Below are 57,671 nucleotides of genomic sequence, written 5' to 3'. Positions count from 1 at the left end.
GGCTACTTGTTCGGCGATCTGCCGATAGTGCAGGAGAACCTGAAGTTATTGATCGTGGCGATCATCTTCATCTCCATTCTGCCGGGGTTGATCGAGTTCTGGCGGCATAAGCGCGCTATGACGCGGCAAAATATGAAATAAGTGGAAAATTATTTTAACATCCGGTTTGACCAGTTTTTTATCCACACGTCCGGATCGTTATGGTTTAATGAGCAGCATTTACGGCTGTGTTTGTATGAACACGCCTGAATGCCAATGTCTTATCCCGGCGTAGCCGGGGTGCGATATCGCTTTATCGACGGCGTTGCCAGGGATGGGGTAACGTGTAGCAGCGTACTGGCTGGTGCCAGGTTCAAGCAGAAAGGTTATCAATGAGCTGGATTGAACGAATTCTTAATAAAAGTAATGTCACGCCAACCCGCAAGGCGAATATTCCTGAAGGGGTGTGGACTAAATGTGACAGTTGCGGTCAGGTGCTTTACCGCGCCGAGCTGGAGCGCAACCTGGAAGTGTGTCCGAAATGTGATCACCACATGCGGTTATCCGCCCGGGCTCGTCTCCATGCGTTTCTGGACAAAGAAGGCATGGTGGAGCTGGGCAGCGAGCTGGAGCCCAAAGATGTCCTGAAGTTCAGGGACTCCAAAAAATACAAGGACCGTATCGCCGCGGCGCAGAAGCAGTCTGACGAGAAAGACGCCCTGATAGTGATGAAGGGCACGCTGTACGACATGCCGGTGGTTGCGGCTTCGTTCGAGTTCTCCTTCATGGGCGGTTCGATGGCGTCTGTCGTTGGCGCGCGGTTTGTCCGTGCCGTCGAGCAGGCGCTGGAAGACAATTGTCCGCTGGTTTGCTTCTCCGCCAGCGGCGGCGCCCGTATGCAGGAAGCGCTGATGTCGCTGATGCAGATGGCGAAAACCAGTGCGGCGTTGGCGAAATTGCGCGAACGCGGTCTGCCGTATATTTCGGTGCTGACCGACCCGACGATGGGCGGCGTATCCGCCAGTCTGGCGATGCTGGGCGATTTGAACATCGCCGAGCCGAAAGCGCTGATCGGTTTTGCCGGCCCGCGCGTTATTGAGCAGACGGTGCGCGAAAAGCTGCCGCCGGGCTTCCAGCGCAGCGAATTCCTGCTGGAAAAAGGTGCCATCGATATGATCGTCCGTCGTGCGGATATGCGCTACAAATTGGCGAGCATCCTGTCCCGGTTGACGAATCGCCCGGAGCCGCAGGAATCCGCCGTGGCGCGGTCGTCCGCCTCGCCTGAATCACAGAGTGAAGTCTAATCAATGATAAACCGGGAGCAGGGCGGCATCGTTGCCGTGTTCCCGGCAGCAATCAACCGTAAGTCAGTGAACGGGACTCATGGACAATCTTCAGACACCTCAAGCCACGTCGCCTCTGGCCACGTGGCTTAACTATCTTGAACACCTACACTTTCAGACCATCGACCTCGGTCTGGATCGCATCCAACTGGCGGCGGAACGCCTGCACCTGCTGCAACCGGCTCCTCGCGTGTTTACCGTGGCCGGCACCAACGGCAAAGGCACCACGTGCTGCACGCTGGAATCCATTTTGATCGCCGCCGGGCTGCGGGTTGGGGTGTACAGTTCACCACACCTGCTGCGTTATACCGAACGGGTGCGCATTCAGGGCCGCGAATTGCCGGAGTCCAGCCACGCCGAGGCATTTGCCGCGATCGAGGCTGGTCGCAACGGCACGTCGCTGACCTATTTTGAATTCGGCACGCTGGCGGCGCTGTGGTTGTTTAAGCAGGCGCAACTGGATGTGGTGATTCTGGAAGTCGGGCTGGGCGGCCGTCTGGATGCCACCAATATTGTTGATGCCGATGTCGCGGTCGTGACCAGCATCGCGCTGGATCACACCGACTGGCTGGGTAACGACCGGGAAAGCATCGGCCGCGAAAAGGCGGGAATTTTCCGTGGGAACCGGCCGGCCGTCGTGGGCGAACCGGATATGCCGGCATCGATTGCCGCCGTCGCGCAGGAAAAAGGCGCGCAGCTGTTCCGGCGCGGATCTGACTGGCAATTCTCATTGCAGGATGACGGCTGGCGTTGGCAGGGCGGCGATGTGCATTATGAAGGATTACCCGTTCCAACCGTTCCGCTGGCGAATGCGGCGACCGCTCTGGCGGCGCTGCAGGCCTCCGATATCACGCTGACCGTTGACGCCATTTATCAGGGGTTACGTCAGGCGCAATTGCCGGGACGTTTCCAGATTGTGAGCGAAAAGCCGTTGCTGATTCTGGATGTCGCGCATAATCCTCATGCCGCGGCCTATCTGGCCGCGCGGCTGGCTGATTTACCGCACGCCGGCCGGGTACGGGCGGTGATTGGTATGCTGGCGGATAAAGACATCCCCGGTACGCTGGCGCATCTTAAGCCGCAGGTGGATGTGTGGTATTGCGCTCCGCTGGAGGGGCTGCGCGGCGCCGATGCCGGGTTGCTGGCCACGCATCTGGAGAGCTGTACGTCATTCCCGGATGTTGCGACGGCCTGGCGGCAGGCGATGCAGGACGCCGGCGAAGATGATGTAGTCATTGTTTGTGGTTCTTTCCATACTGTCGCGCATGTGATGGAAGCGCTGGACGGGAGCGGAACGCATGGCGAGTAAATTTCAGAATCGCCTGGTAGGAACGGTTGTACTGGTGGCGCTGGGGGTGATCGTGCTTCCCGGCCTGCTGGATGGTAAGAAAAAACATTATGAAGATGATTTTGCCGCTATCCCGTTAGTTCCCAAACCGGGCGATACACTGGAAGCGGAGTCGATGCCGCCGATAAATCAGTCGTTGTCGGCCCAGCCGCCCGAAGGGGCCGAGGCGGCGATGCAGAGTAAGAATGAGTCCACCGCTGAAGAGCCGGATTCAACGCAATCCTCCGCTCGTCACGGTGCGTCTCAGCCGTCGTCTTCCCGCCCGGCCGCAACGCCGGCGCCGGTGGTGACCGAACCACGCCCGCCGGTACAGCAAGTGGCACCGCCGGCGATGAAGGCGCAACCGGCCAAGCCTGAAGTCAAAAAACCGGAAACCCGGCCGAAGCCCGAGGCGAAAGCCCGAGGCGAAAGCGGCTGAAAGTGCGGCTGAAAGTAAACCGGTCGACACTCGCGTGGCGGAAGCTAAAACGGAAAACAAGGCGCCGGAAAGCAAACCGACGCCTCAGGAGCAGCAGGCGCCGGCCGGTCAGGCTTTTGTGGTGCAGTTGGGCGCGCTGAAGAATGCCGATAAGGTCAATGAGATTGTCGCCAAGCTGCGTCTGTCCGGTTATCGGGCCTATACCGTGCCGTCGGCGCCGGTGGCGGGGCAGATTACCCGTATCTACGTCGGGCCGGATGCCTCGAAGCAGAAACTGCAGTCGGCGCTGGGCGAGCTGCAGCAGCTTAGCGGTCTGAGCGGGCAAGTCCGGTCGTACAGCGCGCGCTAAGGCGACGAATCAGGAATACCAGCAGGGGTAGGGGAGCGAAGCGACCTTGCCCCTTTATTTTGTGGGCGGAACACGGGGGCGTCATCGGCGGCGCGCGATGGACAAGGGCGCTATCCGCGTGGCGGCGAAAGGTTTTTTTTATTTCTTCGCCTATCGAAAAAATCGGCGGGAAATACGCTACGCAAACGTTTTCTTTTTCTGTTAGAATGCGCCGCGAACAGGATGACCGGCGCTGCGATTGTCATCGTTCATTATTAGGATAGTTCATGGTTTGGGTTGATTACGTCATTATCGGTATTATCGGATTCTCGGCTCTGGTCAGTCTCATCCGGGGGTTTGTACGTGAAGCGCTGTCACTGGTGACCTGGGGGGCGGCGTTCTTTATCGCCAGCCACTACTATGCCTATCTCGCGGTCTATTTCACGCGGTTTAATGATGAGCTGGTGCGCAACGGTATCGCCATTGCCATTCTGTTTGTTGCGACGTTGATTGTGGGCGCTATCGTTAATTATGTGATCGGTTCGCTGGTTGAACGCACCGGATTGTCAGGCACTGACCGGGTACTGGGCATTTGCTTCGGTGCATTGCGCGGTGTGCTGATTGTCTCCGCGCTGCTGTTCTTTCTGGATACCTTCACCGGTTTTTCACAGAGTGCTGACTGGAAGCAGTCCCATTTAATCCCGCAGTTCAGTTATATCATCAGGTGGTTTTTTGACTACCTGCAAAGCACGTCGAGTTTCTTGCCGCGGCACATCTAGCCGCGGTAGCGCTGATGAGGAAAAGACCACATGTGCGGTATTGTCGGTATCGCCGGTTTTACACCGGTCAACCAGTCGATTTATGACGCGTTAACGGTGTTGCAGCACCGTGGGCAGGATGCCGCGGGCATCGTCACCATTAATGATGCCAACTACTTTCGCCTGCGCAAAGCTAATGGCCTGGTGAAAGATGTGTTTGAAGCCCGGCACATGCAGCGGTTGCAGGGCAACATGGGGATTGGCCACGTGCGCTATCCCACCGCAGGCAGCTCCAGTGCCTCAGAGGCTCAGCCGTTTTACGTCAATTCCCCATTTGGGATTACGCTGGCTCATAACGGTAACCTGACCAACGCCCACGAACTGCGCAAAAAGCTGTTTGAAGAAGGGCGCCGTCACGTCAATACCACCTCGGATTCCGAAATCCTGCTGAACGTGTTCGCCAAAGAGCTGGATCGTTTTCAGCACTATCCGCTGGAAGCGGACAATATTTTCGCCGCCGTGGCGGCGGTGCATCAGCAGATTCGCGGCGCTTATGCCTGCATCGGCATGATCATCGGTCACGGTATGGTGGCGTTCCGTGATCCGAACGGCATTCGCCCGCTGGTGATCGGCAAGCGCGAGCTGCCGGATGGCCGCAACGAATACATCGTGGCGTCGGAAAGCGTGGCGCTGGATACGCTGGGCTTTGAGTTTTTGCGCGATGTGGCGCCGGGCGAAGCGGTATACATTACCGAGAACGGCCAGCTGTTCACTCGTCAATGCGCAGAAAACCCGAAGAGCCACCCGTGCCTGTTCGAATATGTCTATTTCGCCCGTCCCGATTCCTTTATTGACAAAATTTCGGTCTACAGCGCCCGCGTGCGCATGGGCCAGAAACTGGGCGAGAAGATTGCCCGTCAGTGGGAAGAGCTGGATATCGACGTGGTGATTCCGATTCCGGAAACGTCCTGCGATATCGCGCTGGAAATCGCCCGCATCATCAACAAGCCGTACCGTCAGGGGTTTGTGAAGAACCGCTATGTCGGCCGTACCTTTATCATGCCGGGCCAGCAAACCCGCATTAAATCGGTACGCCGCAAGCTGAACGCCAACCGGGCGGAGTTCCGCGGTAAGAACGTGTTGCTGGTGGACGACTCCATCGTGCGCGGCACGACTTCTCAGCAGATCGTGGAGATGGCGCGTGAAGCCGGCGCTCGTCGGGTTTATCTGGCCTCGGCCGCGCCGGAGATCCGTTTCCCGAATGTGTACGGTATCGATATGCCGAGCGTCAACGAACTGATCGCTCACGGCCGCGAAGTGGAAGAGATTCGGAAGATCATCGGCGCCGATGCGCTGATTTTCCAGGATCTGGATGACCTGATCGAGGCGGTGCGCGAAGACAACCCGGAAATCGTTCAGTTTGAATGTTCGGTATTCAACGGCGTCTATGTCACCAAAGACGTGGATCAGGACTACCTGGACTATCTGGAGGCACTGCGTAACGACGATGCCAAGGCGATGCGCAGCCAGAATGAAGTCGAAGATTTGGAAATGCACAACGAAGGGTGATAATTGATCGCCGCTCGTGGTTAAAAAAGGGAGCGCAGGCTCCCTTTTTTTGTCGCTGTTATTCTTGCCAATCCTCCGGTGATGCGGCAAAGTCAGCGCACATGTTTTGCCGTCTCTGTTGCGGTGGGTCTGAGAGGTGAGAATGAAGCGACTGATTGTCGGTATTTCCGGCGCCAGCGGCGTGATATACGGGGTGCGGTTGTTGCAGGTGCTGCAGCCGGTTGCCGGGATTGAAACCCACCTGGTGATGAGCCCGGCGGCCCGGCAAACGCTATCGCTGGAGACGGATTTGACCGTGCGCGATGTACAATCGCTGGCCGATGTGGTGCACGATTCCCGCGATATCGCCGCCAGCATCTCGTCAGGCTCGTTCAAAACGGCCGGTATGGCGATTCTTCCCTGTTCTATCAAGACCCTATCCGGCATTACCCATAGTTATACCGACAGCCTGCTGACCCGTGCGGCGGACGTGGTGCTGAAAGAGCGTCGCCCGCTGGTATTGTGCGTGCGGGAAACGCCGCTCCACCTCGGTCATCTGCGCTTGATGAACGCCGCCGCCGAAATGGGCGCGGTGATCATGCCGCCGGTGCCCGCATTTTATCACCGCCCACAAACTGTGCAGGATATCGTCGATCAGACCGTCAATCGGGTGATTGATCAGTTTGACATTGCGCTACCCCAGGATCTGTTTACGCGCTGGCAGGGCGCGTAAACACCTCATTTGTAATAACAAGCCATGCCGTCACGTCGCCGGTCTGCCCGGCGCAGATGTGATGTTTTGCACCTTTTTGTGGCGCGTTGTTTTTTATGGTGCGCCGATATGCACCAATATTGTGCAAAAAATGCAAATCACCGTTGCCTGACTGCTTATCCCGATAGCATGAGTTGACATAATTCATTGATTACATTGATGCGACTATCATGATCACCACACCTGATTTTATGCAGAATTGCATATTCTTTATGGCATAAAATTTGCTATGTTTTGACAAACAACGTGCGGATTAACGCACACGGCAAACGTATTCATCACAACCATTTCGCGGTCAGATTTCACTAATCACTTAGGCATACACAATCATAAAATAAGGGTAACGCAATGAAAAAAATGTTGAAACTTTTGCCCCTGGCGTTGGTATTCGCAGCAGGCAGTGCCCTCGCCGAGGTTCCGAAAAACATCAAGATTGGCACCGACCCTACTTATGCACCGTTTGAATCCAAAGACGCCAGCGGCCAACTGGTCGGGTTTGATATCGATCTGGCAAAAGAGTTGTGCAAACGCATCGAGGCAAACTGCACGTTCGTCGAGAGTGATTTTGACGCGCTGATCCCGTCGCTGAAAGCAAAGAAAATCGACGCCATTATTTCTTCCCTGTCGATTACTGAGAAACGCCAGCAGGAAATCGCCTTTACGGACAAACTGTACGCGGCTAATGCCCGCCTGATCGCCAAAAAGGGATCGCCGATTCTGCCGACGCTGGAGGCGCTGAAAGGTAAGCGTGTCGGCGTACTGCAGGCATCCACGCAGGAATCTTACGCCAACCAGTACTGGCAGCCGAAAGGCGTCGATGTCGTCGCCTATCAGAATCAGGATCTGATCTATGCCGACCTGACCGCCGGCCGTATCGACGCTGCGTTCCAGGATGAAGTGGCGGGCAGCGAAGGCTTCCTGAAACAGGCCGCAGGCAAAGAGTACGCGTTTGCCGGCCCGGCGGTGAAAGACGACAAACTGTTCGGCGTGGGCACCGGCATGGGGCTGCGCAAGAACGAAACCGAACTGAAAGCCGCGCTGGATAAAGCCTTTGCGACCATGCGCAAAGACGGCACCTACGACAAGCTGGCCAAGAAGTACTTTGACTTCGACGTCTACGGCGAATAAACCGTCCTGGTTAACCTCAACCTCTGCCTGCTCCGTGCAGGCAGATGTGTGTCTTTTCTGAGCGGATTGATGTAATGCTTTATGGCTATTCCGAATTAATCATGGATGGCACGCGCATGACGCTGCAACTGGCGTTGTGCTCGCTGGTGCTAGCGCTGCTGATCGGTCTGGTGGGGGCGGCGGCAAAACTGTCGTCCAATCGAGTGTTGTCCGGCTGTTTTTCCGGCTACACCACCCTGATTCGCGGCGTGCCGGACTTGGTCCTGATGCTGCTGATTTTTTACGGTCTGCAGATGGTGCTCAACAGCCTCACCGAGACGCTTGGCCTGGATCAGATCGATATCGACCCGCTGGCGGCGGGGATTATTACGCTGGGATTTATTTACGGCGCTTATTTCACCGAAACCTTCCGCGGTGCTTATCTGGCGGTGCCGCGCGGCCAGATTGAGGCGGCGGTGGCGTTTGGTTTTACGCCGATGAAAGTGTTCCGCCGTATTATGTTTCCGTCGATGATGCGCTTTGCGCTGCCGGGAATCGGCAACAACTGGCAGGTGATTCTCAAATCGACCGCGCTGGTGTCGCTGCTTGGGTTGAGCGACGTGATAAAAACGACCCAACTGGCCGGAAAGGGAACCCATCATCCGTTCTTTTTCGCTATTGTGGCCGGCGTGCTGTATCTGATTTTTACCACCCTGTCCAACGGGGTGCTGTGGTGGCTGGAAAAACGCTACTCGCAGGGAGTCCGGAAAGTAAATTATGAGTGAGATTCTGCAACAATACTGGCAGGCCCTGCTGTGGAGCGACGGCTATCGCCTTACCGGGCTGGCGATGACGCTGTGGTTGCTGATTGTGTCGGTGACCATCGGCGGGTTGATGGCGGTTCCGCTGGCGGTAGCCCGCGTTTCTCCCCGTCGTCGTTACCGGTTGCCGGTGTGGGCCTTTACCTATGTGTTTCGCGGCACGCCGCTGTATGTGCAACTGTTGGTGTTCTACTCCGGCGTGTACAGCCTGGAAATCGTGCGTGGCACCGATCTGCTGAACGCGTTTTTTCGCAGCGGCCTGAATTGCGCCATTCTGGCGCTGGCGCTCAATACCTGCGCCTATACCACTGAAATCTTCGCCGGCGCCATTCGTTCGGTGCCGCATGGCGAAATCGAAGCCGCGCGCGCCTACGGTTTTTCGCGTTTCAAACAGTACCGCTGTGTTATTTTGCCGGGCGCGTTGCGTATTGCGCTGCCCGCCTACAGCAACGAAGTCATCCTGATGCTGCATTCCACCGCGCTGGCCTTTACCGTAACGGTGCCGGATTTGCTGAAAGTGGCGCGCGACATCAATGCCGCCACCTACCAACCGTTTTACGCCTTTGGCATCGCAGGCGTGATGTATCTGGCGGTATCGTTCGTGCTGATCTCGTTGTTCAGAAAGGCCGAGCGCCGCTGGTTACGGCATCTTCATACCCGTTCATCCCATTAAACCGTGCAGGAACAGACAAAGCATGCAGAATAATAAGCTGATGGTGACGGAATTACGTAAGCGTTATGGTCAGCATGAAGTGCTGAAAGGCATTTCATTACAGGCTAAAGCCGGGGACGTTATTTCCATTATCGGGTCATCGGGGTCGGGTAAAAGCACCTTGTTGCGCTGTATCAACTTTCTGGAAAAACCCTGTGAAGGGTCGATCCATGTGAATGGTCAGGAAATTCACATGGTGCGAGACAAAGACGGACAGCTCAAGGTATTCGACAAGAAACAGCTACAGTTGCTGCGCACCCGGTTGACGATGGTATTCCAGCATTTCAACCTGTGGAGCTTCATGACCGCGCTGGAAAACGTGATGGAAGCGCCGGTGCAGGTGCTGGGGTTGAGCAAGGCGGAAGCCCGCAAACGAGCTGAGTTCTACCTGAACAAGGTGGGAATCACCGGCGCATCACAGGAAAAGTACCCCGCCGACTTGTCCGGCGGCCAGCAGCAGCGTGTGTCTATCGCCCGCGCGCTGGCAATGGAACCTGATGTGCTGCTGTTTGACGAACCAACGTCGGCACTGGATCCGGAACTGGTGGGTGAAGTGCTGCGCATCATGCAGCAACTGGCGGAAGAGGGTAAAACCATGGTGGTGGTGACCCATGAAATGGAGTTCGCCCGGCATGTCTCCAGCCATGTGATTTTCCTGCATCAGGGGCTGGTGGAGGAAGAAGGGCCGCCGGAGGCAGTGTTCGGCAACCCGCAAAGCCCGCGTTTGCAGCAGTTCCTGTCCGGCGCGCTGAAGTAACGTGCCGTACCGCCACGGCGCTCCCGCGCCGGTTGACCCGATCAGCCGGCGCGGGGATGCAGCAAATCGTTCAGCGCCTCTTCTAGTTCAAAGAAGCGAAAACCGAAACCGGCTTTCTCCAACCGTTGCGGAATCGCCCGTTGCCCACCTAGCAGTAACGTCGCCGCTTCGCCCATCAATATCCTGAGCGCCCAGCCGGGTGTGCGCATAAAGCCGGGGCGATCCAACGCGCTCGCCAGCATGGCGGAAAATTTCTCGTTACGCACCGGATAGGGCGACACCATGTTGAATGGGCCGCTCAGAATCGGGTTATCCAGCAGGTACAAAATAGCGTTGGTCATATCGTCAATGTGAATCCACGGCAGATATTGCTTGCCGGAGCCGATCGGACCGCCCAGCCCCAGCCGGAAAACCGGCAGCATTTTCGCCAGCGCGCCGCCTTCGGTAGACAGCACCACGCCGGTGCGCAACAGGCCGACGCGGGTCTGGTCGCTTTCCGCTTCCAGCGCCAGCGCTTCCCAGCGAGCGCAGAGTTCATGGGTAAAATCGTCGTGGGGTGGTTCATCTTCGGTCACCAACGCTTGCCCCTGATCGCCGTAATAGCCGACGGCCGAGCCGGACAGCAACACCGCGGGCGGCGTTTGACTTTGGCGAATCAACTGCGTCAGCTGGCGGGTAATATCCCAGCGGCTCTGGCACAGTCGCGCCTTTTGGGCTTTGGTCCAGCGTTTATCGGCGATCGGCTCACCCGCCAGATTGATGACGCCGTCGAAACCGTCCAGCGAGGTCTGTTCCTCCAGTCCACGCCAGTAATCGACCTGAGCGCCCCACAGTCGTCGCGCGCGTTCTGGAGATCGGGTTACTACGGTTACCTGATGTGACAGGGACAGCAAACGCGCAATCAGATGACGTCCAATAAGGCCGGTTCCCCCGGTGATCAGTAACTTCATAGCTGGCCTCGCTTCGTATCTCAGGTTATTCCCTTCCGTCGGGCAGTTGTACTAGGCCCACTGGAACACCGTCTCTCCATCTCGGTTTCAGCATAGATGATTCGCTTTCGCCTGCCGGTGATATTAACCACATCTCAGGGAACTTTTATCAGCGGAACAAGCACTTTCCAAACCAATAGCATAGCGTGACAGGATGACAGCAAATAGCGTGATGGCAGTAAATAATCGAGGGGAAATCACGCCCGGTAAACCGGGCGTGGCGGCAAGCCGGATCAGACTTTCGCCGCGAGCTGGTAGGCGCGCTGCGTGGCCGGGCGCTCACGGATGCGCTCAAACCAGCTTTTCACCGCCGGGAAGGCGTCAATATCGATGCGCTGACGATCGTGTAATACAACCCACGGATAGGTGGCGATGTCGGCAATGCTGTACTCATTGCCCGCCAGCCAGGCGTGGTCATGCAGTTGTTTATTTAGCACCCCATACAGCCGCTCCGTTTCCTTCTGGAAGCGGTCGATAGCGTAAGGCACCGGCTGGGGCGCATAGTGGTTGAAGTGATGGTTTTGCCCCAGCATCGGCCCGAAACCGGCCATCTGCCAGAACAACCATTGCAGGGTGTCGGCGCGCTCCCGTACGTCGGCGCTCAATAGCTTGCCGGTTTTTTCGGCCAGATAGAGCAGAATGGCTCCGGATTCGAACAGGCTGATCGGCGCGCCCCGATCGGCGGGCTGTTGATCCACGATAGCAGGGGTCTTGTTGTTGGGGGAAATCGCCAGGAATTCGGGTTTGAACTGCTCGCCCGCGCCGATATCCACGCGATGCAGTTGATAAGGTAACTGTGCTTCTTCCAGGAACAAGGTGATTTTGTGACCGTTCGGGGTAGGAGCGTAGTACACGTCAATCATGAATTATCTCTCCATAGGGGCATCATCAGCCAGAGACTGAGGACTCTGAAAAACAGTGGGCAGGTGAAAGCCTAGCACTTTCCCGGATAAAACATAAATAACCGTTATGGCTGTTCTTTTCCTTTCATACAGATAACCGCGTCATGGTGAATCTGGCCGGAAACGCAATAAGCCAATAATTTTGACCAGTGATGACAGGGGTTTTTGGTACTATAGCGGGACCGAATCTTCTCACGTATCGGGATGGAACCATGAAACTGATGTTTGCGTCTGACCTGCATGGCTCGCTGTCTGCCACCGAAACCCTGCTGGCTCGTTTTGAACAGAGCGGCGCCGACTGGCTAATCCTGCTGGGCGATTTTCTCAACCACGGCCCCCGCAATCCATTGCCGGATCGTTACCAACCGGCGGACGTGGCGAACCTGCTCAACCGCTACGCTTCACAGATTATAGCGGTCCGGGGTAACTGCGACAGCGAAGTCGACCAGATGCTGCTGCAGTTTCCCATCACCGCGTCCTGGCAACAGGTGTTGTTGCCTGACAATCGCTTATTCCTGACCCATGGGCACTTGTATCACCCGGAAAAACGACCGCCGCTGCATGCCGGCGACGTGCTGGTGTTCGGCCATACCCATCTCCCGGTGGCCGAACGGCGTGATGATATTTTTTGCTTCAATCCCGGCTCCGTCAGCCTGCCGAAAGGCGGTTATCCCGCCAGTTACGGCCTGCTGGATAACGGCGTGTTGCAGGTTGTGCCATTGCAGGGTGGGGAGACTATTGCGCAGGTCGCGATTAGCCACTAATTTAGACGCTACTCTCACATCACATCAATAATTCCAATATTTTTAAAAACTGATGCGCGTGACCGCGCCACGACGAAAGGGTTTCAGAGGATGGTGGAACAAACACAGACGGCAGGCACGGAGTGGGTCGACATCGTTGATGAAAACAACGAGGTTATCGCCCAGTCGAGTCGCCAGCAGATGCGCGCTCAGCACCTGCGGCACCGTGCTACCTATATTGTTGTACATGATGGCATGGGCAAGATTTTGGTCCAGCGCCGCACCGAAACCAAAGATTTTTACCCCGGCTGGCTGGATGCAACCGCAGGCGGCGTGGTGCAAAGCGGCGAAAATCTGCTGGAATCGGCGCGCCGTGAAGCGGAAGAGGAGCTGGGAATCGCCGGCGTGCCGTTTGCCGAACACGGTCTGTTTTACTACGAAAGCGATGACTGCCGGGTATGGGGCGCGCTGTTCAGCTGCGTCATGCATGGCCCGTTTGCCCTGCAGGCGGAAGAGATTGACGAAGTCAGTTGGCTGACGCCGGAGGAGATTACCGCGCGCTGCGATGAGTTCACCCCGGATTCGCTCAAGGCATTGTCGCTATGGCTAAGCCGCAACAGCGGCAGCAACGACTATGTCAAACCGCAGCGAGTTGCGTCACGATCCCAGAACGATGATGATTCGGCCGGAACGGAAGATCGCGATGCGGTAGAAGAAGAGCATTGAGTTTGGTTGTGCCGAAAGATTACCCATAAAAAAACGCCAGCATTTGCTGGCGTTTTTGCTTCGGTGTTACCGGCGTAGCGAAAGGCGCGCCGGTAATGCCGTCGATCAGGCGATCTGGGTGGCCTGAATGGCGGTCAGCGCTACGGTGTAGACAATGTCGTCCACCAGTGCGCCGCGGGACAGGTCGTTAACCGGCTTGCGCATGCCTTGCAGCATCGGCCCGATGGAGATCAGGTCGGCGGAACGCTGTACCGCTTTGTAGGTGGTGTTGCCGGTGTTGAGGTCCGGGAACACGAACACGGTGGCTTTACCCGCAACCGGTGAGTTCGGCGCTTTAGACAGTGCCACGTCGGCCATGATGGCGGCGTCGTACTGCAGCGGACCGTCGATCACTAGATCCGGACGTTTTTCCTGCGCCAGACGGGTCGCTTCGCGGACTTTATCCACATCGCTGCCGGCGCCGGAGTTACCGGTCGAGTAGGAGATCATCGCCACGCGCGGTTCGATGCCGAAAGCGGCGGCGGAGTCGGCGGACTGGATAGCGATTTCAGCCAGCTGTTCAGCGGTCGGATCCGGGTTGATGGCGCAGTCGCCATACACCAGCACCTGTTCCGGCAGCAGCATGAAGAACACGGAAGATACCAGCGAGCTGCCCGGTGCGGTTTTGATCAACTGCAACGGCGGACGGATGGTGTTGGCGGTAGTGTGAACCGCGCCGGATACCAGACCGTCTACTTCGCCTTGTTCCAGCATCAGGGTGCCCAGCACCACGTTGTCTTCCAACTGTTCGCGGGCGACCACTTCGGTCATGCCTTTGCTCTTACGCAGTTCGACCAGACGCGGGACATAGCGCTCACGAGCCTCGACCGGATCGACGATCTCGATGCCTTTGCCCAGCTCAACGCCCTGTGCAGCCGCGACGCGCTGAATTTCATCCGGGTTGCCCAGCAATACGCATTGCGCGATGCCGCGCTCGGCGCAGATGGACGCCGCTTTAACGGTACGCGGCTCGTCGCCTTCCGGCAGCACGATGCGTTTGCTGGCCTGACGCGCCAGTTCGGTCAGCTGATAGCGGAACGCCGGCGGAGACAGACGGCGTGAACGCTCGGAGGTGGCGGTCAGCGAATCGATCCACTGGGTATCGATATGGCGTGCCACGTATTCCTGCACTTTTTCCACGCGCTCGTGGTCGTCGGCCGGCAGTTCCAGGTTGAAGCTCTGCAGGTTCAGCGAGGTCTGCCAGGTGTTGGTGTTGACCATGAATACCGGCAGGCCGGTCTGGAAGGCGCGTTCGCACAGCTTGCTGATGGCCGGGTCGATTTCGTAACCGCCGGTCAGCAGCAGAGCGCCGATTTCAACACCGTTCATGGCGGCCAGGCAGGCGGCAACCAGTACGTCCGGACGGTCGGCGGAGGTCACCAGCAGCGAACCCGGGCGGAAATGTTCCAGCATATGCGGAATGCTGCGGGCGCAGAAGGTCACCGATTTCACGCGACGGGTCTGAATGTCGCCGGCGTTGATAACGCGTGCGTTCAGGTGGTTAGCCATGTCGATGGCGCGGGTAGCGATCAGATCAAAGCTCCACGGCACGCAGCCCAGAATCGGCAGCGGGCTGTTGGCAAACAGCAGCTTCGGATCGACATTGGCGACGCTGGCTTTGGTGGAGTCGTCGAAGATTTCGGACAGATCAGGACGGGTGCGACCCTGCTCATCCACCGGTGCGTTCAGTTTGTTGATGATAACGCCGGTGATGTTTTTATTCTTGCTGCCGCCGAAGCTGGAACGGGCGATGTCGATGCGCTCTTTCAACTGTGCCGGGGAATCGTTGCCCAGCGCCAGTACGAAGACGATTTCCGCGTTCAGCGTTTTGGCGATTTCATAGTTCAGCGCGTTGGCGAACTGATGTTTGCGGGTCGGCACCAGGCCTTCCACCAGCACGACTTCAGCGTCTTTGGTGTTTTCGTGATAGCGGGCGATGATTTCTTCCAGCAGCACGTCCTGCTGGTTGCTGCTCAGCATCGACTCCACATAGCTCATCGTCAGCGGCTCGGCGGCCGGAATGGCGGAGGTGGCGCGGACGATGGTAGTGGTCTGATCCAGTGCGCTGTCACCGGAACGCGGCTGTGCGATCGGCTTGAATACGCTCAGGCGCACGCCTTTTTGTTCCATGGAACGAATGACACCCAGGCTGACGCTGGTCAGGCCCACGCTGGTGCCAGTAGGAATCAACATGATTGTACGGGACACGGCTTAACCTCTGTTTGCGGTTGCTCGTTGTTCAAAAACGATGCTTCTAAAACAACTCCGTCAGCCGAAGCTGACGGAGTGGGGAGACTTATCAGGCGGTCAGGCGCAGCGCGTCCTGAGCGATGACCAACTCTTCGTTGGTCGGGATAACCAGCGCCGGGCGGGCGCCGTCTTTGGCGATGTTGCCGCCTTTGCCGAAACGGGCGGCCAGGTTGCGTTCGTGGTCGACTTCAAAGCCCAGCAGGCCCAGCTGCTTCAGCGTCAGCTCACGCACCATCGCCGCGTTTTCGCCGATGCCGCCGGTGAAGATCACCGCGTCCAGACGACCTTCCATCAGCGCAGAGTAAGAACCGATGTACTTCGCCAGACGATGGCAGTACACGTTCATGGCGCGTTTAGCGTCTTCCTTGGTTTCGTAGTTGTCTTCCACATAACGGCAGTCGCTGGTGACTTCAGTCAGACCCAGCAGGCCGGATTCTTTGGTCAGCAGCTTGTTGATGCTGTCTACGCTCATGCCCAGAGAATCGTGCAGGTGGAATACTACCGCCGGGTCGATATCGCCGCTGCGGGTACCCATCACCAGACCTTCCAGCGGAGTCAGACCCATAGAGGTATCCACGCACTGACCGTTGCGGATAGCGGTAACGGAACCGCCGTTGCCCAGGTGGCAGGTGATCACGTTCAGTTCGTCTACCGGCTTGTTCAGGGCTTTCGCCGCTTCACGGGAAACGAAGTAGTGGCTGGTACCGTGAGCGCCGTAACGGCGGATGTGGTGTTCTTTGTATAATTTGTACGGCAGGGCGTACAGGTAGGCTTCTTCCGGCATGGTCTGATGGAACGCGGTGTCGAAAACAGCGACATTCTTGTCTTTCAGGTTCGGGAACTCTTTCAGGGCTTCTGCGATGCCGATCAGGTGAGCCGGGTTGTGCAGCGGTGCGAACGGAACTGCGTCTTTGATGCCCTGCAGCACGTCGTCGTTGATAACCGCTGATTGCGTGAATTTCTCACCGCCATGTACGATACGATGACCAATCGCCACCAGTTGGGCGGACAGCTCCGGCTTCTGGCTGAGAATGGTGTTAACGATGAAACTCAGTGCTTCGCTGTGGGCGGCACCGGCACCCAGTGCAGCTTCCTGTTTACCGCCATCGATTTTCCATTTGATGCGCGCTTCAGGCAGGTTGAAACACTCGGCCAGGCCAGACAGGTATTCGTCTCCGCTGATGGCATCAATGATGGCGAACTTCAGGGAAGAACTGCCACAGTTAAGGACCAGTACTAACTTACTCGACATGGAAGTACCTACTTGTTATACATGGTTAAAAAAATGTCATACAACAGCCAGCGTAGCGCAGAAGGCGGTTGACATTTATGATTAACATCATGGCCGGGTGATATTTCCAGACATGACAGCGGAAAACGCCGATGTGGCAACCGCCCGGCAGCGGATTGAACGCTTCCGGCAAGGCGACATCGGCGCGACAAAAACGGCGGCAGCAGACACACATGGCGTTTGCTGCGCGCTGAATCAACAGTGGCCGGATTCGCCAGCCGACACGGCGAAACGCTGTCTGAAACAGCGGATGGCTAAACAGCGAGCACAAAACGGCGTCATACGGCTTTTTATCGCGGCCCAAAAGGCTATTTTAGGATACCGATAGCAATCATTAAACACAAAATATATTTTAAGCTTGTCAATTGCAGTTGGTGTTTTGTACAAAATTTTTATTTTTTATATGTGAAGTTGAGGTCGAGCATGACGACGAAACCCTCCGGTAAGACAGGATGGCTACAGCTGTTCCGTCTGGGCCAGCACTATATGAAAACCTGGCCGGCGGACAAACGTTTGGCGCCGGTGTTTCCTGAAAATCGCGTGGCGCGCGCCACCCGGTTTGCTATTCGTATCATGCCGCCGCTGGCCGTTTTTACCCTGACCTGGCAAATCGCGCTGGGCGGGCAGCTGGGGCCGAGTGTGGCTACCGCGCTGTTTGCCCTTGGTTTGCCGATGCAGGGACTCTGGTGGCTGGGGCGGCGTTCGGTCACGCCGTTGCCGCCTTCTTTATTACAGTGGTTTCATGAAATCCGTAATAAGCTGCTGGAGTCGGGAATGGCGCTGGCGCCGGTGGAAGGGCATCCCACTTATCAGATGCTGGCGGATGTGCTGAATCGTGCCTTCAGGCAGCTCGATAAGACGTTCCTGGACGATCTTTGATGTAAACCCGGTTTTTAGCCAAAGACGCTGACATTTTTTCCATTGGATTCTGTTTTAAATCAAGAAACGAACGCCAGCCAGTATGCGATTCTGCTGTCAATATCCCTTTAGCCGGAATCAGATTCAGGAGTGCACCATGGAAATGACTAATGCTCAGAGACTTATCCTGTCCAATCAGTACAAAATGATGACAATGCTGGATCCCGATAATGCGGAACGTTACCGCCGCCTGCAAACCATTATTGAACGGGGCTATGGGCTGCAAATGCGGGAACTGGATCGCGATTTTGGCGATTTGAATGAAGATGTGTGCCGTACCCTCATTAATATTATGGAAATGCATCACGCGCTGCAGGTTTCCTGGGCCAACCTGAAAGAGAAACCGGACATGGATGAGCGCCGTCTGGCGTTTCTTGGCTTTGATGCCGCCACCGAGGCGCGCTACCTCGGCTACGTGCGTTTCATGGTGCACGTGGAAGGGCGCTACCCCCACTTTGATTCCGGCACGCATGGCTTTAACTCACAGACCAAAATGTGGGATAAATACATCCGTATGCTGGCGATTTGGCAATCCTGTCCGCGTCAGTATCACCTGAGTGCGGTGGAGATCGCGCAAATCATCAATGCCTGATAAATTCAGGGCCGGGTAAGCCGGATAACGGTTCAGCCAGGTAATAGGTTTAGCCAGGTAATAAATTTAGCCAGGTAATAAATAGTAAAGAAGGGGCTTTCTGTGGAGTGTAAAGGTTTTCTGTTTGATCTTGACGGCACGCTGGTGGATTCACTGCCTGCGGTGGAACGGGCCTGGAGCAACTGGGCAAAAGATCATGATATCGACCCGCAGATAGTTCTGGATTTTATTCATGGCAAGCAGGCCATCACCTCGTTGCGTCATTTTCTGGCTGGTGCCAGTGAGGAGACGATTCAGCGTGAGTTTGTCGCGCTGGAGCAGGTGGAAGCGACCGATACCACCGGTATTGCGGCGATGCCGGGCGCACAGGCGCTGCTGGTCAGGCTGGACGAGCTGGATATTCCGTGGGCGATCGTGACGTCGGGCACGGTACCTATTGCACATGCCCGCCACCGTGCCGCTGGGTTGTCTGCTCCGCGCGAGTTCATTACCGCGGAGCAGGTGGCGCATGGCAAGCCGAATCCGGACGCTTATCTGCTGGGCGCACAGCGGCTTGGGCTGGCTCCCGCCGAGTGCATGGTGGTAGAGGATGCGCCGGCCGGCGTGCTGTCTGGTCTGGCTGCGGGGTGTCTGGTGGTCGCGGTGAATGCGCCGGCCGACACGCCGCGTTTGGATGAGGTGGATGCCGCATTACATTCTCTTGAGCAATTGCAGATTTCGCGTACAGCGGATGGCTGGGTGAACATCAGCCTGAAATGATGCCCCAAACCGGAATAAACATGATCAAAACCCTGCTTTGTCAGGGTTTTTTTATGGCATGCTGATTTTAAAGCGGTTTCTCCGGGGAGTGCGCTTCCAGCTGGAATACCGCCTGATGAATAAGGACCGTTAACGTCAGGAGGAGGCATGTTGAGCAGTTCGCTTGTCTGGGTTGTCATGCTGTTATTGATCGCCATTGTGTTGTTTGCTACCGGTAAATTGCGCATGGATGTGATCGCGTTGCTGGTGATTGTGGCGTTTGTGCTAAGCGGCACGCTGACGTTACAGGAGGCGCTGATCGGTTTCAGCGATCCGAACGTATTCCTGATCGCCGCGCTGTTTGTGATCGGCGAAGGTCTGGTGCGAACCGGGGTGGCTTATCAAGTCGGCGACTGGTTGATGCGCGTGGCCGGCCAGAGCGAAACCCGTATGCTGATTCTGCTGATGTGCACCGTAGCGCTGCTGGGCGCTTTCATGAGTTCGACCGGCGTGGTGGCTATTTTTATTCCGGTAGTGCTGAACGTCGCCGCACGAATGAAAACCACCCCGGCCCGCCTGATGATGCCGCTGGCTTTCGCCGGGTTGATCAGCGGCATGATGACGCTGGTGGCGACCCCGCCGAATATGGTAGTCAGCAGTGAACTGATGCGTACCGGCATGGCCGGGTTCAGCTTTTTCAGCGTCACGCCGATTGGCGTGGTGGTGTTGTTGATCGGTATCGCGTATATGCTGGTGGCCCGTTTTTGGCTGACCGTGACGGACAGCGATAACCCCAAGGAAGGGTGGAAGCGCAAAACGTTTCGTGACCTGATCCGGGAATATCGATTGACCGGACGCGCGCGCCGGCTGGCGATTCGCACCGGCTCGCCGCTGATTGGTCAGCGGCTGGATGATTTGCAATTACGCCAGCGCTACGGCGCCAACGTGGTGGGGATTGAGCGCTGGCAGAAATTCCGGCGCATTATGGTGAGCGTCAGCGGCAATAGCGAATTGCGCCTGAATGATGTGCTGTTGATCGATATGTCGGCATCAGACGTGGATCTGCGCGAGTTCTGCGCCACCCAGCGCCTGGAGCCGATGGTGCTGCGCGGTGAGTATTTCTCTGAACAGGCGCGGGATGTGGGGATGGCGGAAGTGTCGCTGATCCCTGATTCCGGACTGTTGGGCAAAACGTTGCAGGAGGCGTCGTTTCGCAGCCGCTATGGATTGACGGTGGTGGGCATTCGCCGGGACGGCGAGGCGCTGGAAGGCACGCTGGCTGATGAAGCGTTAAAGCTGGGGGATATTTTACTGGTGATCGGCGACTGGAAAAATATCCGTCTGCTACACCAGCACAAGCACCACTTTATTGTGCTCAACCTGCCGGCGGAAGTGGATGAAGTGGCGCCAGCCAGCAATCAGGCGCCGCATGCGCTGTTTTGTCTGGCGCTGATGGTGGCGATGATGCTTACCGATGAAATCCCTAACGCCATCGCCGCGCTGATCGCCTGCCTGTTGATGGGGCAGTTTCGCTGCATCGACATGGAAAGCGCCTACCGTGCCATGCACTGGCCGAGCCTGATCCTGATTGTGGGCATGATGCCGTTTGCGCTGGCGTTGCAGCAAACCGGCGGCGTAGCATTGGTCGTCAAAGGGTTGATGGAAATCGGCGGCGATGCCGGTCCACATATGATGTTGGTGTGCTTGTTCCTGCTGTGCGCGCTGACGGGGTTGTTCATTTCCAACACGGCGACGGCGGTGCTGATGGCACCGATTGCCATCGCGGCGGCGGAGCAGATGCAGGTTTCGCCGTATCCTTTTGCGATGATTATCGCCATTGCCGCTTCTGCCGCGTTTATGACGCCGGTTTCTTCGCCGGTGAATACGTTGGTACTGGCGCCCGGCGGGTATCGTTTCAGTGATTTTGTTCGGGTTGGGGTGCCGTTCACGCTGTTGGTGATGGGCGTCAGCGTGGTGATGGTGCCGTGGCTGTACCCATTTTGAGCGTCGATACACCTGCACAGCCTGACTGAGCTGCCGCCAGGCTGCGCGCGGCGCCACAGGCGGAGGCTGACTAAAGCGGCGACTCCTGGCTGATTTCATCCAGCGACAGGCTGAAGCTTGGAATAAACACCGTCATGAAATAGTCCATTTCCGGACTCTGGCGCTGCTGGAGCGTTTTTTCCAGCCGGGCTTTGGCCAGCAAAAATTCGTTATTGCCGGCCGACAGTTCTTCCAGACACTTCAGGTACGCGCAAAGCGCATCCGCCTGTTTCACGATGGCGTGCTCTTCTTCGCTGATATGGGATTCATCCAGCAGCGGGCTGAAATCCTGCTGCAGTTCGGCAGGTAGCATCGCAATCAGATTATGGCGGGCAATCTTTTCGATCTTTTTGTATTCGTGGGCAATCTGCGCGTTGTAATACTTGATGGGGGTGGGCATGTCGCCGGTCAGCACTTCACTGACGTCATGGTACATCGCCAGCAGGGCAATGCGGCCCACATTGAGGTTGCCGTTGAATTTGCGGTTTTTGATCACCGCGAGGGCATGAGCGACAAACGCCACCTGCAGGCTGTGCTCGGAGACATTTTCGGTCCGGACATTGCGCATCAGCGGCCAGCGGCTAATCAGTTTCAGGCGGGATAAATGGGCGAAGAAGTGACTTTGAACCATAAGTGTCTCTCGGTGTACAGCAATAGGGATTCATTGTGGCGGCTCGGACAGCAAGAAGCAAATCAGGCCGGAACGCGATGGCGGAAAAAGAAGAAAGCACAACGGAAGAAAGAGATGCCCGGCACCAAAGCGGTACCGGACGTCGATCCGGCTACTGGTGATAACCTTCCAGGAAGCGGCCGAATTTGTTGATCGCCATTTCCAGCTCGTCCACACGCGGCAGGGTGACGATACGCAGGTGGTCCGGCTCCGGCCAGTTGAACGCGGTACCTTGCACCAGCAGTACTTTTTCCTGCAGCAGCAGGTCCAGCACCAGCTTTTGGTCGTCATGAATGTTGAAGCGTTTGGCGTCGACCTTGGGAAACATGTACAGCGCCCCGCTCGGTTTAACGCAGGATACGCCGGGAATCTGGTTGATCAATTCCCAGGCGCGATTACGCTGTTCGTACAGACGTCCGCCTGGATGAATGAATTCGCTGATGCTTTGGTAACCGCCCAGCGCCGTCTGAATCGCGTGTTGCATCGGCACGTTGGCGCACAGACGCATCGACGCCAGCATCTCCAGCCCTTCAATGTAGCCGCGAGCGTGTTTTTTCGGTCCGTTCAGCACCATCCAGCCCTGACGGAATCCGGCTACGCGATAGGTTTTGGACAGACCGTTGAAGGTGACGGTTAAGAGATCAGGCGCCAGCGCAGCAATAGAATGATGCTGGGCGTCATCGTAGAGGATCTTGTCGTAAATCTCGTCGGCAAAAATAATCAGGCTATGCTGACGGGCAATCTCAACCACTTCCAGCAGCAGTTCTTTGCTGTATACCGCCCCGGTAGGGTTATTGGGGTTAATGATCACGATCCCGCGGGTGCGAGGAGTGATCTTACTGCGAATGTCATCCAGATCCGGGAACCAGCCTGACTCTTCGTCACAGCGATAATGCACGGCATGGCCGCTGGAAAGCGACACGGCCGCGGTCCACAACGGATAATCCGGTGCCGGTACCAGCATTTCGTCACCGGTATTCAGCAACGCCTGCATCGACTGGACGATCAGTTCGGAAACACCGTTGCCGATGTAGACGTCTTCCAGCGTGATGTCGCGCATATCGCGGGCCTGATAGTGCTGTACGATGGCTTTGCGGGCGGAATAGAGCCCTTTGGAGTCGCAGTAGCCTTGCGCAGTCGGCAGATTGCGGATGACATCCACCAGAATTTCATCCGGCGCATCGAACCCGAAAGGCGCCGGGTTGCCGATGTTCAGTTTGAGTACCTTATTGCCTTCTTCTTCCAGCCGTTTTGCTTCTTTTAGTACTGGACCACGAATATCGTAACAAACGTTTTCCAGTTTTTTCGATTTTTCTATTGGTGACATTTAACAAACCTTTTACAGGATCCCATTCCTGATGAGTAATCGCCTAACCCATCTAATGTACTCTTCCCGCCGTGTGTTTTGAAGAATCATTACTATAGCTGTGAAGCTGGTTCCAGATAGCGATCGGAGCCAGAGCGATAAACAACATCATTGTTAATGATGTGTGATTAAAGTGTGATGGTGCTTTCGATTTCCGGCCCGATACTGAGAGCGAGCTCCATAAAACAGCCTCTGGCGTCGGTAATTTATCCATCCTGATCGCATGACGAAGCATTAATCATGTTCAGACGGTGGTCGAAAGGAATAATCTCCGAAGCAATTGACGTATTTTTTATACCTGATTCAAACGCTGAAACCGGTATCATAAAATGATCGCTGCCTTGAGGGTTATAAAAACCCTTTTTTTAAATACGGTAATGGCAGAAGAGCAAGCAAATGTTTCTCTCTGGGGAAATGGGAGAACGGTATTTTGTCCGCAAAAAAATAAAATGCAGCCAACTTGCTGATAATAAAAAAACAGAGTTATTTAAACGAATAGCGGAAAAAATGGAGTAAGAATAAAAAAGGCAGGGTATATCTCACTGCTCATAAGATAATTTTGGGGCTGGAGAGAGTGCCCTCGCGTAACTTCATGAAAATTTATGTTACATGTGATATCCTTGCGTGTTATTTAACAAATTTACAAAATAATATTAATCTTTACATAAAAACTAAGTCATGCAGTGATAGTAACTTACTGTATTAAATGTATTTGCATGTGAGCGGCGCCGGATTCGGTCTGATGGCTATCTTTGATGAAGTGAAAGGATAGGGAAGTGGATTCATCAGGTGGATTGATGGTTTTTATGGTTGAATTAAAACAGGATTTCAAATTGGATGGCGCGATTTAAGAATTTGCTGATGTTTTAAACGTAATGTCTTTTTCAAGCAATCAGAGAATCAATGATGCACAAAGTATGCGTTAAAAGTGAAAAATAAGAGATGTCGTATATTTTGATGAGTGCGCATCGTAACGTAAGCGCAATCAAAATCTTATATCTCTTGATTGTAATTTTCCGGCGAGATGAGATGGCTGGTTTTTTTTTGGTTTTTATTTTATTATCTAAAATAAATAAAGAGGTTCTTTTTGAAAGTCTGATTACGTAATAAGATGCTTAAATAAGGAGGCTTGAGGGAAGAGGCGATTCGGAGAAAGGAATATACATGGCCTTTTGCCGTAACCGTTCGTCTGCGATACTGTCCGTCTTATATTGTGCGTCCGGCCCTTGCCGGGGCATCAACATCAACACCAGGTATGTTTGTTAAAAATTAAAATAGATAAGTGAAGAACCGTATGACAAATACAAGTCGCCCTGTCCTCAATCTTGATCTCGATCTGTTGAGAACGTTCGTCGCTGTTGCAGATTTGAACACGTTTGCAGCCGCCGCTGTGGCTGTGTGCAGAACACAGTCGGCAGTGAGCCAGCAGATGCAGCGTCTGGAACAGTTAATTGGTAAGGAGCTGTTTGCCCGCCACGGGCGAAACAAGCTGCTGACCGAGCACGGTATCCAGTTTCTTGGGTATGCCAGAAAAATCCTGCAGTTTAACGATGAGGCTTGCGCCTCGCTGATGTATAGCGATATTCAGGGCACCCTGACTATCGGCGCGTCTGATGATACGGCGGATACCATTCTGCCTTTCATCCTGCAACGCGTCACCACCGTGTTCCCGAAGCTGTCGATCGCCGTCAGTATCAAACGCAGCGCAGAAATGACGGATATGCTGCAGCAGGGGATAATTGATCTGGTCATTACTACGTCCAACAGCGACGATTTGCCGCATGTGTTGCTGCGCACGTCACCGACGTTATGGTATTGCTCGGCTGATTATCAGTATCAGCCGGGAGAGACCGTTTCGCTGGTGGTGCTGGATGAACCGAGTCCGTTCCGCGCACTGGCGCTGGATCAACTGACCGCCGCCGGTATTCCGTGGAAGATCTCTTATGTCGCTTCTACGCTGTCCGCAGTACGCGCGGCGGTAAAAGCCGGTCTTGGGATTACCGTGCGTTCGGTAGAAATGATGAGTCCGGAACTGCGCGTGTTGGGTGAAGAAGAAGGCTTGCCGAAACTGCCTGATACGCGTTATTACCTGTGCAGGAATCCGGATCATGACAACGATCTGACCAATGCCATTTTCAGCGCTATCGAGTCCGGCACCCGTTCGCATTTGCTGCCGGTTAGCACCGGGACCGAAAGCGAGCTGCGGGAACCGCCGACAGATGAATCATTAAAAGATATTACCTGAGTACGAGCGTAGCGGGGTGAAAGGCCCCGCTACGGCTTAGGTTTTCATCCTTCAGTCAGTCTTTTCCATGTTGATTTTCCCACCACGGTTTGTCTGTTCACTTCTATACTTCCTTTGAACTCTCTTTGCCTAATACGCTGTTTGTGTTCTTTTTTTATTAAAACTGCATTTCTATTTTTTTAAAGCCATGTTGATCGAATGAAAAGGTTAATGGTTGAGCAATCGACGCAATTTTTTTACTAACATAAATGAAAAAAGTGTGCCCTGGATCAAAAAATACCCCTATTAACCCTATGGGGGAACAGGAATTCTTGCCGAAAATGGTATAGTCACCCTACCAATAAGGGCTTTCCGCGGGTGGAATCGTTAACGTGAAGCGGTCGACTGACTCGATTTAGTCAACGTGTTGCACACAAAATGTTAACGAAACTGCGTGCATGTAAAGTAATGTGCTGTTATTTTTAGTGGCGTTGAAAATAAGGTTACATAACAGGGAATCAGGCCTCATTAAACAGCTGCTTAACCTTATAAGTTGTGGCGTTTTTGTGGCGAAAAATCCTTCCTTTTAATCGATGTGGCGACGAACTGCCGACAAAAGAGCAGGTGTCTGATCACTTTTGATGAGTAAGCAAGAGTATGTCAACAACTACTGAAGTCCTCGCCCATCACTGGGCTTTTGCGCTATTCGTTATCGTTGCTGTAGGTCTCTGCGGCTTTATGTTGCTCGGCGGCTTCCTGTTGGGAGGCAGAGCCCGGGCCAGACACAAAAATATTCCTTATGAATCGGGTATCGATTCCGTTGGTTCCGCGCGGTTGCGCCTCTCCGCCAAGTTTTACCTGGTCGCCATGTTTTTCGTTATTTTCGACGTTGAAGCCCTCTATCTCTATGCCTGGTCCGTATCTATACGGGAGAGCGGCTGGATAGGCTTCGTCGAGGCCACAATTTTCATTTTGGTGTTGTTGGCTGGTTTGATCTATCTGGTGCGTATCGGCGCGTTGGACTGGACGCCTTCGCGTTCCAAAAGACAAGTCGTGAAATCCAATGTCGTGGCTCAGACCCCCAACACTCATCAGCAGTAAATAGCGAGGCATTTAGAAGATGGATTATACGCTCACCCGCATTGACCCGGACGGTGAGAACGACCGTTACCCCCTCCAGAAGCAAGAGATTGTCAGCGATCCGCTTGAACAGCATGTCAATCGCAGCGTTTTCATGGGCAACCTCGAACAGTCGCTGCACAGCATGGTCAACTGGGGGCGCAGCAATTCCCTGTGGCCTTATAACTTCGGTCTTTCCTGCTGCTACGTGGAAATGGCGACGTCGTTTACTTCGGTGCATGACGTTGCGCGTTTTGGTTCCGAAGTTATCCGCGCCTCACCACGTCAGGCGGATTTCATGGTCGTGGCCGGTACGCCTTTTTTGAAAATGGCGCCGGTCATTCAGCGTTTGTACGACCAGATGCTGGCGCCGAAATGGGTAATTTCCATGGGGGCCTGTGCGAATTCCGGCGGTATGTACGATATTTATTCCGTGGTGCAAGGCGTGGACAAGTTCCTGCCGGTTGATGTGTACATCCCGGGATGTCCGCCGCGTCCGGAAGCCTACATGCAGGCGCTGTTGCTGCTGAAAGAGTCCATCGGTAAGGAGCGCCGCCCTCTGTCATGGGTGGTAGGCGATCAGGGGGTTTACCGCGCCAATATGCAATCCGAGCGCGAACGTAAACGTGGAGAACGCATTGCGGTAACCAATCTGCGTTCTCCTGATGAGATTTGACCCTGTGAGTGAAGGCTGTAGTGGCTACGTAAGATCACGATAAATTCATATCACGATAAATCGTGTGTAGCCATTATCAGTCACAGAAATAGCACGTTTACTGTGGTGACATAATTTATGACAGATTTAACGACGCACGATGTCGCTCTGCCTGCGTGGCAAACCCGAGATCATCAGGATGATCCGGTCGTCAGCGAGCTGTGTAACCGTTTTGGACCGGAAGCATTTACCGTTCAGGCAACCCGCACCGGCCTGCCGGTGGTTTGGGTGAAACGTGAGCAACTGCTGGACGTAGTGGCTTTTCTGAAAAAGCAGCCTAAACCCTATGTGATGCTGCATGACCTGCATGGCGTGGATGAGCGTCTGCGTACCCACCGCCAGGGCTTGCCGGATGCCGATTTTACCGTTTTCTATCACCTGATTTCGATTGAGCGCAACCGCGACATCATGTTGAAGGTGGCGTTGTCGGAAAACGATCTGAACATGCCGACCCTGATCAAACTGTTCCCCAACGCCAACTGGTACGAGCGTGAAGTGTGGGACATGTTTGGTATTACCTTCAAAGGGCACCCGCACCTGACGCGCATCATGATGCCGCAGACCTGGCAGGGGCATCCGCTGCGCAAAGATTTCCCGGCGCGCGCCACCGAATTCGATCCGTTCGTGCTGACCAAACAGCGTGAAGACATGGAGATGGAGTCCCTGACTTTCAAACCGGAAGAGTGGGGGATGAAGCGCGGTACCGACAACGAAGACTTCATGTTCCTGAACCTGGGGCCGAACCACCCGTCCGCGCATGGTGCTTTCCGTATCATTCTGCAGCTTAACGGCGAAGAGATCGTCGATTGTATCCCGGATATCGGCTATCACCACCGCGGCGCGGAGAAAATGGGTGAGCGCCAGTCCTGGCACAGCTATATCCCTTACACCGACCGTATCGAATACCTCGGCGGCTGCGTGAACGAAATGCCGTATGTACTGGCGGTGGAAAAACTGGCCGGTATTGAGGTGCCTGAGCGCGTGAACGTTATCCGCGTCATGCTGTCCGAACTGTTCCGTATCAATAGCCACCTGCTGTACATCAGTACCTTCATTCAGGACGTCGGCGCGATGACGCCGGTGTTCTTCGCCTTTACCGATCGTCAGAAAATCTACGATCTGGTGGAAGCGATTACCGGCTACCGTATGCATCCGGCCTGGTTCCGTATCGGCGGCGTGGCGCACGATCTGCCGCGCGGCTGGGAACGTTTGTTGCGTGAATTCCTCGACTGGATGCCGGCACGTCTGGATACCTATGTCAAGGCGGCGTTGCAAAACAGCATCCTGAAAGGGCGTTCACAAGGCGTGGCTGCCTATAACGCTAAAGAAGCGCTGGAGTGGGGCGTGACTGGCGCCGGTCTGCGCGCTACCGGCATTGCGTTCGACGTGCGTAAAGCACGGCCCTACTCCGGTTATGAAAACTTCGACTTTGAAGTGCCGGTGGGCGATGGCGTCAGCGACTGCTACAGCCGTGTGATGCTGAAAGTGGAAGAGTTGCGCCAAAGTCTGCGTATTCTGGAACAGTGCCTGAAAAATATGCCGGAAGGTCCGTTCAAAGCCGACCATCCGCTGACCACGCCGCCGCCGAAAGAGCGCACGCTGCAACACATTGAAACGCTGATTAACCACTTCCTGCAGGTTTCCTGGGGGCCGGTGATGCCGGCTAACGAATCATTCCAGATGATCGAGGCCACCAAAGGGGTTAACAGTTACTACCTGACCAGTGACGGCAGCACCATGAGCTACCGAACCCGTATCCGCACGCCGAGCTTCCCGCATCTGCAGCAGATTCCGTCGGTGATTCGCGGCTGCCTGGTATCCGACCTGATCGTATACCTCGGTAGTATTGATTTTGTCATGTCAGATGTGGACCGCTAATTATGCACGAACATAACAACACTCAGGATTCGATCGATGCTCCGGCGCAGGCCGCCAGCGATATTTTTGTGTTAAGCGACACAGAGCGCGACGCTATCGAGCATGAAAAACACCACTACGAAGATGCGCGCGCCGCGTCTATTGAAGCGCTGAAGATTGTGCAGAAGCACCGTGGCTGGGTGCCGGATGGCGCGATTGACGCCATTTCCGAGGTGCTCGGCATTCCTGCCAGCGACGTGGAAGGCGTGGCGACGTTCTACAGCCAGATTTACCGTCAGCCGGTAGGGCGCCATGTGATCCGTTACTGCGACAGCGTGGTGTGCCATATCACCGGTTATCAGGGGATCCAGGCGGCGCTGGAGAGAAAGCTGAATATCAAGCCCGGCCAGACCACATTTGACGGCCGCTTTACGCTGCTGCCGACTTGCTGTCTGGGGAACTGCGACAAGGGGCCGACCATGATGATCGACGAGGACACCCACAGTCAGCTGAAGCCTGATGATATCGATTCGTTACTGGAGCAGTATCAATGAGTAAAAACATTGTTCTGACGGCTGAACAGCATCCCCTGACCTGGCGTCTGCGCGCGGACAAACAGCCGGTATGGCTGGACGAATACCGCAGCAAGAACGGTTATGCCGGTGCCCAAAAGGCGCTGACCGGCATGGCGCAGGATGAGGTGGTGACTCTGGTCAAGGATGCTGGCCTGCGTGGTCGCGGCGGTGCGGGTTTCTCCACGGGTCTCAAGTGGAGCCTGATGCCGAAAGACGAAAGCATGAATATCCGCTATCTGCTGTGTAACGCGGATGAGATGGAGCCGGGCACTTACAAAGACCGCCTGCTGATGGAGCAGATGCCGCATTTGCTGGTGGAGGGCATGCTGATAGGCGCTTATGCGCTGAAAGCCTATCGCGGTTATATCTTCCTGCGCGGTGAATACGTTGAGGCGGCGGCTAATTTGCGCCGTGCTATCGCTGAAGCGACAGAGGCGGGGCTGCTTGGCAAAAACATTATGGGCACCGGCTTTAATTTCGAGCTGTTTGTGCACACCGGCGCCGGTCGCTACATCTGCGGCGAAGAAACGGCGCTGATTAACTCGCTGGAAGGCCGTCGCGCCAATCCGCGCTCCAAACCGCCGTTCCCGGCTTCCGCCGGCGCGTGGGGTAAACCCACCTGCGTAAACAACGTGGAAACGCTGTGCAACGTGCCGGCCATCATCGAGCATGGTGTGGAATGGTATCAGGGATTGTCGGCCGGCAAGAGCAAAGACGCCGGCACTAAGCTGATGGGCTTCTCTGGTCGGGTGAAAAATCCGGGCCTGTGGGAGCTGCCGTTTGGCACCACCGCCCGTGAAATTCTGGAAGATTACGCTGGCGGCATGCGCGATGGCTTGACGCTGAAAGCCTGGCAGCCCGGCGGTGCCGGTACCGACTTCCTGACCGATGCGCATCTGGATCTGCCGATGGATTTCGAAAACATCGGCAAAGCCGGTAGCCGTCTGGGTACGGCGCTGGCGATGGCGGTCGACAATGAAATCAACATGGTATCGCTGACGCGCAATCTGGAAGAGTTCTTCGCCCGCGAGTCTTGCGGCTGGTGTACACCATGCCGCGACGGCCTGCCGTGGAGCGTGAAGATTCTGCGTGCGCTGGAGCGTGGGGAAGGGCAGCCGGGCGACATTGAAACGCTGGAGCAATTGTGCCGTTTCCTGGGGCCGGGCAACACCTTCTGCGCCCACGCGCCGGGGGCGGTCGAACCGCTGCAGAGCGCCATTAAATATTTCCGGGACGAATTCGAGGCAGGCATCGCCAGACAGGTTGTCAGTAACGCCAAACCGATTGGCGGCATTCAGCCCAACCTGCTGAAACAGCGCTGGTAATCGCGCAATCCGGCGTGTTGAGCAGCACGCCGGGATTAAACGCCGATTCATCCCGCAGACAGAATTTTTGATTAGTGCCCGCCTGAGGCGGGCTGTTATGGAAGCATGCTGACTATGGCAACGATTCATGTAGACGGCAAAGAATATGAAGTGGACGGAGCGGATAACCTGCTGCAGGCTTGTCTGTCTCTGGGACTTGATATTCCCTACTTTTGCTGGCACCCGGCGCTGGGGAGCGTCGGTGCTTGCCGCCTGTGTGCGGTCAAGCAGTACCAGAACGCGGAAGATACCCGTGGTCGTCTGGTAATGTCCTGTATGACGCCGGCGTCGGATGGCACTTATATCGCCATTGACGATGACGAGGCAAAGCAGTTCCGCAAGACCATTGTGGAATTTCTGATGACCAACCATCCGCACGACTGTCCGGTTTGTGAGGAAGGGGGTAACTGTCATCTGCAGGATATGACGGTAATGACGGGCCACAGTTTCCGTCGTTACCGTTTCACCAAACGTACGCACCACAATCAGGATCTCGGCCCGTTCATCTCCCACGAAATGAACCGCTGTATCGCTTGTTACCGCTGCGTGCGTTATTACAAGGATTACGCCGACGGTAAAGACCTGGGTGTTTACGGCGCGCATGACAACGTCTATTTCGGTCGCCCGGAAGACGGCGTGTTGGAAAGCGAATTCTCCGGCAACCTGGTGGAAGTCTGCCCGACCGGGGTTTTCACCGACAAAACCCATTCCGAGCGTTATAACCGTAAATGGGACATGCAGTTCGCGCCCAGCATTTGCCAGCAGTGCAGCGTGGGTTGCAACACCAGCCCGGGCGAGCGTTATGGCGAACTGCGTCGTATCGAAAACCGCTATAACGGCAGCGTGAACCACTATTTCCTGTGCGACCGCGGCCGTTTTGGTTATGGCTACGTCAACCTGAAAGACCGGCCGCGTCAGCCGCTGCAACGTCGTGGCGATGACTGGATTGCGCTGAATGCCGAGCAAGCGTTGCAGGGCGCGGCCGATGTGCTGCGTCAGGCGAAGAAAGTGATCGGTATCGGTTCACCGCGCGCCAGCGTGGAAAGCAACTTCGCGTTGCGCGAACTGGTCGGCGCCGGCAACTTCTATACCGGCGTCTCACAGGCGGAACAACATCGCCTGCAACTGATGTTGAAAGTTCTGAAAGAGAGCGGTGTGCATACGCCGTCTCTGCGTGAAATCGAAGGCTACGACGCCGTGCTGGTGCTGGGAGAAGATTTGACCCAGACCGGCGCGCGCATTGCGCTGGCGGTACGTCAGGCGGTGAAAGGCAAAGCCCGTGAAATGGCGGCCGCCCAGAAAGTGGCCGACTGGCAGATTGCGGCGATCCTGAACATCGGTCAGCACGCCAAACATCCGCTGTTCGTCACCAACGTCGACAGCACCCGTCTGGACGATATCGCCGCCTGGAGTTACCGCGCGCCGGTGGCTGAGCAGGCACGACTCGGTTTTGCGATTGCCCACGCACTCGACAATGCCGCGCCGGCGGTCAGCGATCTGCCGGCCGACCTCAGCCAGAAAGTGGACGTAATTGTTCAGGCGCTGGCGGGGGCTCGCAAGCCGCTGATCATCTCCGGCACCAACGCGGGCAGCGATGATGTGATCGCCGCCGCCGCCAACGTCGCCAAAGCGCTGAAAGGCCGTGGTTCGGATGTCGGCATCACCTTTGTGGCCGCTTCCGCCAACAGTATCGGTGTAACCATGATGGGCGGCGGTTCGCTGGATGAAGCGCTGTCGCAGTTGGAAACCGGCGAAGCCGACAGCGTGGTGGTGTTGGAAAACGACCTGTATCGTCATGCGCCGGCCGCCCGTGTGGATGCCGCGCTGGCGAAAGCCGCCAACCTGATTGTGCTGGACCATCAACGCACCGCGATCATGGACAAGGCCAGCCTGGTGCTGTCCTCCGCCAGCTTTGCGGAAAGCGACGGCACGCTCGTCAACCAGGAAGGCCGCGCTCAGCGTTTCTTCCAGGTTTATGACCCGACTTACTACGACGGCAAAGTGGTGATGCTGGAAAGCTGGCGCTGGCTGCATTCCCTGTATATCACCTACAACAGCCGTCAGGTGGACTGGACGCAACTGGACCACGTGATTGACGCCTGCGTTAACGCGTTGCCGCAGTTGGCCGCGATCAAAGACGCGGCGCCGGATGCCTCGTTCCGCATCAACGGGCAGAAACTGGCGCGCGAACCGCATCGTTACAGCGGTCGTACCGCCATGCGCGCCAACATCAGCGTGCACGAGCCGCGTCAGCCGCAGGACCGTGACACCATGTTTACCTTCTCTATGGAAGGGAACAACAGTCCGCTGGCCGAGCGTCAACAGGTACCGTTTGCCTGGGCGCCGGGCTGGAACTCGCCGCAGGCGTGGAACAAATTCCAGGATGAAGTGGGCGGGCATTTGCGCCACGGCGATCCGGGCGTGCGTCTGATCGAAGCCGGCGACGCTTCGCTGGCGTATTTCAGCCAGATTCCGGCGCCGTTCGCTCCGCAACAGGGGCAGTGGCAGGTTGCGCCTTACTACAATCTGTTCGGCAGCGACGAGTTGTCACAGCGTTCCGGCGTTATCCAGCAGCGTATGCCGCAGGCCTGCGCGGTAGTGAATCAGGCCGATGCCGCCTTGCTGGGCGTCAATGCCGGCGCGTTGCTGGACATCACCTGTGGTGGTCAGACGCTGCGTCTGCCGGTGCGTCTGAGCACTGAGCTGCGTCAGGGCCAGGTTGGTTTGCCGCTGGGCTTTCCGGGGATTGCTCCGGTACTGGCGGGCGCGACCGTTGAAATGCTGCGGGAGGCTGCGCAATGAATTGGTTGACTCCGGAAGTACTGGACATCCTGGCCACCGTCGGCAAAGCGATCGTGATTCTGCTGGTCGTGGTGAGCTGCGGCGCGCTCATGAGTATGGGGGAGCGCCGTCTGCTGGCGCTGTTCCAGGGGCGTTACGGGCCTAACCGCGTGGGCTGGGGCGGTTCGCTGCAGCTGGTGGCGGACATGCTCAAGATGTTCTTCAAAGAAGACTGGACGCCGCCGTTCGCCGACAAGGTGATTTTCACCCTGGCGCCGGTGATTGCCTTTACTTCACTGTTGCTGTCGTTCGCCATCGTACCGGTCAGCCCGACCTGGCAGGTGGCCAATCTGAACATCGGGGTGCTGTTCTTCCTGATGATGGCGGGCCTGGCGGTTTATGCCGTGCTGTTCGCCGGCTGGTCCAGTAACAACAAATACTCGCTGCTGGGTGCGGTGCGTGCTTCTGCGCAAACGTTGAGTTATGAGGTGTTCCTCGGTTTGTCCCTGATGGGGGTGGTGGCGCAGGCCGGCTCGTTCAACATGGCCGATATCGTCAATGCGCAGTCTACGGTGTGGAACGTCGTCCCGCAGTTCTTCGGCTTTATTACCTTTGCGATCGCCGGCGTGGCGGTGTGTCACCGTCATCCGTTCGACCAGCCGGAAGCCGAGCAGGAACTGGCGGATGGTTACCATATCGAATACGCCGGGATGAAGTTCGGTCTGTTCTTCGTTGGCGAATACATCGGTATCGTGACGGTTTCCGCGTTGATCGTGACGCTGTTCTTCGGTGGCTGGCACGGACCTTTCCTGCCGCCGTTCGTCTGGTTTGCGCTGAAGACGGCGTTTTTCATGATGATGTTCATCTTGATTCGTGCTTCGCTGCCCCGTCCGCGTTATGACCAGGTGATGGCGTTTGGCTGGCGGGTGTGTCTGCCGCTGACGCTGCTGAACCTGCTGGCGACCGCCGCGGTCATTCTGTACAACGCTTGATAGGGGTGAATAAACCATGACACTGAAAGAACTTTTGATTGGTTTCGGCACCCAGGTACGCAGTATCTGCATGGTGGGTTCCAACGCGTTTAAAAAGCGTGAAACCAAAATGTATCCGGAAGAGCCGGTGAATCCGCCGCCGCGTTTTCGCGGCCGCATCGTGCTGACTCGCGATCCGGACGGACAGGAGCGTTGCGTAGCCTGTAACCTGTGCGCCGTGGCCTGCCCGGTAGGGTGTATCTCCCTGCAGAAGGCGGAAATGAAGGATGGCCGCTGGTATCCGGAGTTTTTCCGCATCAACTTCTCCCGCTGCATTTTCTGCGGTATGTGTGAGGAGGCCTGCCCGACGACGGCGATTCAGCTGACCCCCGATTTCGAAATGGGTGAGTTCAAGCGTCAGGATCTGGTGTACGAAAAAGACGATCTGCTGATCTCGGGGCCGGGTAAATATCCGGAATACAACTTCTACCGGATGGCCGGTATGGCTGTTGATGGGAAAGAGAAGGGCGAAGCCGAAAACGAAGCCAAACCCATTGACGTTAAAGGCCTGCTGCCCTAAGGAGCCAAGCATGGAATTCGCTTTTTATGCGACTGCGATTATTGCGGTACTGGCGACGTTACGTGTCATTACCCACACCAATCCAGTACATGCATTACTTTATTTGATTGTTTCGTTACTGGCGGTTGCCGGTGTGTTCTTCTCGCTGGGCGCGTATTTCGCCGGGGCGCTGGAGATCATTGTTTACGCCGGCGCCATCATGGTGTTGTTCGTCTTCGTGGTGATGATGCTGAACCTCGGCAATTCGGTCGATGAGCAGGAAAAACTGTGGCTGAAACCCAGCGTATGGGTGGGGCCGGGCGTGCTGTCCCTGATTCTGTTGGCGATCATCGTCAAAGGGATCCTCAGCGTCACCGGCCAGAACATCGCCGGCAATATCGTTGATGCCAAAGCGGTCGGCATCAGCCTGTTCGGGCCGTATGTGCTGGCGGTGGAGCTGGCGTCGATGCTGCTGCTGGCCGGCTTAGTCGTGGCTTTCCACATCGGTCGTGAAGACAAGCGCGGAGAGCTGATTGCCAAAGATCAGGATGCCGACAAGAAAACAACGGAGGAACGCGCATGATTCCGCTACAACATGGCTTGCTGCTGGCGGCCATCCTCTTCGTGCTGGGGCTGACCGGGTTGGTGATTCGTCGCAATCTGCTGTTCATGCTGATCTGTCTGGAAATCATGATTAACGCCGCGGCGTTGGCTTTCGTGGTCGCCGGCAGCTATTGGGGGCAACCGGATGGTCAGGTGATGTATATCCTGGCTATTACGCTGGCCGCGGCCGAAGCCAGTATTGGCCTGGCGCTGCTGCTCCAGCTGTATCGCCGCCGTCAGACCCTGAATATTGATACTGTCAGTGAGATGCGCGGATGAACTTACTCTATTTAACAATTCTGTTTCCGCTGATCGGATTCCTGTTGCTGGCCTTCTCTCGCGGGCGCTGGTCGGAAAATGTTTCCGCCACCGTCGGTGTGGGGTCTATTGGGTTGGCTGCGCTGGTGACTGGCGGAGTCGTGGTGGATTTTCTCAGCCAGCAACAGCCTGGCGGGGTGACCTTCTTCAGTCAGCACCTATGGAGCTGGATGACGGTCGGCAAGTTCGACATCGGCGTTACGCTGGCGCTGGACGGCCTGTCGCTGACTATGTTGTCGGTAGTGACCGGCGTGGGTTTCTTCATCCATCTGTTCGCTTCCTGGTACATGCGTGGTGAAGAGGGGTACTCCCGCTTCTTCGCCTACACCAACCTGTTTATCGCCAGCATGGTGGTACTGGTGCTGGCGGATAACCTGCTGCTGATGTACCTCGGTTGGGAAGGGGTGGGGCTGTGCAGTTATCTGCTGATCGGTTTCTACTACACCAACCCGAATAACGGCGCCGCGGCGATGAAAGCGTTCATCGTGACCCGCGTGGGCGACGTGCTGCTGGCGTTCGCGCTGTTTATCCTGTACCGCGAGCTGGGTACGCTGAACTTCCGCGATCTGATGGTACTGGCGCCGCAGCATCTGGCTGAAGGCTCCCCGGCGATCACCTGGGCGACGCTGATGTTGCTGGGTGGCGCGGTCGGTAAATCGGCACAGCTGCCGTTGCAGACTTGGCTGGCGGATGCGATGGCTGGTCCGACGCCGGTTTCCGCATTGATCCACGCCGCGACCATGGTGACCGCGGGCGTGTATCTGATTGCCCGTACCCACGGCCTGTTCCTGCTGGCGCCGGATGTGCTGAATCTGGTTGCTAATGTGGGTGCCGTCACGCTGTTGCTGGCTGGTTTCGCCGCGCTGGTGCAAACCGATATCAAACGCGTGCTGGCCTATTCGACAATGAGCCAGATTGGTTACATGTTCCTGGCGCTTGGCGTGCAGGCATGGGATGCCGCTATCTTCCATCTGATGACCCATGCGTTCTTCAAGGCGTTGCTGTTCCTGTCGTCCGGTTCGGTGATTCTGGCCTGCCATCATGAGCAGAACATCTTCAAGATGGGCGGTCTGCGTAAAACCATTCCGCTGGTGTATGCCTGCTTCCTGGTGGGCGGCGCCGCGCTGTCGGCGTTGCCGATGGTCACCGCCGGCTTCTTCAGTAAGGATGAAATTCTGGCCGGTGCCTGGGCCAACGGTCACATTAATCTGGTGATTGCCGGTCTGGTGGGGGCGTTCATGACATCGCTGTACACCTTCCGGATGATTTTTATCGTGTTCCATGGTGAAGCAAAAACCAAAGCCCACGCAGGCAAGGGGATTTCCCATCACCTGCCGTTGCTGGTGCTGCTGGTGCTGTCCACCTTTGTCGGCGCTCAGATTGCGCTGCCGCTGCACGGCGTACTGCCGGCCACGACCGAGCTTGAGCACGGTCAGGTCATGACGCTGGAAATCGCCTCCGGCGTGGTGGCGATTGCCGGTATTCTGCTGGCGGCCGCATTGTGGCTGGGCAAACGTCAGTTGGTGACGAGCATCGCCAACAGCGCGCCGGGTCGTTTCTTCTCGACATGGTGGTTCCATGCGTGGGGATTCGACTGGCTGTATGACAAGGTCTTCGTCAAACCGTATCTGGCTATTGCGACGTTGCTGCAGCGTGACCCGCTCAATGCGCTGATGAACATTCCGGCCATCCTGACCCGCTGGGGCAACCGTACGCTGATCGTCAGCGAAAACGGGCAGGTGCGCTGGTATGTCGCCTCAATGGGGGTCGGCGCCGTGGTGTTGCTGGCGCTGCTGTTGCTGGTCTAAGCGATGCGGTAATGCAGAGGGGCGGGGCGCCGGGTGATGAGTGGCCCCGCAGGCAGCAAGTTTTTCGTTTTCTTTAATTTAGGGACACAAAACGCCATGCTACTACCTTGGCTGATTCTTATCCCCTTTATCGGCGGCCTGCTGTGCTGGCAGCTCGAGCGTTTTGGCACTCGCGTGCCGCGCTGGATCGCGCTGATCTCCATGGGGCTGACACTGGCGCTGTCACTGCAGTTGTGGCTGCAGGGCAGCTTTTCGCTGGCGACACCGACGGGCCTGCCGCAATGGCAGTCGGAGTTCGTGCTGAACTGGGTTCCGCGTTTCGGTATCTCGATTCACCTGGCGCTGGACGGACTGTCATTGCTGATGGTGGTGCTGACCGGCCTGCTGGGCGTGCTGGCGATCCTCTGTTCCTGGCGTGAGATTCAACGCTATCAGGGCTTCTTCCATCTCAACCTGCTGTGGATTCTCGGCGGTGTGATTGGCGTCTTCCTGGCCATCGACATGTTCCTGTTCTTCTTCTTCTGGGAAATGATGCTGGTGCCGATGTACTTCCTGATCGCACTGTGGGGACACAAAGGCTCGGATGGCAAGACCCGTATCGCGGCGGCGACCAAGTTCTTCATCTACACCCAGGCGAGCGGTCTGGTGATGTTGATCGCCATTCTGGCGCTGGTGTTCGCGCACCACAATGCCACCGGCGAATGGACCTTCGATTACTCCCGTCTGCTGAAAACGCCGATGTCCTACGGTCTGGAATATGCGTTGATGCTGGGCTTCTTCATCGCTTTCGCGGTGAAAATGCCGGTGGTGCCGTTGCATGGCTGGCTGCCGGATGCGCACAGTCAGGCGCCGACCGCAGGTTCAGTGGACCTGGCGGGGATCCTGCTGAAAACCGCGGCCTACGGTCTGCTGCGATTCAGCCTGCCGCTGTTCCCGAATGCCTCCCACGATTTTGCGCCTATCGCCATGTGGCTGGGCGTTATCGGTATCTTCTACGGCGCCTGGATGGCGTTCAAACAGACCGACATCAAACGCCTTATCGCTTACACCTCGGTGTCGCACATGGGCTTTGTGATGATTGCCATCTATTCCGGCAGTCAACTGGCTTATCAGGGCGCGGTGGTGCAGATGATTGCCCACGGTCTGTCGGCCGCCGGCCTGTTCATCATTTGCGGTCAGCTGTATGAACGCCTGCATACCCGCGATTTGCGTCAGATGGGCGGTTTGTGGGGACGTATTCGCTATTTGCCTGCGCTGTCGCTGTTTTTCGCGGTAGCCACGCTGGGGATGCCGGGGACCGGTAACTTTGTCGGCGAATTCATGATTCTGTTCGGCAGCTACCCGGTGGTGCCGGTGATTACGGTGATCTCAACCTTCGGTCTGGTGTTCGCTTCCGTTTATTCGCTGGTGATGATGCAGCGCGCTTTCTACGGCGCCGCTAAATCGGACGCGCCGCTGCAGGGGATGACCGCGCGCGAACTGTCGCTCATTCTGCTGCTGGTGGTGTTGCTGGTGCTGCTGGGCGTTTATCCGCAGCCAATCCTGGATACATCCAGCGCGGCGATGGCCAATATCCAGCAATGGTTTACGTCATCGGTTCAGGGTTCAACAATTTCAACGACAGGGCTGTAATTCGCCATGACAATAACTCCTCAACAACTGATCGCGATATCGCCACTGTTAATCGTCGGATTGACAGTCGTGGTTGTGATGCTGTGCATTGCGTGGCGACGCAACCATTTTGTCAACGCTACGCTGACGGTCATCGGCCTGAACATCGCGTTGTTATCGCTGTATCTGGTCGGCCAGGTTGGGCCGACCGATGTCACCCCGCTGATCCGGGTGGACGGATTCTCGATGTTCTACACCGGCCTGGTGCTGGCGGCGAGCCTGGCGACCAGTACTTTCGCCTACCCGTGGCTGGAAGGCTATCCGGACAATAAAGACGAGTTCTATCTGCTGGTGCTGATTGCCGCGCTGGGCGGCATTCTGCTGGCGAGCGCCAACCATCTGGCGGCGTTCTTTATCGGCATCGAACTGATTTCCCTGCCGCTGTTCGGTATGGTGGGCTATGCCTTCCGTCAGAAGCGTTCGCTGGAAGCAGCCATCAAATACATGCTGCTGTCCGCCGCCGCGTCCTCGTTCCTGCTGTTCGGCATGGCGCTGGTGTATGCCGATTCCGGTAGCCTGAGCTTCGCCAGTCTCGGCAAAAGCCTGAATGACCACCAGTTGCATGCGCCGTTGTTGCTGGTCGGCCTGGGTATGATGCTGGTCGGGCTGGGCTTCAAGCTGTCGCTGGTGCCGTTCCATCTGTGGACGCCGGACGTGTATCAGGGGGCGCCGGCGCCGGTTTCCACCTTCCTGGCGACCGCCAGCAAGATCGCCATCTTCGGTGCTATGATGCGTTTGTTCCTGTACGCACCGCTGGTGGACGCTGAATCGGTGCGCACCACGCTGGGCGTGATCGCTTTCGCGTCGATCCTGTTCGGTAACCTGATGGCGGTGGCGCAAAGCAACATCAAGCGTCTGCTGGGGTACTCGTCCATCGCGCATCTGGGTTACCTGCTGGTGGCGCTGATTGCGGTGCAGACTCAGCAACTGGCGCTGGAAACCATCGGCGTGTATCTGGCCGGTTACCTGTTCAGCAGCCTGGGCGCGTTTGGTGTCGTAAGCCTGATGTCCAGCCCGTATCGGGGTCCGGATGCGGATTCGCTGTTCTCTTACCGCGGTCTGTTCTGGCATAAGCCGATCCTGTCCGCAGTGATGACGGTGATGATGCTGTCGCTGGCGGGTATTCCGATGACGCTGGGCTTCTTCGGCAAATTCTACGTGCTGGCGGTAGGCGTGAATGCGCACCTGTGGTGGCTGAGTGCGGCAGTGGTGGTAGGCAGCGCCATCGGTCTGTATTACTACCTGCGTGTCTTGATAAGTTTGTACCTGAGCGCGCCGCAAACCCTGAACCGTGATACGCCGAATAACTGGGCATTGACCGCCGGCGGTGTTGTGGTACTGATTTCGTCCGTGTTGGTGTTGCTGCTGGGCCTCTATCCGCAGCCGCTGATTTCGCTGGTGCAACTGGCGCAGCCACTGATGTAATCCCTCTCTTGGCATACTGAAAGCCGCGAATTATCGCGGCTTTTTTGCTATTACTGTTTGTTCGCTTTCACCTCCGCGATTCTGTTTCCAAATCATGCATCTGGTTCTTAATTCCTCTGCTTTTTAATCGCTTATCGGATATCTATTTTTACAGAAAAATATCGATACAGTGTCCTGGATGGGTTTAGGAAAATATCTGATTGCCCATAATGAACGCGTTATTTACCTTCCCCCAGACGTTTCCAGTCAGGAAATAATGACAAGATCTTTTTTTATTTACAGTCCTTCAGCGATAAGTTGGCGAAATAAAGAGGGTTTGTCATTTTATTTAATAAATTCAATGAATAATGAAATGGGTTAGGTCAAAGGGGATGGTGAAATGGCAACATATGACAAGGTTGGATACAGAGTGACATGTCGGGATATTTTTATTTTCCTGCTGACATTGGTGGTATTTGATAGCCATGCCGATGGCCCATCGGCAGAAAATGAGAAGACGCTGGATGAAAATAAAGAAGCTGCTTTTCTATTTGAAAATCCGCCGCATTTGCAGCGACTGACCAGGTCGCTATTGCAGAATCATTTTAGTGGGGTGCAGGAGGGAAACAGAGAAAAATATTATGAATTGGATGTCGGGTATGTGGATGGGAAAATTTATGATCCGTCGCAAAACCGTTTCCAGAAGGTGCATTTACGGGGATACACCGGCAGTACGGACAGGCAGCCGGTTATCGGGGCGCCGTTTGTGGCGCCGCAGATTGATGTCATGCCCGGCGATACGGTGCGTATCCTGCTTAAGAACAATTTGCCGGTAGATAGCAGTTGTCAGCCGCATCAGATGGAGAACGGGAAGATGTCGATGCCGACTCATACCGGCATGGCACAACCAGCGGCGGACGATTCGAGATCGTCATCGAAACTGTTTGATCCGCCTCACTGCTTTAATGGTACCAACCTGCATGCCCACGGCGCCTGGATCAGCCCGGCAGGCAACAGCGACAATGTGCTGCTGTCGGTGAATCCGGGCAACAGCTTTGAATACCAGTACAACTTCTCGCAGGATATTCCGGCCGGCACGCTTTGGTATCACACACACCGGCATGGCTCTACCGCGTTGCAGGTTTCCAGCGGCATGGCGGGAGCGCTGATCATTCACGGTGACCGCAAACCTACCGCATCGTCGAATGGCGATCTGGATACACTGCTGATTGACCCCGATACTCAGAAGCCGTTCCCTGAGCACACCGTATTGTTCCAGCAGATCCAGTACGCTTGTTTAGGAAAGGACGGGAAGCTGAAGCGGGATAAGCAGGGCAATATCAACTGGGAGTGCCGCCCGAATGAGACCGGCGTGATTGAAAGTTACGATCAGTTTGGCCCCGGCACCTGGCAGGCGTCCGGCCGCTGGACCAGCATCAACGGCGTGGTGCTGCCTACCTTTAAAGCCACCGCCGGGCAGGTAGAGCGCTGGCGGCTGATTCACGCCGGGGTGCGGGAAACCATCAATCTGGAATTCCGTAAGATAAAAGCGGGTCAGAGTCTTAACGAATTGCATCGCAAGGCGTATCTGGGCAATTTACGCCGTCAGGACGTGGGTGCGCTGATTAACGAACTCTGTTCTGGTGAAAAAGTGCCTTTCCAGGTGGTCGCCGCTGATGGACTAACCATGTCCCATTCGCTGACGGCGGATAAGGTAACGTTACAGCCGGGGTACCGCTATGATTTGCTGGCGATGTTTCCGCAAGCGGGCGGTTATTGCATGATCCAGCCATCCCAGTCTATGACCGGCAGTATTACCGGTAACGCTCAGGGCAACAGTTTGCTGGGGTTTGTTTCCGTATCCGGGACGGACAATATTGCGGTGCAGGATTTTGTGCCGGCCTTACGACGGAAGCTGACCTATTCGGCGCAAAAGCTGATGCCGGAGGAGGTTCGGCAGGAGATCATTCATGACCTGAATCGTGATGATAACCAGATCTATCTCACCCGGTTCGCTCCGCATACAAGGGATGTGAGTGATGAAGAGATTGCCGGTCAGCCAAAACAGAAAATCGTCTTTTTTGCCGGAGGCACACAGCCGAATAAAGCAAACATCTTCGCCATTGGTCACGATTTTGGCGTCGAAAAAGTTAACGGTGTGTGGTTACCGAAACAGATAAAGGCTTATGATCCTAACCGCATCGATATAAAGTTGCCGCTATGGGCGTCGCAAGAATGGGAACTGCGCTCGTACAGCGTCAGTCATCCATTTCATATCCATGTGAATCCGTTCCAGATTGTCGCGATTTACGACCCTCAAGGGCGTGATGTCAGCCTGCCCGGCGTCACGGAAGCCGATGGCGACAGCCAGTTTGCCGGATTGAAAGGGCAGTGGAAAGACACGATTTTCGTCAAAACCAACCTGTTGCCCGGCCAGTTGACTAGCACGCCGCAAAACTATTACCGCATTCTGCTGAGAACCCGCTATCAGCGTTATATCGGTGAATTCGTATTGCATTGCCACATTCTGGACCATGAGGATAAGGGAATGATGCAAAATGTCGAGATTGTGCTGCCGCAAACGCAGAGGAACCAAACCGCGCCAGCGAAGTGACCAGAAATCAGATACAGGGATGGAGAAAACTGCGGGATATTGCCGGAAGGGGCTGAAAAAACTAAAGCCGCCAGGATGAGTGTGGCGGCTTTTAGTCTACGGCGCTCATGTTAAAACGGGCTGATGATGGAACCGATGCGTTCGCAGTAGCTTACGTAGATGTCGCCCAGTTTTTTGAAGAAATTGATGAATGCGTTCATGTGCTGTCTCCATTATCGTGGTTGAGGTTTTGTGTGATGTTCATCACGTTTTTGATAATAATGGATAAGGAATGCTATTTCAACTTTTTCGTGATGAAAGTCACATTATTTTGAAGGCAACGGCATTGCTGAAGGAATAACGGGCCGCTGTTCTGGCGGCCCGTTAGCGGGCGGAACCGTGTGTTATAGAGTAATATGCCCGTTAATCAAGGTGTTGCTGTGGCCGCCAATCCACGGCTGCCCGTCAATGTAGGAAATATTGACCCGACCATCCCGGTACAACATGGTGCCCTGACGTACCCGATAACCGAGCGTATGGTCCGTCTGTTCCGGCAACGGGCTATGCTGAATCACTCTGGCAATACAGGCGTTGGCGCTGCCGGTTACCGGGTCTTCCACCACCGCATCATTCATAACAAAGAAGGCCCGAACTTCATAATCGGTGGGGCTGGCGTTGTCATGCGGGCCGTAAATCACTACGCCGTCAGTCTGGCCGAGTTGCTGCAATCGTTGCAGATGCGTGGCATCCGGGCGCGCGTCCAGACAGGCGCGTGCGCTCTCCATCCTTACCGTCAGCCAGCGGATGCCTATCCGCACGTTGACGGGACGATAGTTTGGATGACGCCGATGGATCCCGATGGCGCTGTCGAGCAACGCGTCATACTGCGGGTCGAGCTCGGTCATCGTGACGTCCGGCGCGCGAAACGCGAGTTGGCCGTCATCGCCGATAGCGACCGGCACCAGCCCGACGCCGCATTGCTGGATCATCTGATGTGGTACGTGCGGCTTCAGGCCGGATTCCAGCAACGCATGCGCGGTTCCCAGCGTCGGATGCCCGGCGAATGGCAATTCTCCCGACGGGGTGAAAATACGCACCCGATAATCAGCCAGCGGATCGTCCGGCGGCAGCACAAAGGTGGTTTCCGACAAATTGGTCCAGCGGGCAATGGCCTGCATCTGTTCATCGCTGAGGCCGTCGGCGTCGAGAATGACGGCCAGCGGATTGCCTTTGGCGGGATGATGGCTGAACACATCGACCTGTTTAAAACGGCGTGGTGACGACATCTGATCTTTCCTTCTGCGATCTGGGGCAACGCTCATTATGTACGGTTAACAAGATGTTGTCGTGCCTGTCGTCAGGCGTGCTCGCACGGTGACGCCGCGACGGCGGGATATCAATTCCTTATTTGATTAAAAAACGTTCGATAATCGCCGGGATTCTGTTTCCCGCTTGTGGCATAATGCGCGCCAAATCACATTCCGAATCGAGTAAGTGCTGTGCTGGTAACCAATAATATTACGATGCAATTCGGCAGTAAGCCGTTGTTTGAAAACATTTCTGTCAAATTTGGCGGCGGTAACCGCTATGGATTGATCGGCGCTAACGGCTGCGGCAAATCCACATTTATGAAGATCCTCGGCGGCGATCTGGCGCCGAGCGCAGGCAATGTCGCCATCGACACGAATGAGCGGGTCGGTAAACTGCGCCAGGATCAGTTCGCATTTGAGCAATACAGCGTGCTGGATACGGTGATCATGGGGCACGCCGAACTGTGGGAAGTCAAAGAAGAACGCGACCGTATCTATGCGCTGAGCGAAATGAGCGAGGAAGATGGTTACCGGGTCGCGGATCTGGAAGTCAAATACGGCGAAATGGATGGTTACAGCGCGGAATCGCGCGCCGGCGAACTGCTGCTGGGCGTAGGGATTCCGATGGAGCAGCATTACGGGTTGATGAGCGAGGTGGCGCCGGGCTGGAAACTGCGTGTATTGCTGGCGCAGGCGCTGTTTTCCAATCCGGATATTCTGCTGCTGGACGAACCAACCAACAACCTGGACATTGATACCATCCGCTGGCTGGAGCAGGTGCTGAACGAGCGCAGCAGCACCATGATCATCATTTCCCATGACCGTCACTTCCTCAATATGGTTTGCACTCACATGGCGGATCTGGACTACGGCGAATTGCGTATCTACCCAGGCAACTATGACGAGTACATGACGGCGGCGACGCAGGCGCGTGAACGTCTGCTAGCCGACAACGCCAAGAAGAAGGCGCAGATCGCCGACCTGCAGTCGTTTGTCAGCCGCTTTAGCGCCAATGCCTCCAAATCGCGTCAGGCGACGTCCCGCGCCCGTCAGATAGAGAAAATCCAGCTGGAAGAAGTGAAAGCGTCCAGCCGTCAGAACCCGTTTATCCGCTTCGATCAGGACAAGAAACTGTTCCGTAACGCGCTGGAAATCGATGGGTTGACCAAAGGCTTTGATAACGGCCCGCTGTTCAGCCAACTGAAAATGCTGGTGGAAGTGGGGGAGAAAGTGGCGATTCTCGGTACGAACGGGATCGGTAAATCTACCCTGCTGAAAACGCTGGTCGGCGAACTGACGCCGGAGTCCGGTACGGTCAAATGGTCGGAAAACGTCCGTATTGGCTATTACGCGCAGGATCACGAGTACGAGTTTGACGGCGATCTCACCGTGTTTGACTGGATGAGCCAGTGGAAGCAGGAGAACGACGACGAGCAGGCGGTGCGCAGCGTGCTGGGTCGTCTGCTGTTTTCTCAGGACGATATCCGCAAGAAGGTCAAGGTACTGTCCGGAGGTGAAAAGGGACGGATGCTGTTTGGTAAGTTGATGATGGAAAAACCGAACATTCTGGTGATGGACGAACCGACCAACCACCTGGATATGGAATCCATTGAATCGCTGAACATGGCGCTGGAGCTGTATCAGGGCACGCTGCTGTTCGTGTCTCACGACCGTGAATTCGTCAGCTCGCTGGCGAACCGTATTGTGGAAATCACCCCGGGTAAAGTGATTGATTTCAGCGGCAACTACGAAGATTATCTGCGCAGCCGCGGAATCCAATAACGTTTTGCCTTTCGTAAAAAAGCAGTCGCTTGTCGGCTGCTTTTTTTATTGCCTGAAATGTTAAAAAGGCGACGGACAAGAATCAGGCGTGGCGAGAGAAAGAAATAACCTTGTATAAAAAACAACCGCAGCGTGCGCTTTTATCTTTCGTTTAGACAGAGACATTATCCCGCAATCATGATTTTGAAAGTAAAGTATCTAAAGTAACTGAATTGACTGGTGGCGGATGGCAAATGCAAGCGAATAATGGAAAAATAAAATCCGCTCAAGTAGAAAACAAATAAAACCAATTAAAATCAATATGATAATATTTTTATTATAACTGATATAAGCCGCTGTTAAATCGATTAAGCAATTATGGATCACAAAAAAATTATCCGTTTGTTACGCATTGAGATATTTTCTCATTTAATCTGACATGCCGGGCGTTTAAAAAAGAAATGTCGCGGAGATCCTCACAGAAGACGCACAAATAAAATGGTTATTCCCCGGCCGATTGATAGAGATCAAATCGGTGACGTTATTCTCCTCATTATTCTATGCCGACACGTAAATGTGTTACTTCGACCTGGTTACAGGAGAATAATAAAGAATGAATGGGGAAAATATGATGCTTTCCCATCACGGCATCAATCGCCGTGATTTTATGAAGCTATGTGCAGCACTTGCCGCCACCATGGGGTTGAAAGAGGCCGCCGCCGCAGAAATGGCCCAGTCACTGACGTCCCCCCAGCGTCCGCCGGTGATCTGGATTGGCGCGCAGGAATGTACCGGATGTACCGAATCCCTGCTGCGCGCCACCCACCCGACCATTGAAAATCTGCTGCTGAATACTATCTCGCTGGAATATCACGAAGTCCTCTCCGCCGCGTTTGGCGAGCAGGCGGAAGAAAACAAACACCGCGCTATCGAGCAGTACAAAGGCAAATACGTACTGGTGGTAGACGGCTCCATCCCGCTGAAAGATGGCGGTATTTACTGCATGGTGGCCGGCAAGCCGATTGTCGAACATATCCGCGCTGCCGCCGAGCATGCCGCGGCGATCGTCGCCATCGGTTCCTGCTCCGCCTGGGGCGGGGTGCCGGCCAGCGGTTCCAACCCGACCGGCGCCGCCAGCTTGCAGGCGGTGTTGCCGGGCAAAACCGTTATCAATATTCCCGGTTGCCCGCCCAATCCGCACAACTTCCTGGCGACCGTGGCGCACATCATCACCTATCAGCGCGCGCCGGCGCTCGACAGCCAGAACCGTCCTACCTTCGCCTATGCCCGACTGATCCACGAAAACTGCGAGCGTCGCCCGCATTTCGACGCCGGCCGCTTCGCCAAAGAGTTCGGCGACGAAGGGCACCGTCAGGGGTGGTGCCTCTACCATCTGGGTTGCAAGGGGCCGGAAACCTACGGCAACTGCCCGACGCTGGAATTCTGCGACGTGGGTGGTGGTATCTGGCCGGTGGGGATTGGTCATCCGTGCTATGGCTGTAACGAGGAGGGCATCGGGTTTACCAAGGGTATTTTCCAACTGGCCAACGTGGAAAACCCGACGCCGCGGGTCGAGAAACCGTCGGTCACCAGCCCGGAAGGCGGCAACAGTTCCGCCACGGCCACCGGGCTTATCGGCGGCGTGCTGGGGGCGGTGGCGGGCGTCAGCCTGATGGCGGTGCGTGAACTGGGTCGCCAGCAAAAACAGCAGGACGCCGGCAACGCATCCCGGGAGGGTTAAGCCGTGAACAGACGCAATTTTTTCAAGCTGGCTTCCGCCGGGGCGCTGTTGGCGGGCACGCCGCTGGCGACTGAAGCGGCGGCCACCAACCGGCCGCCCATTCCCGGCTCGCTCGGCATGCTGTACGACTCCACGCTGTGCGTGGGCTGTCAGGCGTGCGTGAGCAAATGCCAGCAGGTCAATAAGCTGGATTACAAGCCGGACAGCACCGTCTATGCCGGCGGCGCGGCGACCTGGTCCAACAACGACAAGCTTAGCCCGTACACCAACAACATCATTCAGGTGTGGCGCAGCGGCGACGGCAAAAACAAGGATCAGACGCAAAACGGCTATGCCTACATCAAGAAACAGTGCATGCACTGCGTCGATCCTAACTGCGTATCGGTGTGCCCGGTGTCGGCGCTGAAGAAAGACCCAAAAACCGGCGTGGTGCATTACGACGCCAGCGTCTGTACCGGCTGCCGTTACTGCATGGTGGCCTGTCCGTTCAATGTGCCGAAGTACGACTATGAAAACCCGCTCGGCAAACTGCACAAATGCGAGCTGTGTAATCAGCCTGAACTGGCGCGGCTCGACAAAGGCGGCATGCCGGGATGCGTGGAAGTGTGTCCGACCGGGGCGGTGATTTACGGCACCCGCGAGCAACTGCTGGAAGAAGCGAAACGCCGGCTGGCGCTCAAGCCGGGCGACGAATACGCCTATCCACGTCAAACGCTGGATCGTAAGGACAGCTACCTGCACACCGTGCCGAGCTATGAACGCTATGTCTATGGCGAGAAAGAAGCGGGCGGCACGCAGGTGCTGGTGCTGGCCGGGGTGCCGTACCAGAACCTGGAGATGCCGGCGCTGGATCCGCTCTCCACCGGCGCGCGTTCGGAGCACATCCAACACACGTTGTACAAGGGGATGGTGCTGCCGCTGGCGGTGCTGGCCGGGTTGTCGGTGCTGGTGCATCGCAATACCCGCGCCGAGCGGGAAGAGACGCACGACTCACAGGAGAAACCTCATGACGGCGCATAAAGCAAGTCCGTTGGGCGGGCGGCTGGTGAGCTGGCCGGTGATGCTGCTGGCTCCGCTGGTGGCGATTTGCGCGATCCTGATCGTGAAACGCCTGTTGCTGGGGATCGGCTCGGTAGCGGATCTGAACGGCGGTTACCCGTGGGGGATCTGGATCGCTTTCGACCTGCTGGTCGGCACCGGTTTCGCCTGCGGCGGCTGGGCGCTGGCCTGGGCGGTGTACGTGTTCAACCGCGGCGAATACCACCCGCTGGTACGCCCGGCGCTGCTCGCCAGTCTGTTCGGCTATTCGCTGGGCGGGTTGTCGATCACCATTGACGTCGGGCGCTACTGGAACCTGCCGTACTTCTACATTCCCGGCTACTTCAACACCAACTCGGTGCTGTTTGAAACCGCGGTGTGCATGACCATCTACATCGGGGTGATGGCGCTGGAGTTCGCGCCGGTGGTGCTGGAACGCTTCGGCTGGCATGTGTCGCTGAAACGGCTCAACAAGGTGATGTTTTTCATCATTGCGCTGGGTGCGCTGCTGCCCACCATGCACCAGTCGTCGATGGGGTCGCTGATGATCGCCGCCGGCTACAAGGTGCATCCGCTGTGGCAGAGCTATGAACTGCTGCCGCTGCTGTCGCTGCTGACCGCGTTCATCATGGGCTTTTCAATCGTGATTTTCGAAGGCTCGATGGTGCAGGCCGGGCTGAAAGGGCGCGGGCCGGACGAACAGGCGCTGTTTCGCAAGCTGACCGGACTGGCCCATGTGCTGGTGCTGCTGTTTGTGGTACTGCGTTTCGGCGAGATCGTCTGGCACCAGAAAACCGCGTTGCTGTTCGCCGGCGACCGGTTCTCGGTCATGTTCTGGTGTGAAGCCGGCCTGATGCTGCTGCCGCTGGTGTTGCTGCGGCTGAAGCGCTGCCGTCAGGATGCCCGCTGGCTGTTCGTCAGCGCGCTCAGCATGCTGTTCGGCGCGGCGTTGTGGCGACTGAGCTACTCGCTGCTGGCGTTCAATCCGGGCAACGGCTACCAGTACTTCCCCAAAGCGCAGGAGATCCTGATTTCCATTGGCTTCGTCGCCATTGAGGTCTGCGCCTACATCTTGTTAATCCGCCTGCTGCCGGTACTGCCCGCGCTGAAAGGCGAACATACGCATCATCAGGCTGAGGTAAAGCATGAGCCAACGCATCACCATTGATCCCATTACCCGTATCGAAGGGCATCTGCGCATTGATTGCGAAATTGAAAACGGCAAGGTCACCAAAGCCTGGTCATCCGGCACCATGTGGCGCGGCATGGAAGAGATCGTCAAAGGGCGCGACCCGCGCGATGCCTGGATGATCGTGCAGCGTATCTGCGGTGTTTGCACCACGGTGCACGCCATCGCCTCGGTGCGCGCGGTGGAAAACGCGCTCGGCCTGAACGTGCCGGTCAACGCCCAGTACATCCGCAACCTGATCCTGGCGGCGCACAGCATCCACGACCATATCGTGCACTTTTATCAGCTGTCGGCGCTCGACTGGGTGGATGTGACCTCGGCGCTGAAAGCCGATCCGCAGAAAGCGGCGGCGCTGCTCAAAGGGCTGTCCGACTGGCCGCTGAATACCGCCGCCGAGTTCACCAAGGTACAGCAGAAACTGAAGGATTTGGTCGCCAGCGGTCAGTTGGGTATTTTCGCCAACGGCTACTGGGGCCACCCGGCGATGTCGCTGCCGCCGGAAGTGAACCTGATTGCCGTCGCCCACTATTTGCAGGCGCTGGAGTGCCAGCGCGACGCCAACCGCATCGTGGCGATTCTGGGCGGTAAGTCGCCGCACATCCAGAATCTGGCGGTCGGCGGCGTGGCTAACCCGATCAATCTGGACGCGCCGAGCGTGCTCAATCTGGAACGGTTGATGTACGTGAAAAGTTTCATCGACCGGCTGGGCGATTTTATCGAGCAGGTCTACAAGGTGGATTGCGCGGTGATCGCCGCCCACTACCCGCAGTGGCTGACGCTGGGGCGCGGCGCCGATCACTACCTGAGCGTGCCGGAGCTGCCGACCGACAACAAAAACGGCAGCTTCCTGCTGGCGGGCGGATATATCGAAAACAGCGATCTGTCGCGCTACCGGCCGATCACCAGCCACAGCGATAAGTTCCTGATCGACGGTATCCGCGAGAGCGGCAAACATGCCTGGTATCAGGACGATCAGTCGCTGGCGCCGTGGGAAGGGCTGACCCGGCCGAACTACACCGGCTGGCATGAAGACGGCAAGTACTCGTGGGTGAAATCGCCGACGTTCTACGGCAAAACCGTGGAAGTGGGGCCGTTGGCCTGGCTGCTGTGCGGGCTGGCTGCGAAGCATAAAGACACGCTGGCCCACTTCGAGCAGGTAAAAGCCGCTTATAAGACGCTCAGCGGTCACCAACTGGAAGAGAAACACCTGCACTCCACGCTGGGCCGGGTAATTGGCCGCACCGTGCACTGCTGCGTACTGAAAGACACGCTGGCTCAGCAGTGGCAGGCGCTGGTCGACAACATCGGCAAAGGCGATCACCAGACCTTCATCAAGCCGGACTTTTCACCCGACACCGAATTCCACGGCGTGGGCTTCGGCGAGATGCCGCGCGGCATGCTGTCGCACTGGATCGTGTTCAAAAACGGCAAGATCACCAACTATCAGGCGGTGGTGCCGTCCACCTGGACCTCCTGTCCGCGTAACGGCGACGACAAGCCTGGCCCGTACGAGCAGTCGCTGGTGGGCACGCCGGTGGCGGACCCGCACAAGCCGCTGGAAGTGGTGCGCACCATCCACTCCTTCGACCCGTGCATGTCCTGTGCGGTGCATGTGGTGGATACCGTCAATGGCAATGAAGTCACCCGGGTGAAGGTGCTGTGATGAACATACTGGTGCTGGGGATCGGCAATATTCTTCTGAGTGACGAAGGGGTTGGGGTACGGCTGGTGGAACGGCTGGAACAGCGGTTCGACTGCACGCCCGCCATTGAGGTAGTGGACGGCGGTACCTGCGGCATGGAGCTGATGGAGTGCATGGCCGGGCGCGATCATCTGATCGTGGCCGACGCGGTGCTGACCGGTCAGACGCCGGGCAGTGTGACGGTGCTGCGCGACCGCGAGGTGCCGGCGTTGTTTACCCGCAAAATCTCCCCGCACCAGTTGGGGCTGGCCGATGTGCTGATGGCGTTGCAGCTAACCGGCGAATTTCCCCGCCAGCTAACGCTGGTGGGGGTGGAGCCGGAAGCGCTCGATTCCGGCATCGGCCTGTCCGATACCGTTACCCGCGCGCTGGAACCGGCGTTGCGGCATATCATCGCCGCGCTACGTCAGAGCGGCGTCGCGGTGACGGAGAAAACCGCGCAGGAGGTGTGTGGTGAGTGACATTTTTCCCGCTTCGCCATACGACGGCAGCCATAATCCGCCCGCAATACCCGGTGAGCGCAAAGAATCGGCGTGGATAGAGGGGCATGATCAGAGTCCGGTGGCCTGGCTGGAAGCCGAGTTCAGCCGTATCGCGCAAGAGCGCATGCGGCTGTTGCCGTTTTACCGCAATGGCATTCCGGTACGGGCCTGTGGATTTACCCTGTTTGAACAGCAGTGGTTCGGCTGCCTGCTGACGCCGTGGATGCTCAGTCTGTTGGTATTGCCGGGGCCGGGGCAGCAGTGGCCCCGACGTGACCTTGCTACCCGGTTGGCGCTGGACCTGCCCTGCGGCAGCGTAAAGTTTGTGGTGAGCGAAAGTGACGACGGGCAGCAGTATCTGTCTTGCTCATTGATGTCGCCGTTGGACCCGGCGCTCGACGCCGGACAGGCGCTGCAACTGGCGCAGCAAAGCGCGCGCATGGCGCTGTCGTTGCCGGTGCGCGACACCGACGCGCCCGAAAATCTCGGCCGCCGCGCGCTGTTCAGCCGTTACCGGAGTCAGCGGGATGCATGAAATTTCCATGTGCTACAACGCGCTGGAGTTGATTGAGCAGCAGGCGCACCAGCACGGCGCCCGGCGGGTGACCGGCGTCTGGCTGGAAATCGGCGCGCTGTCCTGCATTGAAGAGAACGCGTTGCGGTTTTGTTTCGAGTCGGTCTGCCGGCAGACGCTGGCGGAAGGCTGTCAGTTGCACCTGTCGGTGCGACCGGCGCAGGCCTGGTGCTGGGAGTGTAGCCAGCCGGTGGAAGTGGCCGACCACGACAGCGGCTGTCCGCATTGCGGCAGCCATAGTCTGCGCGTCGAGAGCGGCGACAGCCTGCAACTGAAGCAACTGGCGATTGAATAGCGCGCCGCTTTCCGTCGGCGTGCAATCAGGAAAAAACGGTCTGGTTGACCGGAGGAGTCGTATCAATGTGTACCACATGCGGTTGTGGTGAGGGAGAACGCCGGATAGAGGGCGATGAGCCGGCTCATTCGCACGACCATCCCCATGCTCACGACCACCACCACGAACATAGCCACAGTCATGATCATGTCCATTCACACCCTCACCATCATGCGCATCAGCATGAACACCATCACGATGGACATCACCATGAACATGATCATCATCACCATGAGCATGATGACGCGCCGGCCGCGCCCGGCGTGATCATTCATCATCACCATTACTATTATCATCACGGCGATGTGCATCATCATTACCACGGCGTGGCCCGCCCGCAGGCACCGCGTCACGCGCATGATCATCATGCTCATGAACATCATGACCACGCGGATCATCACCACACACACGATCATGTCCGGCCGGAAGAACGCTTTCAGCCGGTGGAACAGGATCAGCATTTGCATTACGGGCAAGGCGCGGCGGGCACTCACGCGCCGGGGATCGGTCAGCAGCGCCTGTTGCAAATCGAAATGGATGTGCTGAGCAAAAACAACCAACTGGCGGCGCACAACCGCGAGCATTTCGACGCCGATCGGATTCTGGCGCTGAATTTGGTGTCCAGCCCCGGCTCCGGCAAAACCACCTTATTGACCAGTACGTTGCACCTGCTGCGCGAACGTGTGCCGTGCGCGGTGATCGAGGGCGACCAGCAAACCACCAACGATGCCGAACGCATTCGCGCCACCGGGGTTCCGGCGATTCAGGTCAACACCGGCAAAGGCTGCCATCTGGATGCGCAGATGGTGCATGACGCCATGCACCGGCTGCAACTGCCGGCACACAGCCTGCTGTTTATCGAAAACGTCGGCAATCTGGTGTGTCCGGCCGGTTTCGATCTGGGCGAGCGCCACAAGGTCGCGGTGCTGTCGGTGACCGAGGGGGAAGACAAGCCGCTCAAGTATCCGCATATGTTCGCCGCCGCCTCGCTGATGATCATCAACAAGATCGACCTGCTGCCGTACCTGGATTTTGATTTGGAAGCCTGCGTCGCCAACGCGCGCCGCGTCAACCCGCAAATCGAGGTGATTGCGCTGTCCGCCCGCACCGGTGAGGGGATGGAAGCCTGGCTGGCGTGGCTGGAAGCGCAGTCGCTGGGTGCCGAACTGGCGCCGACGCCATCACAACCGTCGCTGTTATCAGGAGCCTAATCATGTGTCTGGGCGTTCCCGGAAAAGTGGTGGCCGTCGGGCCGGATCTGCATTACCCGGCGCGGGTGGATGTCTGCGGCGTGCAGCGCGAGGTGAATATCGCGCTGGTATGCGAAGGCGACCCGGCGGAACTGGTGGGGCAGTGGGTGCTGGTGCACGTCGGTTTCGCCATGAGCCTGCTGGACGAGCAGGAAGCGCAGGAGACGCTGGCGGCGCTGCAATCCATGCAGGCGGTCGGGCTGGAGCTGGATGAAGTCAGGCAAACCGGAGCCATTTATGCAGTACGTTGATGAATTTCGCGACCCTGAGCTGGCGAAGGCGCTGTTGCAGCGCATTCAGGCGCTGGTTGACGACATGCCGCAGTGGAAGACGCGGCCGCTGCAACTGATGGAAGTGTGCGGCGGGCATACCCACGCTATTTTCAAGTTCGGCATCGACCGGCTGTTGCCGCCGGAGATCGAGTTTGTTCACGGGCCGGGTTGCCCGGTGTGCGTGCTGCCGATGGGGCGGATCGACGCCTGTCTGGAGATCGCCGCCCGTCCGGAAGTGATTTTCTGTACCTTTGGCGACGCCATGCGGGTGCCGGGTCGCAACGGGTCGTTGCAGGATGCTCGTCGTCACGGCGCCGATGTGCGGGTGGTCTACTCGCCGCTGGATGCGCTGGCGCTGGCGGAGCAATTTCCTGACCGGCAGGTGGTGTTTTTCGGGCTGGGGTTCGAAACCACCATGCCGAGCACCGCGCTGACCCTGCAACAGGCCAAACGCCGCGGCATCAAAAATTTCTCCCTGTTTTGCCAGCACATCACCATTATCCCCACGCTGAAAAGCCTGCTGGAGCAACCGGACTTGCGCATCGACGGTTTTCTGGCGCCGGGGCACGTCAGCATGGTGATTGGCGCCTATCCCTACCAGCCGCTGTGCGAGCAGTTCCACAAGCCGTTTGTGGTCACCGGTTTCGAACCGCTGGATATCCTGCAGGCGCTGTTGATGTTGGTGCAGCAATTGCACGACGCGCGCTGCGAGGTGGAAAACCAGTACCGCCGCATCGTGCCGGACAGCGGTAATACGCTGGCGCAGCAGGCGATGGCGGAGGTGTTCGAACCCAAAGCCAGCAGCGAGTGGCGCGGGCTGGGGGAAATCGCCGATTCCGGCATGCAACTGCGGGCGAAATACGCTGAATTCGACGCCGAGCGCCGCTTCAAGCCGCAACAGCAGCGGGTGGCGGACGAACCGTTGTCGCGCTGCGGCGAGGTGCTTACCGGGCGTTGTAAACCGGGCGATTGCCCACTGTTCGGCCAGCGTTGTACGCCGCAGAACGCCATCGGCGCGCTGATGGTGTCGTCAGAAGGCGCTTGCGCCGCTTATTACCAGTATCGACGGGAGTGTGCCTGATGAGTAACAGCCTATTGCCGAAAGAGATTACCCTGGCGCACGGCAGCGGCGGGCAGGCGATGCAACAGCTGATCGAAGGGCTGTTTTTGCAGGCGTTTGACAACCCGTTGCTGGCGGAGCGTGAAGATCAGGCGCGTTTGCCGCTGGCGGCGCTGAGCGAGCAGGGCGACCGGCTGGCGTTTACCACCGACAGCTACGTCATCGACCCGATCGAGTTTCCCGGCGGCGACATCGGCAAACTGGCGGTATGCGGTACGGTCAACGATCTGGCGGTGAGCGGGGCGCTGCCGCGTTACCTCTCTTGTGGATTGATTCTGGAAGAGGGGCTGGCAGGGGAAACGCTATTGCGTATTGTGAACTCGATGGCGCAGACCGTCCGCGACGCCGGGATCCAGATCGTCACCGGCGACACCAAGGTAGTGCCGAGCGGTGCGGCGGACAAGATTTTCATCAATACCGCCGGCATCGGCGTGATTCCGCACGCTGTGCATTGGGGCACCGGTGAGATTCGTCCCGGCGATCGCCTTATCGTCAGCGGTACGCTGGGGGATCATGGCGCCACCATCCTGAACCTGCGTGAGAAACTGGGGCTGGAAGCGGAGCTGACCAGCGATTGCGCGGTGCTGGCACCGCTTATCGCGCCGCTACGCCAGATTGACGGGGTGCGCGCGTTGCGCGACGCCACCCGCGGCGGGGTGACGGCGATCCTGCATGAATTCGCCCAGGCCAGCGGCTACGGTATGGAGGTGCAGGAGAGCGCCTTGCCGGTCAAACCGGCGGTGCGCGGCATCTGTGAACTGCTGGGGCTGGAAGCGCTGAACTTCGCCAACGAAGGCAAGCTGGTGTTGGCGGTATCGCCACAGGCGGAAAGCCGGGTATTGGATGCGTTACAGTCTCATCCGCTGGGGCGCGACGCGGCGGTCATCGGCAGCGTCACCGACAAAAAGCAGGTACGCCTGTGCGGGGTGTTCGGCACCTCCCGCCTGCTGGATTTACCCCACAGCGAACCCATGCCGAGGATTTGCTGATTATTAGATGAGTAGTGATTATCACGGTCTAATAACTAATCCAGTACGTATAGGATGACATTTTTCCGGCGTCAAAAACTGTGCTGAGGTGGACGGCTTCGCCGGGTGAGCCGCATGGATGATGAAATGGACGCTCCAACTTGACGGCATCGAATGTGCCAAACTGAGAGCATCACACTTCAGTTAAAG

General features: G+C 56.7%; 51 protein-coding genes and 1 pseudogene (1 of these 52 running past the window's edge). 44 read left to right on the top strand and 8 right to left on the bottom strand.

The annotated features are described in order from the left end of the window. The 7 genes and pseudogenes from DDA898_RS14665 to DDA898_RS14635 form a co-directional block, all read left to right on the top strand. A protein-coding gene (locus DDA898_RS14665; protein ID WP_013318737.1) for a DedA family protein crosses the window boundary here: on the top strand, positions 1–141 show its final stretch. 525 nt of this gene lie to the left of the window's left edge; only the last 141 of its 666 coding nucleotides appear in the window; its start codon lies beyond the left edge, outside the window; it ends in the stop codon at positions 139–141. Positions 142–371: 230 nt separating this feature from the next. Further along, positions 372–1,283, top strand: a complete 912-nt coding sequence (accD, locus tag DDA898_RS14660) for an acetyl-CoA carboxylase, carboxyltransferase subunit beta (RefSeq protein WP_013318736.1) — start codon at positions 372–374, stop codon at positions 1,281–1,283. Between the two features lie 79 nt (positions 1,284–1,362). Further along, positions 1,363–2,631 carry a bifunctional tetrahydrofolate synthase/dihydrofolate synthase gene (folC, locus tag DDA898_RS14655; RefSeq protein WP_038911557.1) on the top strand — a complete coding sequence of 423 codons (1,269 nt, stop codon included), beginning with the start codon at positions 1,363–1,365 and terminating at the stop codon, positions 2,629–2,631. Then, positions 2,621–3,437: pseudogene (gene dedD, locus DDA898_RS14650) on the top strand (cell division protein DedD). Before folC ends, dedD begins: the two are co-directional and overlap by 11 nt. 266 nt (positions 3,438–3,703) lie before the next feature. Then, positions 3,704–4,195 carry a colicin V production protein gene (cvpA, locus tag DDA898_RS14645; protein WP_013318733.1) on the top strand — a complete coding sequence of 164 codons (492 nt, stop codon included), beginning with the start codon at positions 3,704–3,706 and terminating at the stop codon, positions 4,193–4,195. A 30-nt stretch (positions 4,196–4,225) separates the two neighbouring features. Then, positions 4,226–5,743 (top strand): amidophosphoribosyltransferase, encoded by a 1,518-nt coding sequence (gene purF / locus DDA898_RS14640; protein WP_013318732.1) that lies wholly within the window; start codon positions 4,226–4,228, stop codon positions 5,741–5,743. Positions 5,744–5,885: 142 nt separating this feature from the next. Further along, positions 5,886–6,455 carry a UbiX family flavin prenyltransferase gene (locus tag DDA898_RS14635; RefSeq protein ID WP_038911555.1) on the top strand — a complete coding sequence of 190 codons (570 nt, stop codon included), beginning with the start codon at positions 5,886–5,888 and terminating at the stop codon, positions 6,453–6,455. On the opposite strand, the gene DDA898_RS14630 is transcribed toward DDA898_RS14635, so the two are convergent. Then, entirely contained in the window at positions 6,433–6,642 is a 210-nt protein-coding gene (locus DDA898_RS14630; protein WP_038911554.1) for a hypothetical protein, read from the bottom strand. The genes DDA898_RS14635 and DDA898_RS14630 overlap by 23 nt on opposite strands. Before the next feature lie 200 nt (positions 6,643–6,842). Here DDA898_RS14630 and DDA898_RS14625 point away from each other — a divergent pair, with 200 nt between their 5' ends. The 4 genes from DDA898_RS14625 to hisP all read left to right on the top strand — a co-directional run bounded on the left by DDA898_RS14625 (position 6,843) and on the right by hisP (position 9,891). Next, a complete protein-coding gene (locus DDA898_RS14625) occupies positions 6,843–7,622 on the top strand; it encodes a lysine/arginine/ornithine ABC transporter substrate-binding protein (protein ID WP_013318730.1) in 780 nt (259 codons plus the stop codon). Between the two features lie 74 nt (positions 7,623–7,696). After that, complete coding sequence (locus DDA898_RS14620) at positions 7,697–8,386, top strand: histidine ABC transporter permease HisQ (protein ID WP_038901624.1); 690 nt, start codon at positions 7,697–7,699, stop codon at positions 8,384–8,386. Continuing rightward, positions 8,379–9,095, top strand: a complete 717-nt coding sequence (locus DDA898_RS14615) for an ABC transporter permease (protein WP_013318728.1) — start codon at positions 8,379–8,381, stop codon at positions 9,093–9,095. Before DDA898_RS14620 ends, DDA898_RS14615 begins: the two co-directional genes overlap by 8 nt. A gap of 22 nt (positions 9,096–9,117) precedes the next feature. After that, a complete protein-coding gene (hisP, locus tag DDA898_RS14610) occupies positions 9,118–9,891 on the top strand; it encodes a histidine ABC transporter ATP-binding protein HisP (RefSeq protein WP_013318727.1) in 774 nt (257 codons plus the stop codon). Positions 9,892–9,932: 41 nt separating this feature from the next. Here hisP and DDA898_RS14605 read toward each other — a convergent pair whose 3' ends face one another. Both DDA898_RS14605 and yfcG read right to left on the bottom strand, forming a co-directional pair. Then, positions 9,933–10,841 (bottom strand): TIGR01777 family oxidoreductase, encoded by a 909-nt coding sequence (locus tag DDA898_RS14605; RefSeq protein WP_013318726.1) that lies wholly within the window; start codon positions 10,839–10,841, stop codon positions 9,933–9,935. Between the two features lie 272 nt (positions 10,842–11,113). Further along, the gene (gene yfcG, locus DDA898_RS14600) at positions 11,114–11,743 is read right to left on the bottom strand and encodes a GSH-dependent disulfide bond oxidoreductase (RefSeq protein ID WP_038911553.1); all 630 of its coding nucleotides are present in this window, start codon (positions 11,741–11,743) and stop codon (positions 11,114–11,116) included. 251 nt (positions 11,744–11,994) lie between these two features. Here yfcG and yfcE point away from each other — a divergent pair, with 251 nt between their 5' ends. Beyond that, positions 11,995–12,546 (top strand): phosphodiesterase, encoded by a 552-nt coding sequence (yfcE, locus tag DDA898_RS14595; RefSeq protein WP_038911552.1) that lies wholly within the window; start codon positions 11,995–11,997, stop codon positions 12,544–12,546. A gap of 90 nt (positions 12,547–12,636) precedes the next feature. Further along, on the top strand, positions 12,637–13,251 hold the full coding sequence (gene yfcD, locus DDA898_RS14590; RefSeq protein ID WP_050570272.1) for an NUDIX hydrolase YfcD: 615 nt from the start codon (positions 12,637–12,639) through the stop codon (positions 13,249–13,251). 105 nt (positions 13,252–13,356) lie between these two features. Here the strand turns inward: yfcD and pta are convergent, their stop codons facing one another. Both pta and ackA read right to left on the bottom strand, forming a co-directional pair. Continuing rightward, on the bottom strand, positions 13,357–15,498 hold the full coding sequence (gene pta / locus DDA898_RS14585) for a phosphate acetyltransferase (RefSeq protein WP_038911551.1): 2,142 nt from the start codon (positions 15,496–15,498) through the stop codon (positions 13,357–13,359). A gap of 91 nt (positions 15,499–15,589) precedes the next feature. Then, positions 15,590–16,792, bottom strand: coding sequence for an acetate kinase (gene ackA / locus DDA898_RS14580; RefSeq protein WP_038901618.1), 1,203 nt, complete (start codon positions 16,790–16,792; stop codon positions 15,590–15,592). Positions 16,793–17,254: 462 nt separating this feature from the next. Here ackA and yfbV point away from each other — a divergent pair, with 462 nt between their 5' ends. From yfbV to DDA898_RS14555, 4 genes are all read left to right on the top strand, one after another. Then, complete coding sequence (gene yfbV / locus DDA898_RS14570) at positions 17,255–17,710, top strand: terminus macrodomain insulation protein YfbV (protein WP_038911549.1); 456 nt, start codon at positions 17,255–17,257, stop codon at positions 17,708–17,710. 136 nt (positions 17,711–17,846) lie between these two features. Then, a complete protein-coding gene (locus DDA898_RS14565) occupies positions 17,847–18,341 on the top strand; it encodes a YfbU family protein (RefSeq protein WP_013318716.1) in 495 nt (164 codons plus the stop codon). Between the two features lie 102 nt (positions 18,342–18,443). Further along, positions 18,444–19,100 carry a sugar phosphatase gene (locus DDA898_RS14560; RefSeq protein WP_038911548.1) on the top strand — a complete coding sequence of 219 codons (657 nt, stop codon included), beginning with the start codon at positions 18,444–18,446 and terminating at the stop codon, positions 19,098–19,100. A 147-nt stretch (positions 19,101–19,247) separates the two neighbouring features. Continuing rightward, the gene (locus DDA898_RS14555; RefSeq protein ID WP_201765865.1) at positions 19,248–21,083 is read left to right on the top strand and encodes an SLC13 family permease; all 1,836 of its coding nucleotides are present in this window, start codon (positions 19,248–19,250) and stop codon (positions 21,081–21,083) included. A gap of 70 nt (positions 21,084–21,153) precedes the next feature. Here DDA898_RS14555 and yfbR read toward each other — a convergent pair whose 3' ends face one another. After that, positions 21,154–21,753, bottom strand: a complete 600-nt coding sequence (yfbR, locus tag DDA898_RS14550; RefSeq protein ID WP_013318713.1) for a 5'-deoxynucleotidase — start codon at positions 21,751–21,753, stop codon at positions 21,154–21,156. Between the two features lie 151 nt (positions 21,754–21,904). Beyond that, a complete protein-coding gene (locus DDA898_RS14545; protein ID WP_013318712.1) occupies positions 21,905–23,119 on the bottom strand; it encodes a pyridoxal phosphate-dependent aminotransferase in 1,215 nt (404 codons plus the stop codon). A gap of 1,333 nt (positions 23,120–24,452) precedes the next feature. Between DDA898_RS14545 and lrhA the strand changes: the two genes are divergently transcribed. From lrhA to DDA898_RS14470, 15 genes are all read left to right on the top strand, one after another. After that, positions 24,453–25,403 carry a transcriptional regulator LrhA gene (lrhA, locus tag DDA898_RS14540; protein WP_038902731.1) on the top strand — a complete coding sequence of 317 codons (951 nt, stop codon included), beginning with the start codon at positions 24,453–24,455 and terminating at the stop codon, positions 25,401–25,403. A 636-nt stretch (positions 25,404–26,039) separates the two neighbouring features. After that, entirely contained in the window at positions 26,040–26,483 is a 444-nt protein-coding gene (locus DDA898_RS14535) for an NADH-quinone oxidoreductase subunit A (RefSeq protein ID WP_013318708.1), read from the top strand. 19 nt (positions 26,484–26,502) lie between these two features. After that, positions 26,503–27,177, top strand: a complete 675-nt coding sequence (locus DDA898_RS14530; protein WP_012885398.1) for a NuoB/complex I 20 kDa subunit family protein — start codon at positions 26,503–26,505, stop codon at positions 27,175–27,177. 117 nt (positions 27,178–27,294) lie between these two features. Next, positions 27,295–29,094, top strand: coding sequence for an NADH-quinone oxidoreductase subunit C/D (nuoC, locus tag DDA898_RS14525; protein WP_013318707.1), 1,800 nt, complete (start codon positions 27,295–27,297; stop codon positions 29,092–29,094). Between the two features lie 2 nt (positions 29,095–29,096). Next, a complete protein-coding gene (gene nuoE, locus DDA898_RS14520) occupies positions 29,097–29,627 on the top strand; it encodes an NADH-quinone oxidoreductase subunit NuoE (protein WP_038901613.1) in 531 nt (176 codons plus the stop codon). Continuing rightward, the gene (nuoF, locus tag DDA898_RS14515) at positions 29,624–30,973 is read left to right on the top strand and encodes an NADH-quinone oxidoreductase subunit NuoF (RefSeq protein WP_013318705.1); all 1,350 of its coding nucleotides are present in this window, start codon (positions 29,624–29,626) and stop codon (positions 30,971–30,973) included. Before nuoE ends, nuoF begins: the two co-directional genes overlap by 4 nt. A gap of 114 nt (positions 30,974–31,087) precedes the next feature. After that, positions 31,088–33,814, top strand: a complete 2,727-nt coding sequence (gene nuoG / locus DDA898_RS14510; RefSeq protein ID WP_038912597.1) for an NADH-quinone oxidoreductase subunit NuoG — start codon at positions 31,088–31,090, stop codon at positions 33,812–33,814. Continuing rightward, the gene (nuoH, locus tag DDA898_RS14505) at positions 33,811–34,785 is read left to right on the top strand and encodes an NADH-quinone oxidoreductase subunit NuoH (protein ID WP_013318703.1); all 975 of its coding nucleotides are present in this window, start codon (positions 33,811–33,813) and stop codon (positions 34,783–34,785) included. Before nuoG ends, nuoH begins: the two co-directional genes overlap by 4 nt. A gap of 16 nt (positions 34,786–34,801) precedes the next feature. After that, positions 34,802–35,344: an NADH-quinone oxidoreductase subunit NuoI gene (nuoI, locus tag DDA898_RS14500; RefSeq protein WP_013318702.1), complete on the top strand. Its 543-nt coding sequence runs from the start codon at positions 34,802–34,804 to the stop codon at positions 35,342–35,344. 10 nt (positions 35,345–35,354) lie between these two features. Further along, positions 35,355–35,906: an NADH-quinone oxidoreductase subunit J gene (nuoJ, locus tag DDA898_RS14495; protein ID WP_013318701.1), complete on the top strand. Its 552-nt coding sequence runs from the start codon at positions 35,355–35,357 to the stop codon at positions 35,904–35,906. Further along, a complete protein-coding gene (nuoK, locus tag DDA898_RS14490) occupies positions 35,903–36,205 on the top strand; it encodes an NADH-quinone oxidoreductase subunit NuoK (RefSeq protein WP_012769142.1) in 303 nt (100 codons plus the stop codon). The genes nuoJ and nuoK overlap by 4 nt, the downstream gene beginning before the upstream one ends. Beyond that, on the top strand, positions 36,202–38,052 hold the full coding sequence (gene nuoL / locus DDA898_RS14485; protein WP_013318699.1) for an NADH-quinone oxidoreductase subunit L: 1,851 nt from the start codon (positions 36,202–36,204) through the stop codon (positions 38,050–38,052). Before nuoK ends, nuoL begins: the two co-directional genes overlap by 4 nt. A 96-nt stretch (positions 38,053–38,148) precedes the next feature. Further along, a complete protein-coding gene (nuoM, locus tag DDA898_RS14480; RefSeq protein ID WP_038911547.1) occupies positions 38,149–39,684 on the top strand; it encodes an NADH-quinone oxidoreductase subunit M in 1,536 nt (511 codons plus the stop codon). A gap of 6 nt (positions 39,685–39,690) precedes the next feature. Then, on the top strand, positions 39,691–41,148 hold the full coding sequence (gene nuoN / locus DDA898_RS14475) for an NADH-quinone oxidoreductase subunit NuoN (RefSeq protein WP_038911546.1): 1,458 nt from the start codon (positions 39,691–39,693) through the stop codon (positions 41,146–41,148). Between the two features lie 409 nt (positions 41,149–41,557). Beyond that, entirely contained in the window at positions 41,558–43,741 is a 2,184-nt protein-coding gene (locus DDA898_RS14470) for a multicopper oxidase family protein (protein ID WP_081639253.1), read from the top strand. A 383-nt stretch (positions 43,742–44,124) separates the two neighbouring features. Here DDA898_RS14470 and DDA898_RS14465 read toward each other — a convergent pair whose 3' ends face one another. Next, the gene (locus tag DDA898_RS14465) at positions 44,125–45,006 is read right to left on the bottom strand and encodes a PhzF family phenazine biosynthesis protein (RefSeq protein ID WP_038911544.1); all 882 of its coding nucleotides are present in this window, start codon (positions 45,004–45,006) and stop codon (positions 44,125–44,127) included. 213 nt (positions 45,007–45,219) lie between these two features. On the opposite strand from DDA898_RS14465, the gene DDA898_RS14460 reads away from it, so the two are divergent. The 12 genes from DDA898_RS14460 to hypE all read left to right on the top strand — a co-directional run bounded on the left by DDA898_RS14460 (position 45,220) and on the right by hypE (position 57,482). Then, a complete protein-coding gene (locus DDA898_RS14460) occupies positions 45,220–46,812 on the top strand; it encodes an ABC-F family ATPase (RefSeq protein ID WP_038901610.1) in 1,593 nt (530 codons plus the stop codon). Positions 46,813–47,404: 592 nt separating this feature from the next. Then, entirely contained in the window at positions 47,405–48,532 is a 1,128-nt protein-coding gene (gene hybO, locus DDA898_RS14455; protein WP_038901609.1) for a hydrogenase 2 small subunit, read from the top strand. A 3-nt stretch (positions 48,533–48,535) separates the two neighbouring features. After that, positions 48,536–49,552 carry a hydrogenase 2 operon protein HybA gene (hybA, locus tag DDA898_RS14450; RefSeq protein WP_038911543.1) on the top strand — a complete coding sequence of 339 codons (1,017 nt, stop codon included), beginning with the start codon at positions 48,536–48,538 and terminating at the stop codon, positions 49,550–49,552. Continuing rightward, a complete protein-coding gene (gene hybB / locus DDA898_RS14445) occupies positions 49,539–50,738 on the top strand; it encodes a Ni/Fe-hydrogenase cytochrome b subunit (RefSeq protein WP_013318690.1) in 1,200 nt (399 codons plus the stop codon). The genes hybA and hybB overlap by 14 nt, the downstream gene beginning before the upstream one ends. Then, on the top strand, positions 50,716–52,422 hold the full coding sequence (gene hybC / locus DDA898_RS14440; protein ID WP_038901607.1) for a hydrogenase 2 large subunit: 1,707 nt from the start codon (positions 50,716–50,718) through the stop codon (positions 52,420–52,422). The genes hybB and hybC overlap by 23 nt, the downstream gene beginning before the upstream one ends. Then, positions 52,422–52,922, top strand: coding sequence for a HyaD/HybD family hydrogenase maturation endopeptidase (locus tag DDA898_RS14435; RefSeq protein WP_038901606.1), 501 nt, complete (start codon positions 52,422–52,424; stop codon positions 52,920–52,922). Before hybC ends, DDA898_RS14435 begins: the two co-directional genes overlap by 1 nt. Before the next feature lie 46 nt (positions 52,923–52,968). Next, the gene (hybE, locus tag DDA898_RS14430; protein ID WP_050570338.1) at positions 52,969–53,478 is read left to right on the top strand and encodes a hydrogenase-2 assembly chaperone; all 510 of its coding nucleotides are present in this window, start codon (positions 52,969–52,971) and stop codon (positions 53,476–53,478) included. Further along, positions 53,471–53,812 carry a hydrogenase maturation nickel metallochaperone HypA gene (hypA, locus tag DDA898_RS14425; RefSeq protein WP_038911542.1) on the top strand — a complete coding sequence of 114 codons (342 nt, stop codon included), beginning with the start codon at positions 53,471–53,473 and terminating at the stop codon, positions 53,810–53,812. Before hybE ends, hypA begins: the two co-directional genes overlap by 8 nt. A 65-nt stretch (positions 53,813–53,877) precedes the next feature. Continuing rightward, positions 53,878–55,062, top strand: coding sequence for a hydrogenase nickel incorporation protein HypB (hypB, locus tag DDA898_RS14420; protein WP_050570271.1), 1,185 nt, complete (start codon positions 53,878–53,880; stop codon positions 55,060–55,062). A 2-nt stretch (positions 55,063–55,064) separates the two neighbouring features. Continuing rightward, entirely contained in the window at positions 55,065–55,352 is a 288-nt protein-coding gene (hybG, locus tag DDA898_RS14415; protein WP_013318684.1) for a hydrogenase maturation factor HybG, read from the top strand. Continuing rightward, positions 55,339–56,454 carry a hydrogenase formation protein HypD gene (gene hypD, locus DDA898_RS14410; protein WP_038911541.1) on the top strand — a complete coding sequence of 372 codons (1,116 nt, stop codon included), beginning with the start codon at positions 55,339–55,341 and terminating at the stop codon, positions 56,452–56,454. The genes hybG and hypD overlap by 14 nt, the downstream gene beginning before the upstream one ends. After that, positions 56,454–57,482: a hydrogenase expression/formation protein HypE gene (gene hypE, locus DDA898_RS14405; protein ID WP_038911540.1), complete on the top strand. Its 1,029-nt coding sequence runs from the start codon at positions 56,454–56,456 to the stop codon at positions 57,480–57,482. Before hypD ends, hypE begins: the two co-directional genes overlap by 1 nt. Positions 57,483–57,671 lie beyond the last annotated feature (189 nt).

This window comes from Dickeya dadantii NCPPB 898 (assembly GCF_000406145.1).
Taxonomy (GTDB): Bacteria; Pseudomonadota; Gammaproteobacteria; order Enterobacterales; family Enterobacteriaceae; genus Dickeya; species Dickeya dadantii.
This window is presented reverse-complemented; position numbering and strand designations above follow the sequence as displayed.

Bases quoted from the DNA above. Each gene is read 5' to 3' on its own strand.
- yfcG (WP_038911553.1), bottom strand. From the start codon at position 11,743: ATGATTGACGTGTACTACGCTCCTACCCCGAACGGTCACAAAATCACC.
- nuoL (WP_013318699.1), top strand. From the start codon at position 36,202: ATGAACTTACTCTATTTAACAATTCTGTTTCCGCTGATCGGATTCCTG.
- lrhA (WP_038902731.1), top strand. From the start codon at position 24,453: ATGACAAATACAAGTCGCCCTGTCCTCAATCTTGATCTCGATCTGTTG.
- nuoK (WP_012769142.1), top strand. From the start codon at position 35,903: ATGATTCCGCTACAACATGGCTTGCTGCTGGCGGCCATCCTCTTCGTG.
- nuoG (WP_038912597.1), top strand. From the start codon at position 31,088: ATGGCAACGATTCATGTAGACGGCAAAGAATATGAAGTGGACGGAGCG.
- folC (WP_038911557.1), top strand. From the start codon at position 1,363: ATGGACAATCTTCAGACACCTCAAGCCACGTCGCCTCTGGCCACGTGG.
- DDA898_RS14635 (WP_038911555.1), top strand. From the start codon at position 5,886: ATGAAGCGACTGATTGTCGGTATTTCCGGCGCCAGCGGCGTGATATAC.
- DDA898_RS14630 (WP_038911554.1), bottom strand. From the start codon at position 6,642: ATGAATTATGTCAACTCATGCTATCGGGATAAGCAGTCAGGCAACGGT.
- nuoH (WP_013318703.1), top strand. From the start codon at position 33,811: ATGAATTGGTTGACTCCGGAAGTACTGGACATCCTGGCCACCGTCGGC.
- ackA (WP_038901618.1), bottom strand. From the start codon at position 16,792: ATGTCGAGTAAGTTAGTACTGGTCCTTAACTGTGGCAGTTCTTCCCTG.
- nuoC (WP_013318707.1), top strand. From the start codon at position 27,295: ATGACAGATTTAACGACGCACGATGTCGCTCTGCCTGCGTGGCAAACC.
- hisP (WP_013318727.1), top strand. From the start codon at position 9,118: ATGCAGAATAATAAGCTGATGGTGACGGAATTACGTAAGCGTTATGGT.
- purF (WP_013318732.1), top strand. From the start codon at position 4,226: ATGTGCGGTATTGTCGGTATCGCCGGTTTTACACCGGTCAACCAGTCG.
- hybB (WP_013318690.1), top strand. From the start codon at position 49,539: ATGACGGCGCATAAAGCAAGTCCGTTGGGCGGGCGGCTGGTGAGCTGG.
- hypD (WP_038911541.1), top strand. From the start codon at position 55,339: ATGCAGTACGTTGATGAATTTCGCGACCCTGAGCTGGCGAAGGCGCTG.
- DDA898_RS14535 (WP_013318708.1), top strand. From the start codon at position 26,040: ATGTCAACAACTACTGAAGTCCTCGCCCATCACTGGGCTTTTGCGCTA.
- DDA898_RS14530 (WP_012885398.1), top strand. From the start codon at position 26,503: ATGGATTATACGCTCACCCGCATTGACCCGGACGGTGAGAACGACCGT.
- hybO (WP_038901609.1), top strand. From the start codon at position 47,405: ATGAATGGGGAAAATATGATGCTTTCCCATCACGGCATCAATCGCCGT.
- nuoN (WP_038911546.1), top strand. From the start codon at position 39,691: ATGACAATAACTCCTCAACAACTGATCGCGATATCGCCACTGTTAATC.
- hypB (WP_050570271.1), top strand. From the start codon at position 53,878: ATGTGTACCACATGCGGTTGTGGTGAGGGAGAACGCCGGATAGAGGGC.
- accD (WP_013318736.1), top strand. From the start codon at position 372: ATGAGCTGGATTGAACGAATTCTTAATAAAAGTAATGTCACGCCAACC.
- DDA898_RS14615 (WP_013318728.1), top strand. From the start codon at position 8,379: ATGAGTGAGATTCTGCAACAATACTGGCAGGCCCTGCTGTGGAGCGAC.
- yfcE (WP_038911552.1), top strand. From the start codon at position 11,995: ATGAAACTGATGTTTGCGTCTGACCTGCATGGCTCGCTGTCTGCCACC.
- hybG (WP_013318684.1), top strand. From the start codon at position 55,065: ATGTGTCTGGGCGTTCCCGGAAAAGTGGTGGCCGTCGGGCCGGATCTG.
- nuoE (WP_038901613.1), top strand. From the start codon at position 29,097: ATGCACGAACATAACAACACTCAGGATTCGATCGATGCTCCGGCGCAG.
- hybC (WP_038901607.1), top strand. From the start codon at position 50,716: ATGAGCCAACGCATCACCATTGATCCCATTACCCGTATCGAAGGGCAT.
- nuoF (WP_013318705.1), top strand. From the start codon at position 29,624: ATGAGTAAAAACATTGTTCTGACGGCTGAACAGCATCCCCTGACCTGG.
- nuoJ (WP_013318701.1), top strand. From the start codon at position 35,355: ATGGAATTCGCTTTTTATGCGACTGCGATTATTGCGGTACTGGCGACG.
- hypE (WP_038911540.1), top strand. From the start codon at position 56,454: ATGAGTAACAGCCTATTGCCGAAAGAGATTACCCTGGCGCACGGCAGC.
- yfcD (WP_050570272.1), top strand. From the start codon at position 12,637: ATGGTGGAACAAACACAGACGGCAGGCACGGAGTGGGTCGACATCGTT.
- nuoI (WP_013318702.1), top strand. From the start codon at position 34,802: ATGACACTGAAAGAACTTTTGATTGGTTTCGGCACCCAGGTACGCAGT.
- DDA898_RS14625 (WP_013318730.1), top strand. From the start codon at position 6,843: ATGAAAAAAATGTTGAAACTTTTGCCCCTGGCGTTGGTATTCGCAGCA.
- DDA898_RS14545 (WP_013318712.1), bottom strand. From the start codon at position 23,119: ATGTCACCAATAGAAAAATCGAAAAAACTGGAAAACGTTTGTTACGAT.
- yfbV (WP_038911549.1), top strand. From the start codon at position 17,255: ATGACGACGAAACCCTCCGGTAAGACAGGATGGCTACAGCTGTTCCGT.
- DDA898_RS14565 (WP_013318716.1), top strand. From the start codon at position 17,847: ATGGAAATGACTAATGCTCAGAGACTTATCCTGTCCAATCAGTACAAA.
- DDA898_RS14435 (WP_038901606.1), top strand. From the start codon at position 52,422: ATGAACATACTGGTGCTGGGGATCGGCAATATTCTTCTGAGTGACGAA.
- hypA (WP_038911542.1), top strand. From the start codon at position 53,471: ATGCATGAAATTTCCATGTGCTACAACGCGCTGGAGTTGATTGAGCAG.
- nuoM (WP_038911547.1), top strand. From the start codon at position 38,149: ATGCTACTACCTTGGCTGATTCTTATCCCCTTTATCGGCGGCCTGCTG.
- DDA898_RS14620 (WP_038901624.1), top strand. From the start codon at position 7,697: ATGCTTTATGGCTATTCCGAATTAATCATGGATGGCACGCGCATGACG.
- DDA898_RS14465 (WP_038911544.1), bottom strand. From the start codon at position 45,006: ATGTCGTCACCACGCCGTTTTAAACAGGTCGATGTGTTCAGCCATCAT.
- DDA898_RS14605 (WP_013318726.1), bottom strand. From the start codon at position 10,841: ATGAAGTTACTGATCACCGGGGGAACCGGCCTTATTGGACGTCATCTG.
- cvpA (WP_013318733.1), top strand. From the start codon at position 3,704: ATGGTTTGGGTTGATTACGTCATTATCGGTATTATCGGATTCTCGGCT.
- DDA898_RS14555 (WP_201765865.1), top strand. From the start codon at position 19,248: ATGTTGAGCAGTTCGCTTGTCTGGGTTGTCATGCTGTTATTGATCGCC.
- yfbR (WP_013318713.1), bottom strand. From the start codon at position 21,753: ATGGTTCAAAGTCACTTCTTCGCCCATTTATCCCGCCTGAAACTGATT.